This window comes from Aureimonas altamirensis (genome assembly GCF_023702225.1).
Taxonomy (GTDB): Bacteria; Pseudomonadota; Alphaproteobacteria; order Rhizobiales; family Rhizobiaceae; genus Aureimonas; species Aureimonas altamirensis_B.
In genome coordinates this window covers 1-56965 of the sequence record NZ_JAMQCO010000014.1, presented here as the reverse complement: position 1 = coordinate 56965, position 56965 = coordinate 1, and the positions used below count along the sequence as shown (strand labels likewise).

At 65.1% G+C, this 56965-nt stretch carries 51 protein-coding genes and 1 pseudogene (1 of these 52 cut by a window edge); 31 read left to right on the top strand and 21 right to left on the bottom strand.

The genetic code is table 11. From position 1 onward, the window contains the following. The 3 genes from acs to NDN16_RS19025 form a co-directional block, all read right to left on the bottom strand. Nucleotides 1–845, bottom strand: partial view of an acetate--CoA ligase gene (gene acs / locus NDN16_RS19035; protein ID WP_251115039.1) — the 5' end (the start) only. It extends 1114 nt beyond the left edge of the window; the window shows 845 of its 1959 coding nt (coding positions 1–845); the start codon lies at nt 843–845; the stop codon falls past the left edge of the window. 139 nt (nt 846–984) lie between these two features. Next, nucleotides 985–1995 carry an AI-2E family transporter gene (locus tag NDN16_RS19030; protein WP_251115038.1) on the bottom strand — a complete coding sequence of 337 codons (1011 nt, stop codon included), beginning with the start codon at nt 1993–1995 and terminating at the stop codon, nt 985–987. Nucleotides 1996–2131: 136 nt separating this feature from the next. After that, a complete protein-coding gene (locus NDN16_RS19025) occupies nt 2132–2806 on the bottom strand; it encodes a YggS family pyridoxal phosphate-dependent enzyme (protein ID WP_251115037.1) in 675 nt (224 codons plus the stop codon). Between the two features lie 147 nt (nt 2807–2953). On the opposite strand from NDN16_RS19025, the gene leuS reads away from it, so the two are divergent. Genes leuS through holA form a run of 3 tightly spaced genes read left to right on the top strand, consistent with a single transcriptional unit; the run spans nt 2954 to nt 7194 of the window. Next, nucleotides 2954–5596 carry a leucine--tRNA ligase gene (gene leuS, locus NDN16_RS19020; protein WP_251115036.1) on the top strand — a complete coding sequence of 881 codons (2643 nt, stop codon included), beginning with the start codon at nt 2954–2956 and terminating at the stop codon, nt 5594–5596. After that, entirely contained in the window at nt 5583–6146 is a 564-nt protein-coding gene (gene lptE, locus NDN16_RS19015) for an LPS assembly lipoprotein LptE (RefSeq protein ID WP_251115035.1), read from the top strand. Before leuS ends, lptE begins: the two co-directional genes overlap by 14 nt. Before the next feature lie 10 nt (nt 6147–6156). Beyond that, complete coding sequence (holA, locus tag NDN16_RS19010) at nt 6157–7194, top strand: DNA polymerase III subunit delta (RefSeq protein ID WP_251115034.1); 1038 nt, start codon at nt 6157–6159, stop codon at nt 7192–7194. Nucleotides 7195–7201: 7 nt separating this feature from the next. Here the strand turns inward: holA and NDN16_RS19005 are convergent, their stop codons facing one another. The 5 genes from NDN16_RS19005 to mnmE all read right to left on the bottom strand — a co-directional run bounded on the left by NDN16_RS19005 (nt 7202) and on the right by mnmE (nt 12924). Further along, nucleotides 7202–8158 (bottom strand): ParB/RepB/Spo0J family partition protein, encoded by a 957-nt coding sequence (locus NDN16_RS19005; protein ID WP_251115059.1) that lies wholly within the window; start codon nt 8156–8158, stop codon nt 7202–7204. A gap of 11 nt (nt 8159–8169) precedes the next feature. After that, on the bottom strand, nt 8170–8955 hold the full coding sequence (locus tag NDN16_RS19000) for a ParA family protein (RefSeq protein ID WP_251115033.1): 786 nt from the start codon (nt 8953–8955) through the stop codon (nt 8170–8172). 79 nt (nt 8956–9034) lie between these two features. After that, nucleotides 9035–9694, bottom strand: a complete 660-nt coding sequence (gene rsmG, locus NDN16_RS18995; RefSeq protein WP_251115032.1) for a 16S rRNA (guanine(527)-N(7))-methyltransferase RsmG — start codon at nt 9692–9694, stop codon at nt 9035–9037. After that, nucleotides 9669–11546 carry a tRNA uridine-5-carboxymethylaminomethyl(34) synthesis enzyme MnmG gene (mnmG, locus tag NDN16_RS18990; RefSeq protein WP_251115031.1) on the bottom strand — a complete coding sequence of 626 codons (1878 nt, stop codon included), beginning with the start codon at nt 11544–11546 and terminating at the stop codon, nt 9669–9671. The genes rsmG and mnmG overlap by 26 nt, the downstream gene beginning before the upstream one ends. Nucleotides 11547–11613: 67 nt before the next feature. After that, on the bottom strand, nt 11614–12924 hold the full coding sequence (mnmE, locus tag NDN16_RS18985) for a tRNA uridine-5-carboxymethylaminomethyl(34) synthesis GTPase MnmE (protein WP_251115058.1): 1311 nt from the start codon (nt 12922–12924) through the stop codon (nt 11614–11616). A 60-nt stretch (nt 12925–12984) separates the two neighbouring features. On the opposite strand from mnmE, the gene NDN16_RS18980 reads away from it, so the two are divergent. Then, nucleotides 12985–14985 carry a thioredoxin domain-containing protein gene (locus NDN16_RS18980; RefSeq protein ID WP_251115030.1) on the top strand — a complete coding sequence of 667 codons (2001 nt, stop codon included), beginning with the start codon at nt 12985–12987 and terminating at the stop codon, nt 14983–14985. A 60-nt stretch (nt 14986–15045) separates the two neighbouring features. Here NDN16_RS18980 and rho read toward each other — a convergent pair whose 3' ends face one another. The 4 genes from rho to hemE form a co-directional block, all read right to left on the bottom strand. Next, nucleotides 15046–16311 carry a transcription termination factor Rho gene (rho, locus tag NDN16_RS18975; protein WP_060610534.1) on the bottom strand — a complete coding sequence of 422 codons (1266 nt, stop codon included), beginning with the start codon at nt 16309–16311 and terminating at the stop codon, nt 15046–15048. A 196-nt stretch (nt 16312–16507) separates the two neighbouring features. Beyond that, nucleotides 16508–17056: a gluconokinase gene (locus NDN16_RS18970; RefSeq protein WP_251115029.1), complete on the bottom strand. Its 549-nt coding sequence runs from the start codon at nt 17054–17056 to the stop codon at nt 16508–16510. A 44-nt stretch (nt 17057–17100) separates the two neighbouring features. Further along, the gene (gene hemJ, locus NDN16_RS18965) at nt 17101–17604 is read right to left on the bottom strand and encodes a protoporphyrinogen oxidase HemJ (RefSeq protein ID WP_251115028.1); all 504 of its coding nucleotides are present in this window, start codon (nt 17602–17604) and stop codon (nt 17101–17103) included. A gap of 28 nt (nt 17605–17632) precedes the next feature. Next, nucleotides 17633–18655, bottom strand: coding sequence for a uroporphyrinogen decarboxylase (gene hemE, locus NDN16_RS18960; protein WP_251115027.1), 1023 nt, complete (start codon nt 18653–18655; stop codon nt 17633–17635). Nucleotides 18656–19218: 563 nt separating this feature from the next. On the opposite strand from hemE, the gene NDN16_RS18955 reads away from it, so the two are divergent. The 5 genes from NDN16_RS18955 to dnaQ all read left to right on the top strand — a co-directional run bounded on the left by NDN16_RS18955 (nt 19219) and on the right by dnaQ (nt 22433). Next, nucleotides 19219–19818, top strand: a complete 600-nt coding sequence (locus NDN16_RS18955; RefSeq protein ID WP_251115026.1) for a Maf family protein — start codon at nt 19219–19221, stop codon at nt 19816–19818. Further along, a complete protein-coding gene (locus NDN16_RS18950) occupies nt 19811–20659 on the top strand; it encodes a shikimate dehydrogenase (protein WP_251115025.1) in 849 nt (282 codons plus the stop codon). The genes NDN16_RS18955 and NDN16_RS18950 overlap by 8 nt, the downstream gene beginning before the upstream one ends. A 3-nt stretch (nt 20660–20662) precedes the next feature. Continuing rightward, complete coding sequence (locus tag NDN16_RS18945; protein WP_251115024.1) at nt 20663–21067, top strand: hypothetical protein; 405 nt, start codon at nt 20663–20665, stop codon at nt 21065–21067. A gap of 4 nt (nt 21068–21071) precedes the next feature. Continuing rightward, entirely contained in the window at nt 21072–21650 is a 579-nt protein-coding gene (coaE, locus tag NDN16_RS18940; RefSeq protein WP_251115023.1) for a dephospho-CoA kinase, read from the top strand. A gap of 72 nt (nt 21651–21722) precedes the next feature. Further along, entirely contained in the window at nt 21723–22433 is a 711-nt protein-coding gene (dnaQ, locus tag NDN16_RS18935; protein WP_251115022.1) for a DNA polymerase III subunit epsilon, read from the top strand. Nucleotides 22434–22505: 72 nt separating this feature from the next. On the opposite strand, the gene secB is transcribed toward dnaQ, so the two are convergent. Both secB and NDN16_RS18925 read right to left on the bottom strand, forming a co-directional pair. Next, the gene (gene secB, locus NDN16_RS18930; RefSeq protein ID WP_251115021.1) at nt 22506–23000 is read right to left on the bottom strand and encodes a protein-export chaperone SecB; all 495 of its coding nucleotides are present in this window, start codon (nt 22998–23000) and stop codon (nt 22506–22508) included. 73 nt (nt 23001–23073) lie between these two features. Continuing rightward, complete coding sequence (locus NDN16_RS18925) at nt 23074–23604, bottom strand: FxsA family protein (RefSeq protein ID WP_251115020.1); 531 nt, start codon at nt 23602–23604, stop codon at nt 23074–23076. Nucleotides 23605–23751: 147 nt separating this feature from the next. Here NDN16_RS18925 and NDN16_RS18920 point away from each other — a divergent pair, with 147 nt between their 5' ends. Genes NDN16_RS18920 through NDN16_RS18910 form a run of 3 tightly spaced genes read left to right on the top strand, consistent with a single transcriptional unit; the run spans nt 23752 to nt 25384 of the window. Beyond that, complete coding sequence (locus tag NDN16_RS18920; RefSeq protein WP_251115019.1) at nt 23752–24447, top strand: Tim44/TimA family putative adaptor protein; 696 nt, start codon at nt 23752–23754, stop codon at nt 24445–24447. Between the two features lie 14 nt (nt 24448–24461). After that, nucleotides 24462–25001, top strand: a complete 540-nt coding sequence (locus tag NDN16_RS18915; protein ID WP_251115018.1) for a Smr/MutS family protein — start codon at nt 24462–24464, stop codon at nt 24999–25001. Further along, nucleotides 24998–25384: a helix-turn-helix domain-containing protein gene (locus NDN16_RS18910; protein WP_251115017.1), complete on the top strand. Its 387-nt coding sequence runs from the start codon at nt 24998–25000 to the stop codon at nt 25382–25384. The genes NDN16_RS18915 and NDN16_RS18910 overlap by 4 nt, the downstream gene beginning before the upstream one ends. 236 nt (nt 25385–25620) lie before the next feature. Here the strand turns inward: NDN16_RS18910 and NDN16_RS18905 are convergent, their stop codons facing one another. The 3 genes from NDN16_RS18905 to NDN16_RS18895 all read right to left on the bottom strand — a co-directional run bounded on the left by NDN16_RS18905 (nt 25621) and on the right by NDN16_RS18895 (nt 27680). Then, a complete protein-coding gene (locus NDN16_RS18905) occupies nt 25621–26916 on the bottom strand; it encodes a class I SAM-dependent methyltransferase (RefSeq protein WP_251115016.1) in 1296 nt (431 codons plus the stop codon). A gap of 107 nt (nt 26917–27023) precedes the next feature. Further along, a complete protein-coding gene (locus NDN16_RS18900; RefSeq protein WP_251115015.1) occupies nt 27024–27347 on the bottom strand; it encodes a DMT family transporter in 324 nt (107 codons plus the stop codon). 132 nt (nt 27348–27479) lie between these two features. Beyond that, a complete protein-coding gene (locus NDN16_RS18895; protein WP_251115014.1) occupies nt 27480–27680 on the bottom strand; it encodes a DUF1674 domain-containing protein in 201 nt (66 codons plus the stop codon). Between the two features lie 111 nt (nt 27681–27791). Between NDN16_RS18895 and htpX the strand changes: the two genes are divergently transcribed. The 5 genes from htpX to purH all read left to right on the top strand — a co-directional run bounded on the left by htpX (nt 27792) and on the right by purH (nt 33925). After that, entirely contained in the window at nt 27792–28772 is a 981-nt protein-coding gene (htpX, locus tag NDN16_RS18890) for a zinc metalloprotease HtpX (protein ID WP_251115013.1), read from the top strand. A gap of 41 nt (nt 28773–28813) precedes the next feature. Beyond that, a complete protein-coding gene (locus NDN16_RS18885; protein ID WP_251115012.1) occupies nt 28814–30163 on the top strand; it encodes an RsmB/NOP family class I SAM-dependent RNA methyltransferase in 1350 nt (449 codons plus the stop codon). 205 nt (nt 30164–30368) lie between these two features. Further along, nucleotides 30369–31946 (top strand): heparinase II/III family protein, encoded by a 1578-nt coding sequence (locus NDN16_RS18880; protein WP_251115011.1) that lies wholly within the window; start codon nt 30369–30371, stop codon nt 31944–31946. A gap of 21 nt (nt 31947–31967) precedes the next feature. Continuing rightward, a complete protein-coding gene (locus tag NDN16_RS18875) occupies nt 31968–32174 on the top strand; it encodes a hypothetical protein (protein WP_251115010.1) in 207 nt (68 codons plus the stop codon). 137 nt (nt 32175–32311) lie between these two features. Then, nucleotides 32312–33925 carry a bifunctional phosphoribosylaminoimidazolecarboxamide formyltransferase/IMP cyclohydrolase gene (gene purH / locus NDN16_RS18870; RefSeq protein ID WP_251115009.1) on the top strand — a complete coding sequence of 538 codons (1614 nt, stop codon included), beginning with the start codon at nt 32312–32314 and terminating at the stop codon, nt 33923–33925. A gap of 82 nt (nt 33926–34007) precedes the next feature. On the opposite strand, the gene NDN16_RS18865 is transcribed toward purH, so the two are convergent. Then, the gene (locus NDN16_RS18865) at nt 34008–38882 is read right to left on the bottom strand and encodes an NAD-glutamate dehydrogenase (RefSeq protein WP_251115008.1); all 4875 of its coding nucleotides are present in this window, start codon (nt 38880–38882) and stop codon (nt 34008–34010) included. Between the two features lie 47 nt (nt 38883–38929). Between NDN16_RS18865 and NDN16_RS18860 the strand changes: the two genes are divergently transcribed. The 13 genes and pseudogenes from NDN16_RS18860 to lpdA all read left to right on the top strand — a co-directional run bounded on the left by NDN16_RS18860 (nt 38930) and on the right by lpdA (nt 53671). Next, nucleotides 38930–39301 (top strand): hypothetical protein, encoded by a 372-nt coding sequence (locus tag NDN16_RS18860; RefSeq protein WP_251115007.1) that lies wholly within the window; start codon nt 38930–38932, stop codon nt 39299–39301. A gap of 9 nt (nt 39302–39310) precedes the next feature. After that, nucleotides 39311–40216: pseudogene (gene pdxY / locus NDN16_RS18855) on the top strand (pyridoxal kinase PdxY); the annotation flags it as partial. 319 nt (nt 40217–40535) lie between these two features. Next, nucleotides 40536–41213 carry a carbonic anhydrase gene (locus NDN16_RS18850; protein ID WP_251115005.1) on the top strand — a complete coding sequence of 226 codons (678 nt, stop codon included), beginning with the start codon at nt 40536–40538 and terminating at the stop codon, nt 41211–41213. A gap of 168 nt (nt 41214–41381) precedes the next feature. Next, nucleotides 41382–41915, top strand: coding sequence for a protease inhibitor Inh/omp19 family protein (locus NDN16_RS18845; RefSeq protein WP_251115004.1), 534 nt, complete (start codon nt 41382–41384; stop codon nt 41913–41915). 54 nt (nt 41916–41969) lie between these two features. Further along, nucleotides 41970–43154, top strand: a complete 1185-nt coding sequence (zapE, locus tag NDN16_RS18840; RefSeq protein WP_251115003.1) for a cell division protein ZapE — start codon at nt 41970–41972, stop codon at nt 43152–43154. 224 nt (nt 43155–43378) lie between these two features. Continuing rightward, nucleotides 43379–44341, top strand: a complete 963-nt coding sequence (gene mdh / locus NDN16_RS18835) for a malate dehydrogenase (protein WP_251115002.1) — start codon at nt 43379–43381, stop codon at nt 44339–44341. A 78-nt stretch (nt 44342–44419) separates the two neighbouring features. Next, the gene (sucC, locus tag NDN16_RS18830) at nt 44420–45610 is read left to right on the top strand and encodes an ADP-forming succinate--CoA ligase subunit beta (protein ID WP_251115001.1); all 1191 of its coding nucleotides are present in this window, start codon (nt 44420–44422) and stop codon (nt 45608–45610) included. 39 nt (nt 45611–45649) lie between these two features. Continuing rightward, nucleotides 45650–46552, top strand: a complete 903-nt coding sequence (gene sucD / locus NDN16_RS18825; RefSeq protein ID WP_251115000.1) for a succinate--CoA ligase subunit alpha — start codon at nt 45650–45652, stop codon at nt 46550–46552. A gap of 172 nt (nt 46553–46724) precedes the next feature. Continuing rightward, a complete protein-coding gene (locus NDN16_RS18820; RefSeq protein WP_435301131.1) occupies nt 46725–49730 on the top strand; it encodes a 2-oxoglutarate dehydrogenase E1 component in 3006 nt (1001 codons plus the stop codon). Between the two features lie 38 nt (nt 49731–49768). Then, nucleotides 49769–51022 carry a 2-oxoglutarate dehydrogenase complex dihydrolipoyllysine-residue succinyltransferase gene (gene odhB, locus NDN16_RS18815; protein WP_251114998.1) on the top strand — a complete coding sequence of 418 codons (1254 nt, stop codon included), beginning with the start codon at nt 49769–49771 and terminating at the stop codon, nt 51020–51022. A gap of 13 nt (nt 51023–51035) precedes the next feature. Continuing rightward, nucleotides 51036–51794, top strand: a complete 759-nt coding sequence (locus tag NDN16_RS18810) for an SDR family oxidoreductase (protein WP_251114997.1) — start codon at nt 51036–51038, stop codon at nt 51792–51794. Between the two features lie 40 nt (nt 51795–51834). Then, complete coding sequence (locus NDN16_RS18805; protein WP_251114996.1) at nt 51835–52239, top strand: MAPEG family protein; 405 nt, start codon at nt 51835–51837, stop codon at nt 52237–52239. A gap of 22 nt (nt 52240–52261) precedes the next feature. Then, nucleotides 52262–53671, top strand: a complete 1410-nt coding sequence (gene lpdA / locus NDN16_RS18800) for a dihydrolipoyl dehydrogenase (RefSeq protein ID WP_251114995.1) — start codon at nt 52262–52264, stop codon at nt 53669–53671. 65 nt (nt 53672–53736) lie between these two features. Here lpdA and NDN16_RS18795 read toward each other — a convergent pair whose 3' ends face one another. Then, nucleotides 53737–54747 carry a TraB/GumN family protein gene (locus tag NDN16_RS18795; protein WP_251114994.1) on the bottom strand — a complete coding sequence of 337 codons (1011 nt, stop codon included), beginning with the start codon at nt 54745–54747 and terminating at the stop codon, nt 53737–53739. Further along, entirely contained in the window at nt 54737–55699 is a 963-nt protein-coding gene (locus NDN16_RS18790; protein WP_251114993.1) for a tyrosine recombinase XerC, read from the bottom strand. The genes NDN16_RS18795 and NDN16_RS18790 overlap by 11 nt, the downstream gene beginning before the upstream one ends. 142 nt (nt 55700–55841) lie before the next feature. On the opposite strand from NDN16_RS18790, the gene NDN16_RS18785 reads away from it, so the two are divergent. Beyond that, nucleotides 55842–56276: an OsmC family protein gene (locus tag NDN16_RS18785; RefSeq protein WP_251114992.1), complete on the top strand. Its 435-nt coding sequence runs from the start codon at nt 55842–55844 to the stop codon at nt 56274–56276. Here NDN16_RS18785 and NDN16_RS18780 read toward each other — a convergent pair whose 3' ends face one another. Then, the gene (locus tag NDN16_RS18780; protein WP_251114991.1) at nt 56277–56711 is read right to left on the bottom strand and encodes a Fur family transcriptional regulator; all 435 of its coding nucleotides are present in this window, start codon (nt 56709–56711) and stop codon (nt 56277–56279) included. It abuts the gene before it with no gap. Between the last annotated feature and the right edge of the window lie 254 nt (nt 56712–56965).

Below are 56965 nucleotides of genomic sequence, written 5' to 3'. Positions count from 1 at the left end.
TAACCCCCGGACGTATGCAGCACCCCCTTGGGTTTGCCCGTCGAGCCGGAGGTATAGAGGATGAACAGCGGATCCTCGGCGTTCATCTCTTCCGGCGGGCAATCGTCGGAGACGGTCTCGCGGACTTCATGCCACCAGAGATCGCGGCCGTCGACCATGTCGACATCGCCGCCCGTGCGCCGCACCACCAGCACCGTCTCGACGGCCTGCCCCGCCTTCCCGGCAATGGCCACCGCGCGATCGGCATTCTTCTTCAACGGGATCGTACGTCCGCCGCGCAAGCCCTCGTCCGCCGTGATCAGGACCGAGGAGCCCGCCCCCTCGATACGACCGCCGAGGGCGTCGGGCGAGAAGCCGCCGAAGACGACGGAGTGGATCGCGCCGATCCGCGCGCAAGCCAGCATGGCATAGGCCGCTTCCGGAATCATCGGCATGTAGATGGTCACGCGGTCTCCACGCTTGACGCCCCGTCCCTTGAGGACGTTCGCCATGCGGCAGACTTCGTCGTGAAGCTCGCGATAGGTTATCGACTTGCTGTCGGCTGGGTCGTCGCCCTCCCAGAGGATAGCGGTCTGGTTGCCGCGGGTCTCCAGATGGCGGTCGATGCAGTTCGCCGCGACATTCAGCGTACCGTCCTCGAACCAGCGGATGGATACGTTGCCGGGTGCGAATGAGGTGTTCTTGACCGTTTCGAACGGCTTGATCCAGTCGATCCGCCGGCCGTGCTCGGCCCAGAAACCGTCAGGGTCTTCGACGCTGCGCGCGTACCAGTCTGCATAGGTACTTTCGCTCAGGCGGGCGCCCTTCTTCCATTCGTCCTTGATGGCGACGACCGGAGACTCCATTCCATTCCTCCCAGCATTTCAGTTCGACAGGCGGCGCGCGGCTGCCTCCATGCAATCTAGTCAGCACCGGCCGCAAAGGGAATTGCCGTCAGCGCCTTATTGCGGCCCGGCATGCCGCAAATCTGCGACAGGCGCGCCCTCATGCATCCTTCTCCTCCGCCGGTCCGCCCAGAACGTCCTTCACGTAAAGCTCGCTTACCAGTGTCTGCGCGACAGCCAGCATGGGTACGACGAGGATCAGGCCAAGGAGGCCGAACAACACGCCGAAGAGAAGCTGTGCACCCACCATGAGCGCCGGCGCGATCGACGATGTGAAACGCTGGGCGATCGGCTCGGCGACATTGCTTTCGACCCCCTGGATCAGCAGGTACACGCCAAGCGCCCACAAGGCCATCTCCATTCCCTCCGACCACGCGGCCAGCACGATGATGACCCCGGCAACGAAGGGGCCGATGGTCGGGATGAAGGCCAGGAAGCCGGCCTGAAGGGCCAGCAGGAAAGCGTAGGGCATTCCGATCGCCCACAGGCCGATCCACGAGACGACGAAGACGATCAGCATGGAGATGCCGACCCCCGCAAGCCACAGGCGCAGCGAATGCGCGCTCTTGCGCAGCACCTCGCCGAACCGTGCCCGCTTGTCCTTCGGGACAAGGCTGACCAGCCCGCGGCGGTACAGGCCGGGCTGCCACGATATGAAGATCGCCAGGAAGAGCATCACGAAGATATTGCCGAACCCGCCCAGAACGGAGAACAACGCCTGCGACGCCGAAGAGAAGACGCCCGAAGGATCGGGCAGTAGCTGGTTCAGCGCATCGCCTTCCGACCCCGATCCGATCGGAAGTCCGCTATCGCGGAGAGCGTCGATCGCACGTCCGAATTGCTGCTCGACGGCGGCGAACAGCTCGTTCCACTGCTGAACGAGCGCAACGCCGCCCACTGCGACGGGGGTTGCTATGAGGGCGAAGATCGCGAGGTAGGACAACAGCAATGCCAGCGGCCTCGGAATGCCGATCCACCGAAACAATTTGGAGCAGCCGTCGAAGATGGCTGCCAGAATGAAGCTGGCGAAAAGGATGAAGACGGCGGACGAACCGGCGTACAGCGTGAGAAGGCCCACGACCATGGCCAGCACGATCGCGGTTACGGTCACGGTCTGGCGAGCGAGATCCGGAGAAGATGAGTGGCGAAACACGAGACAGGTCTTTCAGGGTTGCGAGCCACCCGACAAGTAGGACCCGCCCCCGACATGCACAGGGTGCCGGGCGTCTGTTTCACGTGAAACCGGATCAGACCCCCGCGTGCCGCGCGCCGAAGATGGCGCTGCCGACGCGGACGCCCGTCGCACCGAAGGCGACCGCGATGTCGTAATCGCCCGACATCCCCATCGAAAGCTTCGCCAGGCCGGCCTCACGCGAAAGCTTGCGCAGCAGTGCGAAATGCGGGCCGGGGTTTTCGCCGGCAGGCGGGATGCACATGAGGCCTTCGATCGCCAGGCCGTGAACCGCGCGGCATCGCGCCACGAAATCGACCGCGTCCCGGGGGGCTATACCGGCCTTCTGCGCTTCCTCGCCCGTATTGACTTGCACGTAGAGCAAGGGGGCACGCTTCTGCCGCTCGATTTCCCGGGCCAGTTCCCGGGCGATCTTCTCCCTGTCGACGGTTTCGATGACATCGAAAAGGGCGACCGCATCGGCCGCCTTGTTGGATTGGAGCGGTCCGATCAGATGCAGGCGGATATCCGCGAATTCGGACCGAAGCGCGGGGAACTTGGCTTGCGCCTCCTGCACCCGGTTTTCGCCGAAGATGCGGTGTCCTGCCTCCAGCGCCGGGCGAATATGGGTCGCATCGTAGGTCTTGGACACGGCGACGAGTTCGACGGATCCGTCCGGCCGTCCGGCCTCATGCTCCGCCTTGCGCAGATGCCCCAGCACTTCGGCGAGTTGCCCGGCCACGTCGATCATCGACGGCGATCTCCTTTTCGTTCCAGCGGCGCTGGCTGTACCCCAGTTTGCCCGGCTTCGTCACCCCTCCGCTGTTGACGGAGCGGACCGGGCATGGTGAAGCACTTCGTAAACATAACAGCACCGCCGAAAGATCGCCGCGTCACCATGGCCACAGAACGTTACAACCCGCGCGCCGCCGAACCCCGCTGGCAGGAGGCCTGGTCGAGCGCGAAGCTTTTCGAAACGCAAGACGACGCCCCCGGCGAGAAATACTACGTGCTCGAGATGTTCCCCTACCCGTCGGGGCGCATCCATATCGGCCACGTGCGCAACTATGCGATGGGCGACGTCGTCGCGCGCTACAAGCGCGCCAAGGGCTTCAACGTGCTGCATCCCATGGGCTGGGACGCATTCGGCATGCCGGCAGAGAACGCCGCCATGCAGAACAAGGTGCACCCGCGCGAGTGGACCTATGCCAACATCGCCGCCATGCGTGGGCAGCTGAAGTCCATGGGCCTGTCGCTGGACTGGTCGCGCGAATTCGCGACCTGCGACGTCGACTATTATCATCGCCAGCAGATCCTGTTCCTCGACATGCTCAAGGAGGGCCTGGCCTATCGCCGCAAGAGCAAGGTCAACTGGGATCCGGTGGACCAGACGGTGCTGGCCAACGAACAGGTCATCGATGGCCGCGGCTGGCGCTCCGGCGCGGAAGTCGAGCAGCGCGAACTGACCCAATGGTTCTTCCGCATCACCCGCTACGCCGACGAGTTGCTGCAGGCGCTGGATACCTTGCCCGGCTGGCCGGAAAAGGTCCGCGTCATGCAGAAGAACTGGATCGGCCGGTCCGAGGGGCTGTTGCTGCGCTGGGCTTTGGCGGGCAACGAGCGCCTGTCCGTGGCCGAACTGTCGGGCGAAGGTGTCGGGCGCGAAGTGGAGGTCTTCACGACGCGTCCCGACACGCTGTTCGGCGCTTCCTTCATCGCCGTGGCAGCCGACCATCCGCTGGCACGCGCGGCAGCGGCGACGGACTCGAAGCTGGCCGCCTTCATCGCCGAGATCCGGCGTGGCGGCACCAGCACGGAATCCATCGAGACGGCCGAGAAGCGTGGCTATGATACCGGCCTGCGCGCCATCCACCCGCTGGATCCGTCCTGGACGGTCCCGGTCTATGTCGCCAATTTCGTGCTGATGGAGTACGGGACCGGCGCCGTCTTCGGCTGCCCCGCCCACGACCAGCGCGACCTCGAATTCGCCCGCGCCTACGGCCTTCCGGTAAAGCCCGTCGTACTGCCCGCCGGCGCCGAGCCTGCCGATTTCGCCATCGCCGACGAAGCCTATGTCGGCGACGGCACCTTGTTTCACTCGGACTTCCTCGACGGGATGAGCCCGGACAACGGTTTCGACGCCGTGGCCGATCGGCTGTCCGGAACGCAGCTCAACGGCCGGCCGCAGGCAGAGCGGCGCGTCAATTTCCGCCTGCGCGACTGGGGTATCTCGCGCCAGCGCTATTGGGGCTGCCCAATTCCCGTCCTGCATTGCGACACATGCGGGATCGTGCCCGAGGCTCCCGAGAACCTGCCCGTCGTGCTGCCCGACGATATCGATTTCGACATGCCCGGGAACCCGCTCGACCGGCATCCCACCTGGCGCCGGGCCACCTGCCCGCATTGCGGGGGTGCGGCCCTGCGCGAGACGGATACGATGGATACCTTCGTCGACTCGTCGTGGTATTTTGCGCGCTTTACGGCGCCCCACGCCGCGCAACCGACCGTCCCGGCGCTGGCCAACGCCTGGCTGCCGGTCGACCAGTATATCGGCGGCGTCGAGCATGCGATCCTGCACCTCCTCTATTCCCGTTTCTTCACCAGAGCCATGAGCGCCTGCGCGCACATGGCGGTGGACGAGCCTTTCAAGGGCCTGTTCACGCAAGGCATGGTGGTCCACGAGACCTATCGCGACGGGCGGGAATGGGTGGCGCCCGCCGACATCGTGCTGGAGGAAGCGGACGGACGCCGCATCGCCCGGAGGCTTTCCACCGGGCAGGAGATCGAGATCGGCCCGATCGAGAAGATGTCCAAGTCCAAGAAGAACGTCGTGGACCCGGATGACATCATCGCCTCCTACGGGGCGGATACGGCACGCTGGTTCATGCTGTCGGACTCCCCGCCCGATCGCGACGTCATCTGGACGGAGGCCGGCGTCGAGGGCGCGTTCCGGTTCGTCCAGCGCTTGTGGCGCGTCGTCAACGAGGCGGCGGACACGCTGCGTGGCCCCGTTGCGGGCACCGTTACCGATCCGGCGCTGGCAGCGGACGTCAGGCGGGCGGCGCATCGCGCCGCGGCCGGCGTGGCCGACGATATCGAGCGGCTGGCCTTCAACAAGGCCGTCGCGCGTCTGTACGAACTGGTCAACACCCTGTCGGCGGCATTTTCCACACCGGCCTTTGCTGCCGACCCGGCGGTCCGCGAGGCCGGTGCGGAGGCCCTGTCCATCCTCATCCGCCTCGTGGCGCCGATGATGCCCCATCTCGCCGAAGAGTGCTGGCAGGCGGCGGGACAGGAAGGGCTCGTTGCCTCTCAGCCCTGGCCGAGCGTCGATCCGACCCTGCTGGTGGATGACGAGATCGTGCTGCCGGTCCAGATCAACGGCAAGAAGCGCGCCGACCTGCGCGTTGCCAAGGATAGCGCCGTCGAAGAGATTGAAGCGGCGGTTCTCGCCCTAGATGTCGTGCTTGACGCGCTCGCGGGCTCCAGCCCCAGGCGCGTCGTCGTCGTACCCGGAAGGATTGTCAATGTCGTTCTCTGATCCCGCGCGGCTGCGCAGCATCCGCATCGCCGGCGCGCTGGCCGGCCTCGCCCTGCTGGCGGCCTGCACCTCGGGCCCGGCCTATGCACCGCCGCCGACGTCTACGGGGCCCGCCTTCGACGGGCCGGCCTTGCTGACCGACATGCGCGGGCGCGTGTCCGTGGCGGCGGCCGCGACGCGCACCGATCAGCTGTTCCGCAACGCGCTCGTCTATCGCCTCAACGGCGCGGACCCGGTGTCCAGCCCGCTTTACGAAGTCCGCTTCGTCGTAACGGCGTTGGACGAGGTCACCTCCGTCGAAAGCGGCACGGGCGTTCCGTCGGCCGCCTCCTACCGCATGCAGGCCGATTATACGGTGATCCGGCTTTCGGACGGCGAGACGATCGGCGCGGGATCGAGGTTCAGCACCGTGCCCTACGACCGCAACTCGCAGCTCTACGCCTCGCAGAGTGCCGTTGAGGACGCCCGCGCCCGCGCCGCACGGGAACTGGCCGACCGCGTGGGTATGGCCGTCCTGCCCGTTCTGAAGCGCGAAGCGCCACAGAGCTGACACGACAGGCATGGCGCAGAAGAAGGCCGGCGAGGTTGATGCATTTCTGTCGCGGCCGGACACGTCGTTTCCGGTGCTTCTGCTCTACGGGCCCGATACGGGGCTCGTGTCGGAACGGTCGGCGCGCGTCGCCGCCCTGTCCGGCGTCGATCTGAACGATCCCTTCGCCAGCATCACTTTGTCCGCCGACGAGCTCGAAAAATCCATCGGACGCCTGTTCGATGAAGCCAATACCGTCTCGATGTTCGGCGGACGACGCCTGATCCGCATCCGCGGCGCAGGCAATGGCAAGGCGCTGGCCGACGCCGTGGCAGACCTTGCCGCCAATCCGCCGGCCGAAACCACCATCGTCATCGAGGCCGGCGAGCTTCGCAAGTCTTCGGCACTGCGGGTCAACGTGGAGCGCGGCCGCGCCGCCCTGGCACTTCCCTGCTACCCGGACGAGCAGCGCGGCCTCGACCGGCTCATCGACGAGGAACTGTCGTCCGCCGGCCTGTCCATCGACCGGGCCGGGCGGGACCTGTTGAAAAGCCGTCTCGGCGCCGACAGGCTGGCCTCGCGCGGGGAGATCCAGAAGCTCTGCCTCTATGCGCGCGGCCAGGCCACGATCACCATTGCGGATATCCAATCCATCGTCGGGGACGTCTCCTCGGAAACGGTGGACGAGGCCATCGACGCCGCGGCCTCAGGCGAAGTCCGGCGACTTCCCCATCTGATCGAGAGACTGATGGGATCGGGCGTCAGCACCTTCCAGCTCCAGAACCCGATGCTGCGCCATTTCCAGCAACTGCAGCTCATGCGGCAGGAGATGGATCGCGATGGCCGCTCGGCGAAAGACATCGTCGCGCGCCGCCGCGTTCATTTCAGCCGGCAAGGCGCGCTGGAGGCAGCCCTGTCGCTCTGGTCGCAGGACGCAATCGCGACCGTGCTGCTACGCATGGAAAGCGACATTCTGAAAAGCCGCAAGGAAGCGGCCTTGCAGCAGATCATCACCTTCCGCCTGCTGATGGATATCGGCGTGGAAGCCGCGCGCGCCCGCCGGCGCTGACGACCGTTCAGGCGTCGACGCTGCCGCCCTGCAGCAGGCGGCACAGATCGTCGAGTTGCTCCAGATTGCCGAATTCGAGGGCCAGTATGCCGCCCTCGCCCTTCAACCGCACGCTGACAGGCATACGCAGCGCCTCTGCCAGGAGTTTCTCCAGCGCAGCCGTGTCGGCGTCATGCGGGGTATCGGCGTCTTCGATCGTGTTAGCAGCGGTGGCCGGCCCGGCCTTTCGCGCCCGTCGAACCGGGACAACTTCATCTCCGCGCGCGAGTTTCTCCGCCTCGCGGACGCTCAGTCCGCGTTCCACCACCTGCCGGGCAAAGGCTTCCGGATCGTCCATGGAAATCGCGCTGCGGGCAGCGCCGGGCGACAACGCGCCCTTTACGACCATGGTGCGGACGGTGTCGGGCAGTTTCAGAAGCCGCAGCGTATTGGCGACATGGCTTCGGCTTTTGCCCAGGATGTCGGCTAGATCCGCCTGTGTGTAACCGTGCTCGTCGATCAGCATCTCGTATCCGAGCGCTTCCTCGATGGCGTTCAGGTCGGCCCGCTGAACGTTCTCGATCAGGGCGATCTCCAGCGACTCCCGGTCGCTGATATCGCGGATGACGACAGGCACGTCCTTCAAGCCGGCTGCGCGTGCAGCCCGCCACCGTCGCTCGCCCGCGACGATCTCCAGTTCGGCCTGGCCGGGAACCTTGCGGACGAGGATCGGCTGAACGACGCCATGATTGCGTACGGATGCCACAAGTTCCGCATGATCGGCATCTTCGAAGGTGCGGCGCGGGTTCTTCGGGTTCGGCGTCAGGGCCGACACCGGCACCTTGCGCTCCCCCCCGGCCTGCGGCTGGGCAAGAAACGGACGCGGGCCCGGCCCGCTCGAAGAATCCCGTCCTGCATCGCCTGCCCCGCCGATCAGCGACGCCAGGCCACGTCCGAGACGCGCGCGCGACTTGTCTTCCTTCATTTCTTCCCTCTTCATGCGGCAAGCATTTCGCGTTCGCGCTGGATCACTTCGGATGCCAGGCGGATATAGGCCTGGCTTCCCGGGCACTTCATGTCGTACAGGATCGCCGGTTTGCCGAAGGACGGTGCCTCCGAAACCCGGACATTGCGCGGTATGACCGTCTGGTAGACATGGTCGCCCATATAGGTCCGTACATCCGCCACCACCTGCTCTGCCAAGTTGTTGCGGCCATCATACATGGTCAGCACGATGCCATGCAGGGCCAGCGTCGGGTTGAGCGTGTCGCGAACCTGCTCGACCGTCTCCAGCAACTGGCTCAACCCCTCCAGGGCAAAGAACTCGCACTGCAGCGGCACCAGGATCGAGTCCGCCGCCGCCATGGCGTTGATGGTCAACAGGTTCAGCGATGGCGGGCAGTCGACCAGCACGAAATCGAACTGGGATCGTGTCAGGCTATGCTCGTGAAGCGCATCGCGAAGCCGATAGGCGCGTTCGGCGGCAGACGCGATCTCCATCTCGACGCCCAGAAGGTCGAGCGTCGACGGGATCAACGAAAGATTGGGCACCACCGTCTGGATGGAAGCCTGCGCAACCGAGGCGTAACCCAGAAGGACATCATAGGAGGAGCGATCGCGAACCGCCTTCTCCACGCCGAGGCCCGTGGAGGCATTGCCCTGCGGATCGAGATCGATCAGCAGCGTCTCCTTGCCGACTGCAGCCAGGGCCGTGGCGAGATTGATCGCCGTCGTCGTCTTGCCGACGCCACCCTTCTGGTTGGCGATCGTGATGACACGCATGCGCCCTGATGACAAACTATCCACAGGATGCTCCTGTCGCCTCGTCCGATCCGGCACCGAATGTTTCACGTGAAGCACGTCATGCGGCCGTAGGGCGGCAGTTCCGGATCTCCAGGATAACGGATTCGGCCTCCGTTCTTGACGAATGCTTTACCATGTCGAAGCGCCAATGGGCAGTGGCGTCGGTAACTTCGGCCTCGTGTGCGCGACCCTTCAGGAAGTAACACACAGTTTTCGATTGGATGGCCGGCGCAACGAGACCAAAAAGGCTGTCCAGAGAAGCGAGCGCGCGAGCGCTGACCGCCTCGGCCCGCTCCATCACCTCGCCTGCTGCTTCGATGCGCTGACAATGCACGGTAGCAGGCAACGATAGCTCCCGGATGACAGTGCGCAAGAAAGCCGACTTCTTCGCGTTGGCCTCGATGAGGTCCACATGGTGCCCCGGACGGTCGGCCGCCAAACATGCCAGGACAAGCCCTGGAAAGCCACCGCCCGACCCGATATCGACCCAGCGTTCTATCGATCCTGCCACGCCATTAAGCCAGAGGCCGTCCTCGATATGGCGGCTCCAAAGCGTCGGCATCGTCGAAGGCGCGACGAGGTTGATATGCTTCTGCCACATGCGGACAAGGTCGGCATAGGCAGACAATCTAGTCTCCGTTTCACGTGAAACAGACCAGCGGTTGAGAACCGCGTTCTTGTCGCCGATATTGTCAGGCTGCTGCTTTGCGGAACTCATGACGCCTCAGGGCTACAAGAAGAATGGCCATGGCTGCGGGGGTCATTCCGTCGATGCGCTCCGCCTCTGCAATCGACCCGGGCCGGCGTTCGCGAAGCTTCTGGGCGATCTCGATGGACAATCCCTTCAAGGCCGTAAAGTCGAACCCCTCCGGAATCACCCTCTGCTCGTCGCGCTTGAGGCTTGCCTGTTCCCGCTTCTGGCGGTCGAGATAGACATCATAGCTCGCTTCGATCTCGAGGCGCTCGCGGATCGGTTCGGGTATGGGCCCGATCGTCTCCGCCCAGACTTGCGAAAGGCGCTCGAGGGTTACGCCGTCCTGCGCCAGAAGTTGCCAGGCGGTCCGGCGACGCCCATCCTGATTGACCTGAAGCCCATGGCGCTGCGCCTCGCCCGGCGTCAGCGACAGGGCTCTCAATCCCTGTTCGGCGCCGATCAACAGGGCTTCGCTGGCCTCGAAGACAGATTGGCGCTCGCTACCGACCAATCCCAGTTCGATTCCCTTCGGAGTCAGGCGGCGGTCGGCATTGTCGGCGCGCAGCGACAGGCGAAACTCGGCGCGCGACGTGAACATGCGATAGGGTTCGGTAACGCCGGTCCGCGTCAGGTCGTCGACCATCACGCCGATGTAGGATTCCTCCCGCCCGAAGATGATCGCCTCCAGACCGGCAGCACGCCGGGCGGCATTGAGCCCGGCTACAAGGCCCTGTGCCGCCGCCTCCTCATAACCGGTCGTACCGTTGATCTGGCCGGCCAGAAAGAGGCCCGGCGTCTTTCGCACCTCGAGACCCCGGCTCAGTTCCGTCGGGTCGACATGATCGTATTCGATGGCATAGCCGGGCTTGATAATGCGAACCGCTTCCAGTCCCGGAATAGATCGGAGAAACGCGTCCTGAACGTCTTCGGGCAGCGATGTCGACAAGCCGTTCGGATAGACGGTGTCGTCATCCAGCCCCTCGGGCTCCAGAAAGATCTGGTGCCCGTCCCGATCGCCGAACCTGACGATCTTGTCTTCGATGGAGGGGCAGTAGCGTGGCCCCGTCCCCTCGATACGACCGCCGTAGAGAGCCGAGCGATGGAGATTGTCGCGGATCAGACGGTGCGTCTCGGGCGTGGTTCGCGTGATGCCGCAGTCGATCTGCCTGTTTTCGATCCGGTCGGTCAGATAGGAAAAGGCATAGGGCGTCTCGTCCGGCTTCTGCATGTCCAGCGAAGCCCAATCGATCGTGCGTCCATCCAGACGCGCGGGCGTGCCCGTCTTCAAACGGCCGAGCCGCAAGCCCATGCGCTCGAAGGTTGCGGACAGGCCGAGGCTTGCCGCCTCTCCGACCCGTCCTGCCGGGATCTGCCGCTCGCCGAGATGAATCAGCCCGCGCAGGAAAGTGCCGGTGGTGATGACGACATTGGCGGTGGCAAGCCGGCGTCCGTCCGCCATGACGACAGCCTCTATCCCGCCGTCACCGATGGCGATATCGAACGCATCGCCCTCGACGATGGTCAGCCCCTGGCGGCTCCGGATCGCGTGCTGCATGGCGTTGGCATACAGCTTGCGGTCGGCCTGCGTACGCGGCCCCCGCACGGCGGGGCCCTTGCGTCGGTTGAGCAGTCGAAACTGGATGCCTGCCCGGTCGGCAACGCGGCCCATCAGGCCGTCGAGCGCGTCCACTTCGCGGACAAGATGGCCCTTGCCGATACCGCCGATGGCGGGATTGCAGCTCATTGCGCCGATCGTCTCGAAACGATGCGTGACCAGGGCCGTTCGCGCGCCCAGGCGCGCGGCCGCATCGGCAGCTTCGCAACCGGCGTGGCCGCCCCCGATTACAACAACATCGAACTTCGAAGCATCCGTCATGCCGGTGGTTAAGCCAAGTCCGGCGGCGCATGTCAATCGCCCGTGGAAAGCGTAGGCCTCCGCCTGCCTATTTGCCGATACAGAACTGCGAGAAGATGACGTCGAGCAGATCTTCCACACCGCGCTTGCCGACGATCCGGCCAAGGGCGTCGGATGCCATCCGCAGCAGTTCCGCGACAACTTCCGGCGGCAGCGTCCGGACGTCGCATTCGTCGAGATAGCCGATGGCCATGCCGATGGCGTCCCGATGGCGGCTTCGGGTCGGGATGCTGCCATCCGGGTTGCCGGCGGCCTCGCTCGCCTGCCTGCGCACCTGCTCGACCAGCCGGTCGATGCCGGCCCCACTGACGGTCGAGATCGCGAGACCGGGCAGATCACCCCGGCTCCTGTCCGCCTTCGTGGTGACGATCCATGTCGGTGGGCCTTCCATGCCGACATCCAACAAGTCGGCTGTTTCGCCCACGGGGCAGAGATGCAGCACAAGGTCGGCATGACGGGCGGCATCCATGGCGCGTTCGATACCTAGACTCTCTATCGGGTCGGCCGTCTCGCGCAGTCCTGCCGTATCGATCAGTCGGATAGCCAGGCCGCCGAGATCGAGCGTCACCTCGATCCGGTCGCGCGTGGTTCCCGGAATGTCGGAAACGATTGCGACATCGCGCTCGGCCAAACAGTTGACGAGGCTCGACTTGCCCGCGTTCGGAGCGCCGACGATCGCGACCTTGAAGCCGTCTCTCAGGATCTCGCCCCGTCGTGCGTTTGCAAGGGCTGCCTCGAGTTCCTCGCGCAGCGTGACGATTTCACGTGAAACATCCGCCGCGACATCGTCCGCGACGTCGTCCTCGTCCGAGAAGTCGAAATCGGCCTCCAGCATCGCACGCATATGGGTCAGCCGCCGCATCCAGCCTTCGCAGGCCCGGCGCATGGTGCCGCCGGTCTGGGCAACGGCCAGCTTGCGCTGGAGCTCGGTTTCCGCGGCCAACAGATCGGCCAGCCCCTCGGCTTCCGTCAGGTCCATGCGACCATTGACGAAGGCCCTGCGCGTAAACTCTCCGGCGTCGGCAAGCCGCACCCCGCGATGCATCGTCAGGGCCTCCAGGCACGCGGCCACGACGGCCTTGCCGCCATGAAGGTGCAACTCCACCAGATCTTCGCCCGTTACGCTGTCTGGGCCCGGAAACAGGATGACCAGCCCCCGGTCCACGATGCCGCCATCGACATTCCGGATCGTCCGCAGTACGGCGCGCCGTGGCTCCGGCAGTTTGGCGACATGGCGGGCAACCACGGCAAGGGCTGCCGGACCGCTGATCCGCAGGACGGCGATGCCGGCAGGCAGGCTGCCGCTGGATAGGGCGACGATCGTATCGGTTGCGTCCAACATATGCGATGCGGTGGCATGACGGCGCTGCATCGTCAACGAGTCATTTCAGGAGTGCATATGACCGGCAATCGACTGAACGCCGCCCTAAGCCCCTATCTCAAGGATCATGCCGACAACCCGGTTCACTGGCGGGAATGGACGCCCGAAACTCTGGCCGATGCACGGGCACAGGATAAGCCGATCCTCCTGTCGGTCGGCTATGCGGCATGCCATTGGTGCCATGTCATGGCGCATGAAAGCTTCGAGGATGCCGCGACAGCCGACTTGATGAACCGGTTTTTCGTCAACGTGAAGGTGGATCGGGAAGAGCGCCCCGATATCGACCAACTGTACATGACGGCCCTGCATGCGATGGGGGAACAAGGCGGCTGGCCGATGACCATGTTCCTGACGCCGGATGGAGAACCGTTTTTCGGTGGCACCTATTACCCGCCCAGGCCGGCTTTCGGCCGGCCAGGTTTCCCTCAATTGCTGGAAGCCGTAGCGGCCGCCTGGCGTGACAGGCGCGACGAGATCCATTCAAGCGCCGAGCGGCTGGCCACAGGGTTGGCGAATATCCTGGGCGCAGATCCGGCAGCGTCCTCCAGCGCCGCCGACGTGCCATCCCTGCCGGATGCCGCCGCTTCCGTAATGCGGATGGTGGATACCTCCAGGGGCGGTCTGACGGGCGCTCCGAAATTTCCGAGTGCACCCTATTTCGAGCTTCTTCTGCACAATGGCTGGCCCAGCGGACCCGAAGACCAAAGGCAAGCCTTCATCACGACGATGCGCAGCCTGTGCCAGGGCGGCATCTACGATCATCTGGGTGGCGGTATCCACCGGTACGCCGTCGACGCGGTCTGGCTCGTCCCGCATTTCGAAAAGATGCTGTACGACAACGCCCAGTTCCTCCGGCATCTGACATACGCATTCCGCGCCACAGGCGACGAGCTGTTTCGGCGTCGGGCCCGCGAGACGGTGGAGTTCCTGTACCGGGACATGGCGCTGGCCGGAGGCGGCCTTGCGGCCTCGCTGGACGCGGACAGCCTGGACCGGAACGGCCATCTGCACGAAGGAGCCTACTACGTCTTCTCCAGGGACGAGGTCATTGCGGCGCTTGGGCGCGAGGCGGCCGAATTCTGTGACGCCTACGGCGTCGGACCGGACGGCAACTTCGAAGGCAAGACGATCCTGAACCGACCGCTGCACGCGCGGGACCAGTCCGACCCGTTCGAAGAGGCTCGCGCGAGGCTTTTGGCATACCGGCTCCAGCGTACGCCCCCGAAGCGCGACGACAAGATGCTGGCGGACTGGAACGGGCTGGCCATCCGCGCGCTTGCGACGGCACACGCCATCCTGCCGGAGGGGCCGGCACTGGAGATGGCAAGGCAGACCCTCGATGCGGTCTTCGCCAGGATGATGCCGGACGGACGCCTCGTCCACGCCTGTCGCGACGGGCAGCATTCCCGCCCTGCCCTCGCCTCGGATTACGGTGCGCTCATCACCGCCTGCGTGACCTTGCATGCGGCATCGGGCGACATATCGGCCCTGGAGCGCGCCGAACATCTGGCGAATGCCTTGCAGGTCCATCACGCAGACGGCGACGGCGGACACTGGTTGACGGCAAGAGATGCCGACGACGTGCTGTTTCCGCTGCGCGGGGATCAGGACGAGGCTATACCGGGTGCAACGGCCCTGGTGATCGAGGGCCTGAGCCTTCTTGCCCGTGTCTCCGAAGATCCACGTCATCACGCCGCAGTGCGCGACGCAGCGCGGCTTGCGGCCGCCCGCGCCGGAACCGGCAGGACGCTGCAACCGGGCATCGTCGCCGCCCTGCACGGATTCAAGGAAGGTTCGGAACTGGCGATCTTCGGGCATGAGGGCGACGACCTGCAGGCATTGCTTGCCGTTGCTGAACGCGTGGTCGATCCATGCCGCCTGGATAGGGGGACAGCCCTGCCCCAACGCTTTGCCGGCGTATCGTCCATGGGCGAGGCTGCTGCCATGCTATGCCGGGGAACGGCATGCTCTCTACCGGTTCACGCCGCCGACCGGCTGGAACGGCTTCTCGACGCATGAAAAGGGCGCCGGTGCGCTCATCGCACCGGCGCCCTCGCCCTTGCTGACGGTCGCGACCCGTCAGGTATTCATCGAATCGAAGAAGTCCGAATTGGTCTTCGTCTGCTTCAGCTTGTCGATCAGGAACTCGATCGCGTCCGTCGTGCCCATCGGGGCAAGGATACGGCGCAGGACGAATATCTTCTGCAGGTCCTGGCGTGGAACCAGCAGGTCTTCCTTGCGGGTGCCGGACTTGAGGATGTCCATCGACGGGAAGATGCGCTTGTCGGCCACCTTCCGGTCGAGGACGAGCTCGGAGTTGCCGGTGCCCTTGAACTCTTCGAAGATGACTTCGTCCATGCGCGAACCGGTATCGATCAGCGCGGTCGCGATGATCGTCAGCGAACCGCCCTCCTCGATGTTGCGCGCCGCGCCGAAGAAGCGCTTCGGCCGCTGCAGCGCGTTGGCGTCGACACCGCCCGTCAACACCTTGCCGGATGACGGCACGACGGTGTTGTAGGCGCGGCCGAGACGGGTGATCGAATCCAGAAGGATGACGACATCGCGGCCATGCTCCACGAGACGCTTGGCCTTCTCGATCACCATTTCGGCAACCTGCACGTGGCGCGTGGCCGGTTCGTCGAAGGTGGAGGAAACGACCTCACCCTTCACCGACCGCTGCATGTCGGTCACTTCTTCCGGCCGCTCGTCGATCAGCAGCACGATGAGATAGCATTCCGGATGATTGGCCGTGATGGAATGGGCGATATTCTGCAGCAGCACGGTCTTGCCGGTGCGCGGCGGCGCGACGATGAGCGCGCGCTGGCCCTTGCCGAGCGGAGCCACCAGATCGATGACGCGCGCCGACAGATCCTTGCGGGTCGGATCGGCGATCTCCATCTTGAACCGCTCGTTCGGGTAGAGCGGCGTCAGATTGTCGAAATGGCTCTTGTGGCGGATCTTCTCGGGGTCGTCGAAATTGATCGTATTGACCTTGAGAAGCGCGAAATACCGCTCGCCATCCTTCGGACCGCGAATGGGCCCCTCGACCGTATCGCCGGTCTTCAACGAAAACCGTCGAAGCTGCGAGGGCGAGATGTAGATGTCGTCGGGGCCCGGCAGGTAGTTCGCTTCGGGCGAGCGCAGGAAGCCGAACCCGTCCTGCAGCACTTCGACGACGCCCTCGCCGATGATCTCGACGTCCTGGGCTGCCAATTGCTTGAGGATCGCGAACAGCAACTCCTGCTTGCGCAGGACGGATGCGTTCTCCACGCCGGTTTCTTCGGCGAAGGCGATCAGTTCGGGGGCGCTTTTGTTCTTGAGGTCCTGGAGTTTGATCTCAGGCATGAATTCTATGGCTCCGACCCATCGCGGTCCCGTGAGAGCCGGTGGGTGCATGCTGTAGGGGAAATGGGACGCAGGCCGTAAACTTGGAAAACCGGGTTCGGCTAAGCTGCAGGGCCGGTGCCTTGCAGGCGCCGGCCGAAAGGCGGGATGGACCGCATATAAACCTCTCTCCGCCTCAGGGCAAGAGGTTCGATCGTCAGGCGCCCGACGAACCGGCGGGCTTCGCGCCCGCATGCTTGAGGGCGGCGACGGCGTCGTCGATCACTTTTTCCGGCGTATCCTGGACGCTGACGACGATGCCGTTTTCCTCCGGCGACAGCGGCTCGAGGGTGTCGAACTGCGACTGGAGGAGGGATGTCGGCATATAGTGGCCCTTTCGATGGGCCATGCGCTCGCCCACAAGGTCGATGGGCGCGTCGAGTTCGATGAACAGGACCTCGGCGCGCGCCTCGCGCAGGATGTCGCGATAGGACTTCTTGAGGGCCGAGCAGGTCAGAACGCAGTTCAAGCCTGCATCCGACCGCCCGGAAATCCAGTCCCGGATGGATCGCAGCCACGGCGCCCGATCCTCGTCGTCGAGGGGAATGCCCGCCGACATCTTGTCGATGTTCGCCTTGGGATGGAATTCGTCACCTTCCGCGAACTCCCATCCCAGCCGGTCTGCAACGCCCTTGGCGGTGGTGGTCTTTCCGACCCCCGACGGCCCCATGACGATCGCGGCGAAAAGCCGGCTCTCTTCGGACATGCGCTATCCCTTTTTTGTCGTCCGCCCGATGGCCCCGATGGGTATCAGAAGGGCTTGACCACCACGAGGATGACGATCAGCACCATCAGAACGGCCGGAATCTCGTTCACGCTGCGCCAGAACTTGGCGCTTTTCCTGTTTTCGTCGCGTTCGAAACGACGCTGCGAGGCGGAGAGATAGCCGTGCATGCCCGACAGGACAAGCACGAGCGCGATCTTGGCGTGCAGCCAGCCGCCCTGGAAGCTGAACATCCATGCCAGCCAGAGGCCGGCAGCCCAGGTCACCACCATGGCAGGGTTGACGATGCCCTTCAGGAGCCGGCGCTCCATGATCTTGAAGGTTTCGGCCTGCTGGGAGCCGACAGCCGATTCCGCGTGGTAGACGAACAGGCGCGGCAGATAGAGCATCCCCGCCATCCAGGAGATCACCGCCACGATATGAAGGGATTTGACCCACGGCATCGCTTCCGGCGGAACGAGCGCGAACAGCGCGATCAGCAGAAGGGCGCCCACTGCGAGGGCGATCCAGAGGGCACGGTTGGATTTCATGCGGATCTCCTGAGGAAGAAAGTTGGTCTCAGCCGCCGCGGACGCGGCGCACCAGCGCCTCGACATGGGCGATGGGCGTATCGGGCGTGATGCCATGTCCGAGGTTGAAGATCAGCGGACCGCCGCCCAGCGCCTCCAGGATGGCATCCACGCCGTCCTCGAGGGCCGCGCCGCCGGCGATCAGGCGCAGCGGGTCCAGATTGCCCTGCACCGCTCCATCCGCCTGCAGGCGGCGGCCCTGCGCCGCCGGCACCGACCAGTCCAGCCCGACGACGTCGACGCCGGTTTCGGCGCGATAGAAGTCGAGATAGGCGCCGCCCCCCTTTGCGAAGCCGATGATGCGCGCGCCGGGCTCCGCCGCCCTGACCTGCGCGACGATCCTTTTGACCGGAGCTATGGCGAAGCGGCGGAAGCCGGCCTCGTCCAGGATGCCGGCCCAACTATCGAAAATCTGCACGCAATCCGCACCGGCACGCAGCTGACGGATGAGATATTGCGCCGACATGTCGGCAAGAAGCGCCAGCAACGCATCCATCTCGTCCGGATGACGATAGGCGAACAGCCGGGCAGGGGCCTGGTCCGGCGTTCCGTGGCCGGCGATCATGTAGGTCGCGACCGTGAAGGGCGCCCCGCAGAAGCCGATCAGCGCAGTTTCGTCGGGCAGGGCGTCCCGGATGCGGGAGACGGCCGCGATGACAGGCGCCAGATGCGTTTCGGCCAGGGACGGGTCGAGTGTCTCGACCTCGCGCGGCAGAAGTGCATCCATCTGCGGCCCTTCGCCTGCCACGAAACGGACATTGCGCCGTAAGGCATCCGGAATGACGAGGATATCCGAGAACAGGATGGCCGCGTCGAAGCCGAAGCGCCGGATGGGCTGCAGCGTGACTTCCGTCGCCAGTTCCGGATTGTAGCAGAGATCCAGGAAAGAGCCGGCCTCGGCGCGCGTCGCACGATATTCGGGAAGGTAGCGTCCCGCCTGGCGCATCAGCCAGATCGGGGGCGTGTCGAGCGCTTCTCCGTCGATGGCCCTGAGCAATCGGCGTCTTGGCATGTTGGCTTCCATTCCTCGTCGATCGATCGTCGGACCCGGCGATCGGGTTTATCCCCTAAATATAGAATCCCTATAGAAAAGGATTCTTATTCTTTATGGCCGTGGATTGCAGGAATTCATGGTCATCGATCGTTAGCCATGGTTGAGGGGCCCTAGCACCGGCGCCATCCCATGACAACGCGCGATCCTTTGGGAGCAGCGCGGATCGTCGGAAATAACCGTTCATTATCAATATCTTGAAGGTCAATCAGAGTGTTGTCCACCTGTGGATGGCATGTGGACCAGGCCTGGTGTCAGGCAAGGTTGTCCCCGATGTTCAGATTGCCCCCCTCAACAAGCGTCGCGCCGGCCAGCCGTGTGGAAAAGCATCGCTGTTTCCCGCGGGGTCCTTTCGAGCGGCGGCCAGACGCCTGCGCCATCCAGTGATTCCCACAACCAGGTCAGAATGTCGGGGGCGCCGCGTTGGTTCCGCTTGCGCATCGGAGAAGAATCGAGTCCGCCGTCTGGAACGCGGCGGCGAGGCTGGCTAGAAGGAATACCGGGACAGCAAAGGGGAGGTTCGCATGGCGAAACCCATCATTCTCGCGTCGGGCAGCATGCATCGACGCCGCCTTCTCGAAGGTGCCGGGATCGCGGTCGAGGCGGTCGCCTCCAGCATCGATGAACGCGCCGTCGAGGAGTCGCTCGGCGATGCGGAGGTGACGGCGGACGATCTCGCCTCCATCCTGGCGGAAGCGAAGGCCACAGATGTATCGCAGGGTTTTCCGGGCCGCGTCGTGGTCGGGGCAGACCAGACCCTGGAACTGGATGGCGTTCTCTTCCACAAGCCGACGTCCATGGAAGAGGCGCGGCGCACGCTCCTGGCCCTGTCCGGGCACACCCACAGACTGCACAGCGCCTATGCGCTCGTCAGGGACGGAACGGTTCTGCGGCAGCGCGTGGAGACTGCCTCGATCACGCTGCGCCCTTTGACGCCCGCCAATATCGGCCATTACCTCGCCAAGGCCGGCGAGGCGGTCCTGGGCAGTGTCGGGGCCTACCACATCGAAGGCCCCGGCATCCGCCTGATGGATCGCATCGACGGCGATTACTTCACCATCGTCGGCCTGCCGCTGCTGGCGTTGATCAAGGACCTGGAGGCGGAAGGCGCCCTCGATGCGTGATGCGACGATACCCCGCGCCTTCGTCACGGGCTGGCCGGTATGGCACTCCCGTTCGCCGTTGATCCACGGCGCCTGGTTGCAACGGCATGGCCTGCCGGGCAGCTACCAGCGCGCCGGCGTTCCACCGGAGGAGATCGAGGGGTTCCTGTCGGACCTTCGATCCGCAGGCTTCGTCGGCGGCAACGTGACCATTCCCCACAAGGAAGCGGCCCTCCGTGCCGCCGATCGGCTGGACGCCGCGGCCACGGCCATCGGCGCCGTCAACACGCTCTGGTTCGAAGACGACGTCCTGGTCGGCGGCAACACGGACGCCCACGGCTTTGCCGCCAATCTGGACGACCGTCTGGCAGGCTGGCGCGATGCGGAGACCGTCGTGGTTCTGGGCGCCGGCGGCGCGGCACGGGCGATCGTCCATGCCGTGCTTTCCGCCGGCGCGCGCAGCGTGCACGTGGTGAACCGCAACCGCGAGCGCGCCGCGACGGTTGCCGAAGGGTTCGGCGGGCGCGTCATGGCCCACGGGCCCGAGGACGAGGCGCGCGTGATGGCCATGGCGGACCTTCTGGTCAACACGCGACCGGCCCACGGGCCGGAAGGCGAGGCGCTGGCGATAGCCGACCTTGCGGGCCTTGCCGATGCGGCCCTTGTTACGGACATCGTCTACGTGCCTGTCGAAACGCCGTTGCTGGCGGCGGCGCGGGCACGCGGCCTCAGGACGGCGGACGGGCTGGGTATGCTTCTTCATCAGGCCGTGCCGGGTTTCGAACGGTGGTTCGGCGTGACGCCGCAAGTGGACGAGGCGCTGCGCGCCCTTGTGCTCGGCGATATCGAAAAGGGAGTGTGAAGGATGGATGCGGCAGAGCAGGGCGCGGCGACGGCCAGGGACGAGGCGATCGCCCTTTTCACCGATTATGCGGAAGGGTTCGACGATTTCGACAGCGACGCCGTTGCCGCGTGCTTCGCTTTTCCCGCGACGCTGTGGCAGGGCGGGCGTGGCAATACCTTCGCAGACGAGGACGAACTCGTCGAAAACATCGAGGCGCTTCTGGACGTCTTCGAGCGCGAGGAGATCGTGCACACGCGCTTCGATATCCTGGAGCTCACGGGTGGCGCCGACAGCGCCAATGCCGTGGTCCTATGGCGTCAGGAGCGCGCCGACGGCGAGGTGGCGCTGGAATTCTCGTGCCGTTACCTTCTGGTTCGCGACGTGCAGGACCATGGCCTGCGCATCGTCAGCACGGTCACGGACTGACGGCATGAAGATCCTCGGCCTGACCGGATCCATCGGCATGGGCAAAAGCACGACGGCAGCCATGTTCGAGGCGCTGGGCGTGCCCGTGCACGGCTCGGACGCGGCCGTGCACCGCATCTATGCCGGACCTCGGGCCCGACTGATCGACGATGCCTTTCCCGGTACCCTGCATCATGGCGTCATCGACCGCACCGCGCTGTCCAGGGCCGTCGTCGGCAATCCGGATGCCCTGGCGCGGCTGGAGGGCATCGTCCATCCCCTGGTCCGGGAAGCGGAGGCCGAATTTTTGGGCGCGTCGCGTCGCGACGGCCATCCGCTCGTCGTCCTCGACATTCCGCTGCTGTTCGAAACCGGAAGGGAAGCGGATGTCGACGCGGTTCTCGTCGTCACCGCACCGGAGTCCATCCAGCGTGACCGGGTGCTGGCCCGGCCCGGCATGACGGCGCAGAAGCTCGATGCGATCCTGGCGCGGCAGATGCCCGATGCGGAAAAGCGGGCGAAGGCGGATTTCGTGATCGATACCGCGTCCGGCCTGGATGCCGCCAGGGCGGCGGTGGAGGCGATCGTCCGGCACCTTGGATAAGTCCTCGACCGGGGTTGAGGACGGCACGCCGATGGGCGAAGAGGGGACAGGCTGGAGTTTCGGGGTTGTTCCATGCGCGAAATCGTCTTCGATACGGAAACGACCGGGCTCGATTTCGAAGCCGACCGGGTCATCGAGATCGGCGGCATCGAGTTGTGGAATCATATTCCGACGGGACGCGAGTTCCATCGCTTCGTTCGGCCGGCGGGCCGGCGGGTCGATCCGGGGGCGTTCGACATCCACGGCATTTCCGACGAATTCCTCAAGGACAAGCCGCTGTTCGAGGAGGTTGTGGACGACTTCGTCGAGTTTTTCGCCGATGCCATTCTGATCGCGCATAACGCGTCGTTCGACATGCGTTTCCTGAATGCCGAGCTGCGGCGTCTCGGTCGAGCGGAAATCTCCCAATCGTCGATCATCGATACTCTGCCCATGGCGCGGCGCAAGTTTCCGATGGCGCCCGCTACGCTGGACGCACTGTGCTCGAGGTTTCAGATCGATACGTCGCGCCGCGACAAGCACGGGGCACTGGTGGACTCCGAGCTGCTGGCGCAGGTCTATATCGAGCTGATCGGTGGCCGCCAGGCCGCGCTGCTGCTGAACCCGGAAGAAGGGCGTTCCAGCGGCAACGACACGATCGGCGATGTCGTGCTGCAGCCGACGCGGCAGCGGCCTGCCGCCTTGCCGCCCCGCCTGGACGATGCACAGCGCGCCCGTCATGCGGCTTTCGTCGCCACATTGGGCGAAGAGGCGATCTGGCGGGCCTATCTGCCGGTCGAGTGAGCCGCGCGATAGGGCAATGAAAAAGGGCGCCATCGATGGCGCCCCTCGGTCGTGATCCGGATCGAACCGGTTTCAGGAAGGCTGTACCTGCTGGCGGGCGCGCTCTTCGGCCATGCGCTGCTGGAACAGCGCAGCGAAGTCGATAGGGTCGACCATCAGGGGCGGGAAGCCGCCGTTCCGCGTGACATCGGCAATGACCTGCCGCGCGAAGGGGAACAGAAGGCGAGGGCACTCGATGAAGAGTACCGGCAGGAGATGCTCCTGCGGGAAATTCTGCACCCGGAAGATGCCGCCATACTGCAGTTCCACCAGGAACATGGCTTCGGCACCTTCGCCGGCGCGGGCGTTGAGCGTCAGCTTGACGTCATACTCGCCGTCCGTACCGGTGACCGGCAAGGCGGAGACGTTGACGCCGATATTGATGGCCGGCGGCTTTCCCTGTCCACGAAGAACGCCGGGCGCATTCGGGCTCTCGAAGGAGAGATCCTTGATGTACTGCGTCAGCACGTTCAGGCTGGGGGCCGCGGCCGGGGCAGTCTGGCCATTGGCCTTTTCGGTTTCGGACATCAAATTTCCTCGTGATATCGGTGCGTCAGGCTCGTGCTGCGCTAGCATGCCGGGTCCGGCGAAACAAGCGAACCTACGACCGGTCGGGCGGCAGCGTACGGCCGGTTCCCGCCCGGTCGTCCGACCACGGCGAGTCCGGATCGCCGTCGCGGCGTTCGAAATCGTCGTCGGCCAAGTCTATCACTTCCGGCCCCGCGCGATGCGCGGTTCCGGCCGTGTAGGTGCGGTGGCCGGGACCATAGGCGCGGACGGTGATGCGGGACCGCATGGCGTTCCAGATCATGTCGCGCACAGGCGGCACGAAGAGAAGCAGGCCGAAGACGTCGGTGACGAAACCCGGGATCATCAGCAGGATGGAGCCCATGACGATCATCGCGCCGTGGACGATCGGGCGCTCCGGAACGACCCCGGCGCGCGCTTCCGCCTGGGCGGCCTTGAGCGTGGAGAAGCCCTGCCTGCGAAACAGGACGATGCCGAGCAGGAACGAGATCACCACGAGGGCCAGCGTCCAGCCGATACCGATCTGGCTGCCGACGGCGATGAAGACGCCGATCTCGACCATTGGAAGGGCAAGAATTGCGATCAGGACGAGAAGTGCGGGCATGGGCTGGCGATGTCTTTCCCGGTCGTACGCCTGAGAGGCGGGTTGAATGTCGCGCACATAGGTATCGCGCGGCGTGATTTGAATGCCGGCCGCACCATGTCTATATGCGGAGTTATCTTTTACACGGTTTCAGGGGATGCGGAGAGCATGGGTTTCGGGACGATCTTCTTTATCGTGGTGACGGTGATCGTCCTCTACCAGTTGTGGACGGTGCTGGGCCGCCGCACGGGGAACGAGCGCCCGCCCTACGATCCCTACACCCGCGCCGACCAGAACGGCGCCGCGAACCCGGGCAATGTCGTAACCCTGCCCAGCCGCCGCCTGCCGGACACCGAGCCGGTCGCCGGCAGCTACGAGGCTATCGACAAGCTGGCGGAGCCCGGTACGACGACCAATACCGAGTTGCGGCGAATCAAGGATGCCGATCCTTCCTTCGACGCGCCCACTTTCGTCGACGGGGCAAAGATCGCCTATGAAATGATCGTGACCGCCTTTGCGGACGGCGACCGGAAGCTGCTGCGCAATCTTTTGTCGCCGGAAGTCTACCAGGGTTTCGACACGGCCATCGCAGACCGCGAGAAGCGCGGCGAGCGGATGCAGTCTTCGTTCGTCGGGATCGACGATGCCCGGATCGTCTCTGCGGAATTGAAGGGAACCGAGGCATACGTGACCTTGCGTATCGTCTCTCAGCTCATCTCCGCCGTCCTCAAGCCAGACGGGACCGTTGCCGAAGGCGATCCGGAAACGGTGGTCGAGGTGCGGGACGTGTGGACCTTCGCCCGCGACACCCGCTCGCGCGATCCGAACTGGAAGCTGGTCGAGACCGAATCCGAAGAAAGCTGAGGCTCTCTTGAGGCATGAAGCGGCGCGGCGTCCTGACCGAAGAAGACAAGCGTCTGTGGTCGGCCGTGGCGCGCACCGCACGCCCGCTGCCCGGGCGGAAACTTTCGCCTGAGCCGTCCGAGGATGCCGTAACCGAAGTCGGCAAAGCCTTCAGGGGCAAGGTCGGATCGGCCATCGACATACAGCCGGCCGGTGCGCCAGGCCTGCCGCCGCGCCCCCATGTCGTCCAGGAGCGGATAGACCGGCCGGTGCGGCGCAAGCTGGGCCGCGGCCGGCTTGAGATCGACGCCCGCATAGACCTTCACGGCAAGACCGAGGCGGTCGCCCATTACGCCTTGCTGGGATTCCTGCGATCGGCCCATGGCATGGGGTTGCGTCATGTGCTGGTCATCACCGGCCGCGGATCCTCGTCCGGATCGACCGGGGCATTGCGCCGGGCCTTTCCGCACTGGATCGCCACGGATGCCTTCCGCCGCCTCGTCTCGGGATACGACATCGCCGAGCGAAGCCACGGCGGAGACGGTGCGTTCTACGTGAGGCTACGCAAGTCATGACGCCGTTTGGGGAAAAAATTCGGGCGTTGCGGCGCGAAAAGGGGGTCAGCCAGGGACAGATGGCGGAAGCGCTGGGCGTTTCAGGAGCTTATCTTTCGGCGCTGGAGCATGGCCGGCGCGGCCGTCCGAGCTGGTATCTCCTGCAACGGATGATCGGCTATCTGGGCGTGATCTGGGACGACGCGGAAGAACTGGAGCGCCTGGCGGAGCTGTCGCATCCGCGTGTGACGGTGGAGACCGGTGGTCTTGCCCCCGAGGCGACGGTGCTCGCCAATCGTCTGGCGGAAACCATCGGGTCGCTCAGCCCCGCGGATATCAGGCAACTTCTCGATATCCTGGAGCAGGCCACGAACCGAATTGAATCTGGCCGCCGCATGAAATGAAGCCCGCCTGCCTTGCAAAGGCCATCGGCGGTCCCCAATATCCTGTCATGTTCAACGAAACGGAAGGAGGTGATCCAATGTCGAGTGGTTTGCAATTGCCGGCGGGATCGGAAATGCGCGTCGACGGGAAGGGGCAGCCTTCTTTCTGACGATGGCTTTCGGCCTTTCAGGCACGGCCTGACGGCAAGAGCTCGCAATCACGGGGCCGCTCCTTCGACGGGGCGGCCCTTTTTCGTTCAGGCATACAGGTCGCGGCGCGTGGGCGGCAGCTTGCTCGGCCCTTTCACCTTGCGCGAGGCCAGCGTCTGCTGGATCAACGCATCGCCGCGTTCGAAGCTGATGGCGCAACCCACAAGATAGGCAAGCCAGAGCCGGGCGCGCGGTTCGCCGATCATCCCGATCGCGGCGTCGAAATTGTCGTGCAACCGGTTGGCCCATAGCCGAAGGGTTCGCGCGTAATGCTCTCGCCAGCCTTCCACATCGTGGACCTCGAAGCGGAAGGCCTCGAGCTTCTGCAACGAGTGCCCGATATAATCCAGCTCCCCGCCCGGAAAGATGTACCGCGTCAACGCCTTGTATTCCGCCGACTTGCGATGGAAATGCCGCACGGTCTTCTTGGCGGGACGCGTTATGGCATGGTGCAGATAGAGCCCGCCCGGTTCGAGCAGCCGATGTACCGCGGCGAAGTACTCGTCGTGATGCGCAAAGCCGACATGCTCGAACATGCCGATGGAGGATATCTTGTCGAAGCGGCCCGACAGATCCTGGAACGGCTTCAACTCGATCGTGATACGGTCGGACAACCCCGCCTCGGCGATCCGCTCGCGTGACAGGTCGAACTGGGCCTGGCTCAGCGTCACGCCGTGGCCGACGACCCCATAATGCGAAACCGCGTGGATCAGCAGGGCTCCCCAACCGCTGCCGATGTCGAGCATCCGCTCGCCCGGCTGCAGGCGCAGCTTGCGGCAGATCATGTCCAGCTTGTCGCCCTGTGCCTTGTCGATGTCGTCGTGCCAGCCATCGAAGTAGGCACAGGAATACAGCATGCGCCGATCGAGGAACAGGCGGTAGAAATCGTTCGACACGTCGTAATGATACTGGATCGCCTGCCGGGTAGAGCCGCTGGCACCGGCGCCTTCTCCTATGGTCTGATGGACCACCTTGCCCTGCCGCCGCAATCGCAGAAGCGCGGGCAGGGCGCGGGCCACCTGCCACTTGCCGATCTGCTTAAGGGCCTGCTTCGTCTTCACCCGGCTCTTCACCCCGGCGATGTCGAACAGGGTGCCGTCCTCGATGTCGAAGGCCTTCTCCATCCAGAGTTCGACAAGGGTCGTGATCGTCGGCCGGAAGGCGAGGCGCGACAGGGCTACCGGATCATGGAGCGCCACGACCGGTCCGGAGACCGGCCCAAGGCGCTCGCCTGTCCATAATCGGATCGCTATGTCGGGTTGAAAGCTTTCGTAGCCCTGCCGTATCAGCCGGGCGAGAATTCGGGCACTTTCGTCGTCTGCGCGAACAATTTCGTGTCTCACGTGAAACACTCCCCGCATGATAAGCACACCTGAGAATAGCACGGCATCGCAGCATAGGAAGGGCTTGCCGGGCACTCGATCACTTTTCGGTGTATCGGCTCGTGACCTCAACCCGCAGGTGTTGCAAGCTTCATCAGGATGAGCCCGGTGACGATCAACGCGGCCGCCAGAAGGCGGGTGGGGTTGGCCGCTTCGCCCAGCGCAACGATCCCGACGATGAAAGCGCCGACCGCACCGATGCCAGTCCAGATGACATAAGCGGTTCCGAGCGGCAGCGTGCGCATCGATATCGACAGAAGCCCGAAGCTCGCGACCATGAACAATATGGTGACGATGCTGGGCCACAGGCGCGTGAAGCCTGCGGACTGTTTCATGGAGAAGGCCCAGACGACCTCCAGGATTCCTGCGGTGATGAGATAGGCCCATGCCATGGTTACGACTCCGGATAGATGCGGGTCGTCCCGGCAGGGATGGCTTCAGGGGAAGGTCGTCCTTCGACACCGCACGGCAGTGTCCCGGAGCACATATGAGCCCTGGAAGCCTTGGGATCAAGGCCGGCGCGCTCAGAAGTCCGAGGCTATGCCGTTCTTTTCCCAGTCCCCGTAGCGCACCGGTTCCGGCCCGTCGCGTCCATTGACCTCGACGGGCCTGTCGCCGGCTTTCGGCTCGGCGGCGCGTCGCTGCTGCGCTTCCTGCAGTGCCCGCTGCGCCGCCGCCGGCAAATCCTCGAAGCGCCGTGCCGGCGCCGCCTTGTCTTCCGTCATGATCCTGCTCCGTGGCTTGTTGCCGGTCGTCCCTGTATTGAAGGACGGACGCGGCCTTACCAGATTGTACAGAGGCCGGATGGCCTTGTATCGTTGGAGATATCGACGCCCATGAATAGGCTCAAGACTGCCATGCTGATCGCGGTGATGACCGCCCTTTTCATGGGGGTCGGTTTGTTGATCGGCGGCCGCGGCGGCATGATGATCGCCCTTCTCATCGCCATCGGCATGAATTTCTTCGCGTACTGGAACGCCGACAAGATGGTCTTGCGCATGCACCATGCGCATGAGGTGGATGAGCGTACCGCACCGGACTATTACCGGCTGGTCAAGGGTCTGGCCGCCAATGCCGGCCTGCCGATGCCGCGCGTCTATATCATCGAAAACGACCAGCCAAACGCCTTCGCCACGGGCCGCAACCCGCAAAACGCCGCCGTGGCCGCGACCACCGGCCTGCTGAAGCGGCTGACGCCGGAGGAGGTCGCGGGGGTCATGGCGCACGAACTGGCCCATGTGGAGAACCGCGATACGCTGATCATGACCATCACGGCCACGCTGGCCGGCGCCATCTCGATGCTCGGAAATTTCGCGTTTTTCTTCGGCGGCAACCGCGAGAACAACAGCAATCCGTTGGGCATCATCGGCGTCATCGCAGCCGTGATCGTCGCTCCGCTGGCTGCGATGATCGTCCAGATGGCGATCTCCCGGACGCGGGAATATTCGGCCGACCGGCGCGGTGCCGAGATCGCGGGCGACCCGATCTGGCTGGCATCGGCCCTCGGCAAGATCGCAGCCGCCGCAGGACGTACCGTCAATGTCGATGCCGAGCGCAACCCGGCGACGGCGCATATGTTCATCATCAACCCGCTCAACGGCCAGCGGATGGATAATCTCTTCTCGACCCACCCCGATACCAACAATCGGATCGCAGCCCTCAAGGCGCAGGCCGCCGAAATGCGGTCCTCCACGGGTGGCCCCAGCCAGGTCGCTTCGGCACCCCGGCAGGGCGGCTTCCTTGACGAGGCCCAACGCCGCGGTCCATGGAGCGGCGGAAGCAACAGCGGTGGCGGACGACGAGGACCATGGGGTTGAAGAAAAGGCCGCGGGCAGGGCAGGGGCCTGCGGATGCGGAGATGAACGACAAGCCGGGCCTTCCGGCGCGGCAAGTGGCTACGCGGCTCCTGTCGGCCGTGGTCGTATCGCGGACATCGCTGGATGGCCTGACCGACCGCCGGAGCGGCCATCCGGCCTTCCGGCGCCTGGACGCCAGGGACCAGTCACTGGTGCGCGCCATCCTGGTTTCTGCACTCCGCCGACGCGGTACGCTGGACGCGATCCTGTCGGAATGCCTCGAACGTCCGCTGCCGGGCAATGCCGACGCGCTGCACAGCCTTCTCCATACGGCCATGGCACAGATCCTGTTTCTGGACGTGCCGGATTCCGCGGCGGTGGACCTTGCGGTTTCGCAGACGCATGGCGATCCCCGCCTGCAACGGTTCGCAGGGCTGGTGAACGCGATCCTGCGCCGCGTTGCACGCGAGAAGGACAGCCTCGTCGCCCGGCATGGCGATCCGCTGATCGATATGCCGCAATGGCTGCAAGAGCGCCTCCTTCCCGCCTATGGTGCGGAAGCGTTGGCCTCCATCGCCGCCGCGCATCGGGCCATCGCGCCGGTCGATATAACGGTTCGCGATGGCGATGCAGGAGCATGGGCCGAACGCCTGGGCGGGCATCTGCTGCCCCTCGGAGCGGTGCGCCTCGAGGCGGACCCGTCACGTCCGGTGCAGGAGATGCCGGGGTTCGAAGACGGCGCATGGTGGGTGCAGGATGCCGCGGCGGGCATACCGGCACGATTGTTCGGTGCGGTTGCCGGCGCCAGGATCGCCGACCTGTGTGCTGCGCCCGGCGGCAAGACCGCACAACTGGCCGCAGCGGGCGCCGACGTCACCGCGATGGATATATCGGCAAGCCGGCTTGCCCGCCTGGAAGAGAATTTCCAGCGGCTTCGCCTTCCGGTGAGGGCACTGCAGGGCGATATCAGGCAGTCCGACATCGTCGTCGACGGGGCCTTCGACGGCGTTCTCCTGGACGCGCCGTGCTCCTCGACCGGCACGATCCGCCGGCATCCCGACGTCGCCTATACCAAAAGTGCCGAGGAGGTCGAGAAGCTGGCGGAGGTTCAGGCCGACCTCCTGTGGCACGCGGCGCGGGCCGTACGCCCCGGCGGGATCCTCGTCTTCTCGAACTGCTCGCTCGATCCCGCCGAGGGAGAAGCGGTGGTCGCGGCCTTCCTTGCGGCCCATCCGGATTTTCGCAGAGATCCCGTCAAGGCAGAGGAATTGCCGGGGCTCGAGACGGCCATCTCGCCCGAGGGCGATGTCCGCACCACTCCGGCCATGATGCCGGATACCAACCCGGCCCTTGCCGGCCTCGACGGATTCTACGCGGCGCGACTGCTGCGACAGCCGGCGACAGGCGGTTAAGAAGAATTTTACCTCGATTCACGAAAATGCCGCATGAGTGAATCATCGCGACGGCCCTCCGACAAGGATGGTCGCGCAGGGGAGCCGGGCGATCATGGCTGCGGAACTGGTTGACGACCCACGGTTGGCAGGTCTTGCGCTGAGAGAGGCGTGGCGCCGGGTACGGCGCGTTGCGCGCGCGCCATGGTTGTCGATTCTTCCTGGCATGGGTCCGGACCGCATCCTGGCGGTGCCGCGCGAGTTCAGGCACGGCGACATGGCGACCGCCGAGACGATCTATGCCGGCGACTTCCATCTGGCGGGACATCGCGTGGAGATCACCGATACCTCGCCGTTCGAGCGGCGCGACGCTCCCCTGGCCTGGCAGGCCGAGCTGTACGGCTTCTCGTGGCTGCGGCACCTGTCGGAAATGCAGGACGCCCTGGCGGCGGAGAACGCACGCGCCCTGGTGGACGATTTCATGGCTTTGCCGCGGCGGCGCCGCTCTCCAGTCAGCACCGCGCCCGAGGTGATGGCGCGCCGGGTCATTTCCTTCCTGACCCATTGCCCGATCGTCATGGCGCAGGGCAAGGACGAGTTCCGCGGTCGGTTCCTGGATCTCATCGCGGCCGAAGCGCGCTATCTGCGTCGGATCGCGCCGGAGGTCACCGACGGCATGCCGCGCCTGTTGGTCAGGATTGCCCTGGCCTATGCCGCCCTCTGCGTGCATGCCCACACCCATCAGATGAAGACGGCGGCGCAGAACGTCTCCGAGGAACTGGATCGCCAGATCTTCCCCGATGGCGGACATGTCTCGCGCAATCCCGAAACCATCGTCGAAATCCTGTCGTTGCTCCTGCCGCTGCGGCAGTTGTTTTCGCAACGCCAGCAGCCAGTGCCGCGCAGCCTGCTCGCGGCGATCGACCGCATGCTGCCGGCGCTCCGCTTCTTCCGGCACGGTGATGGCGCGCTTGCATTGTTCAACGGGGCGACGTCCGGCAGCCAGGCCTTGATGCTCGCGCTTCTCCGCTTCGACGAGACATTGGGCGAGCCGGTGTCCAACATGCGGCAGACCGGATATCACCGGCTGGCGCAGGGCAATTGCACCCTGATCGCCGACACCGGCATCGCGCCCGAGGGCGCATTGTCGGTCGATGCCCATGCCGGTACGCTGGCCTTCGAACTTTCGTCGGGTGCACGACGCCTGATCGTCAATTGCGGCGCTCCGCAAAAGGCGGAGGCCGCCTGGCGGCGGCTGGCGCGCAGTACGGCGGCCCATTCGACGCTGACGGTCGCCGACCATTCGTCGTCCCGTTTCGCGCGGTCCCGGTTGATCGACCGCTTTCTGGGAAGCCCCCTGGTATCGGGCCCAACCAAAGTCGTCGCCGAACGGCAGGAGAAGGCCGACGGTCTGCACCTTTCCATGGCCCATGACGGATACCGTGCGAATTTCGGCCTGGTCCACGAGCGGGAATTGTTCCTTGCGCGTGATGGCCGCCTGGTGGAGGGATGGGACCGCCTGTTCCGCTCCAATCGTCCGGCACGCGGCCGAGCCGGAAATGCGGTCGCCGAAACGCATGTCCGCTTCCATCTCCACCCGGATGTCGAAGCCGAAATCGCCGGTAGCGGCATTCGCCTGTTCGCTGGCGGCGAAGTCTGGTGGTTCTTCGCCGATGGTACACCTGCGCTCGAGGAGTCGATCTTCTTCGCAGATCCGCGCGGTGCGCGGCGGACGCGCCAGATCGTCCTGACCTTCGGCGACAATCAAGCCGAACTGCATTGGCGCCTCGAACGCAGGATGTGATCGGACAGAGGCAGCCAGCGGGTGCAAACGCCCTATATCACGGCAACCTTCTGGAACCGGGATATCGCCATGGCCGCTTCGGCAACTCGCTTTTCGTTGGCCGCATTGGCCGCATGCCTGATCCTCGGCGGCTGCGGCATGAGCCGCGCCGTAACGGTCGCGCCCCAGACGATGGACGATCTGGCGCGCCAGACCGAGCCGTTCCGCCAGGGGCGGGCGGCCGAGTGAGCCGCAATCGATATCAGCGGACGATTTAACTCTTCGGCAAAATGCCCTATCACCCCGGCTCGAAGGCGGGCGCTGCCCGCATGTAAACTATCCTGCGCATCCTGCCGGACAGGAAGCGCGCCGAGCCGGAGATCATGATGGCCATTTCTGCGAACACCTATCCTGCGCCGGACCGACTTCCGATCCGGCGCGCTCTGCTGTCCGTCTTCGACAAGACGGGTATCGAGGAGCTGGCACGGTTTCTTGCCGGACAGGGCGTGGAACTGCTGTCGACGGGGGGGACGGCGCGCGCCCTGAGCGCACAGGGACTGGCAGTCAAGGATGTATCCGAACTCACCGGCTTTCCGGAGATCATGGATGGGCGCGTCAAGACGCTGCATCCGACCGTGCATGGCGGCTTGCTTGGCATTCGCGCCGACCCCGCCCATGCCGAGGCGATGCGGGCCCACGACATCCCCGGGATCGATCTTCTGGTCGTCAACCTCTATCCGTTCGAGGAGACGGTCGCGTCCGGTGCGGATGCCGCCGCCATCGTCGAGAATATCGACATCGGCGGGCCGGCCATGATCCGCGCCGGTGCGAAGAACCATCCCTATGTCGCCGTGGTGACAGACCCCGCCGACTATTCGGCGCTCATGGACTCCGTGGCCGCAAGCGACGGACAGACCGATCTGGAGCTTCGGCGCCGGCTGGCCGGCAAGGCGTTTGCGCTGACGGCAGGTTACGATGCGGCGGTATCGAACTGGTTCGCCATGGTGGGGCAGGATGCAGCGCCGAAGCGCCGCAGCTTTCCCGGAACGCTTGCCAGCACCCTGCGCTACGGCGAAAACCCGCATCAGCATGCCAGCTTCTACCATACGTCCGAGGTGCGGGCCGGCGTCGCCACCGCGCGTCAGGTGCAGGGCAAGGAACTGTCCTACAACAATCTCAACGATACGGACGCGGCCTTCGAGCTGGTGGCCGAATTCGATCCGGCGCGGGCTGCGGCGGTGGCGATCATCAAGCACGCCAATCCGTGCGGTGTCGCCGAGGGGGAGACCCTGCTGGATGCCTATCGGCGGGCCTATGCCTGCGATACGGTGTCCGCCTTCGGCGGGATCGTCGCGCTCAACCGCCGTCTCGATGCCGCGACGGCCGGCGAGATAACCAGGATATTCACCGAAGTCATCATTGCGCCGGGCGCCGACGAAGAGGCCATGCAGATCATCGCGGCAAAGAAGAACCTGCGCCTGCTGCTGACCGAGGGCCTCCCCGATCCGCGCATACCGGGCCTGATGGTCAAGTCGGTGGCCGGCGGCCTGCTGGTCCAGAGCCGCGACAACGGCACGATCGACGATGTGCCGTTGAAGGTGGTGACGCAGCGCCAGCCGACGGCCGGGGAGATGGCCGATCTGAAATTCGCCTTCCGGGTGGCCAAGCACGTAAAGTCGAATGCCATCGTCTATGCGAAGGACCTTGCGACGGTCGGCATCGGCGCCGGGCAGATGAGCCGCGTGGATTCGGCGCGGATCGCCGCCCGCAAGGCCGAGGACGCGGCCGAGGCGGCCGGCGGCCCGGTCTTGACCAAGGGCTCCGTCGTCGCGTCCGACGCGTTCTTCCCGTTCGCGGACGGTCTTCTTTCGGCGGTCGCGGCCGGCGCTACCGCAGTCATCCAGCCCGGCGGCTCGATGCGGGACGACGAGGTCATCAAGGCGGCGGACGATAACGGCCTTGCCATGGTGTTCACCGGGATGCGCCATTTCCGGCATTGATCTGCGCCGGACCGTGACATGACAAAGGGGCGCGCCATGCCGAGGCGCGCCCCTTTTTCTTACTGCCTGCTTCTCCTGCCCCTCAGCCGGCGAGATCCATCAGAAGACCTGCCGCAAGGGTCAGCCGCGCGACGGAGGTCTCGCCGCTACCGACCAGTTCGCTGATGCGATCGGCAATCCGGTCTATCTTGTCGCCTTCCTCTGCCGCCCAGGCGGCAACGGGATCGTCGCTCTGGCCGAAACGCATCAGAACGTCGGTCGTAAGCCTGCGACGCGCATTGGATATCTGGCTGCCGGCCCGCTCCAGGGTGAGCGTCTCGAAATAGTCCTGCGGACGTATGCTCATGATCGCCGTTTCCAGACTCCCAATCCGCAGGCGCTTGGTCATCTGGAAATAGGCCGACAGTACATCTTCGCCCGGCTTGCCCGTTTCACGTGAAACGCGGGCGGCATCCGGGATCAGGCCGATCAGCGGAAGCAGCGCGACTTCGCGGGCCAGGGGCTCGGGGATGTCCTTGTCCAACAGCGCCTGCAGTCGTGCCGCATATTTTTCCCTTGCGCGATCGCTGGCAAGCTCCAGGAGTTTCGGCTTCATCGCGGACTGCATGCGTTGCAGGGCGGCGATGGCAAATGCGGTCTCCGTTTCCGCCGGCATGTTGCGCACCAGCCATGCGGTCACGATCTGCAGGGTCAGCGTCACCGTTCGATACAACTCGTTCTGCACGAGACCCGGCAGCCTGTTGTCCTGTGCATCGATCCGGGAGATCAGCGCGGCCATGTCGAGGCCGTCATAGGCAACGACGAAGGCGCGCGTCACCTGAGCCGACGTGGCGCCCGTCGCGTCGCTCATCGCCGTCGGGAAACAGGGACCGAGGCGATTGGCGAGTGTGTTGGCAAGATCGGTCGCGATGATCTCGCGGCGCAGCCTGTGGCTTCCGATATCGCCGCGATAGCTGTCGCGCATCGCCGGCGGGAAATAGGCGAACAGCCGCGCCTCCAGATAGGGGTCGTCCGGCAAGGGGCTGGCGATCAGCTTGTCGAACAGATCGATCTTCGCATAGGCGAGCAGGACGGCCAGTTCGGGCCGGGTCAACCCACGACCGGCCGCCTTGAAGTCGGCCAGCTCCCGGTCGGTCGGCAGATACTCCACCGCCCTGTCCAGTCGCTTCTCGCCTTCCAGGCGCGCCATCAGGCGGCCTTGCAGCGGCAGCCTGTCGGCGCCGGCCATCTGTTCGAGGGACAGGGCCAGCGTCTGCTCGTAATTGTTGGCCAGAACGAGCTCGGCCACATCCGGCGTCATGCGCGCCAGCAAGGCATCGCGGTCGGGCCGGGCAAGCCGCCCTTCCGCCATGGCGCTCTTCAGCGCGATCTTGATGTTGACCTCTACGTCGGAGGTGTTGACGCCCGCCGAATTGTCGATGGCGTCGGTGTTGATGCGGCCTCCGCGCAACGCGTATTCGATGCGGCCGCGCTGGGTGACGCCGAGGTTGGCCCCTTCGCCCACGACTGCGGCGCGCACCTCGCGCCCCGCAATGCGCACCGCGTCGTTGGCCTTGTCTCCGACATCCGCAGCGGTTTCGCCCTCGGCGCGGATGTAGGTTCCGATGCCGCCGAACCACAACAGGTCGACTGGGGCCCGGAGGATCGCGGAAATGATCTCGGATGGCGTGCCGGTGCGTTTGTCCCATCCGATCGCTTCGGCTGCCTCGTCCGACAGGGTGATGCGCTTTTCACGCCGCGAGAAGACGCCGCCTCCGGCAGAAATCAGGCTGCGATCGTAATCCGCCCAGCTCGACCGCGGCTTCTGGAACAGACGCTGCCGCTCCGCAAAGGATGCGACGGCGTCCGGCGAAGGATCGATGAAGATGTCGCGATGGTCGAATGCGGCAACGAGGCGCGTTGCGGGCGACAGGAGCATGCCGTTGCCGAACACGTCGCCGGACATGTCGCCGCAACCCGCCGCCGTGAAGGGCGTCGTCTGTATGTCGTGATTCATCTCGCGGAAATGGCGCTTCACCGCTTCCCACGCGCCGCGCGCGGTGATGCCCATCGCCTTGTGGTCGTAGCCGGCCGAGCCGCCGGAGGCGAAGGCGTCGTCCAGCCAGAAGCCGTCGGCCATGGCGATGGCGTTCGCCGTATCGGAGAATGTCGCGGTGCCCTTGTCTGCGGCGACGACGAAATACGGGTCCTGGGCATCGTGGCGAACCAGATTCGCCGGAGTGACCGTGCCTTCCGGGGTGACCGTATCGGTAACGGACAGCAGCGAGGCGATGAACACCACATAGGCCGACCGGCCGGCCTCGAACCACGCTTCGCGCTGCGCGGGATCCGGCAGCCTCTTGGGGTAGAAACCTCCCTTCGCGCCGACCGGCACGATCACGGCATTCTTGACCTGTTGCGCCTTCACCAGCCCCAGGACTTCGGTGCGGTAATCCTGGCTGCGATCCGACCAGCGCAGGCCGCCGCGCGCAACCCTGCCGAAGCGCAGGTGAACGCCCTCGACCCGGGCGTCGAACACGAAGATCTCGGCAAAGGGCACGGGCTGGGGCAGGCCTTCGATCCGATGCGGGTCGAATTTGAAGGCCAGTGCCGGTTCGACATGACCGGGTGACGAGTCGGCGGCGGCCGATACGTCCGGAACGCTGAAGTAATTGGTGCGGAGCGTCGCCAGCACGATGGCGACGAAACGCTGCAGAACGCGGTCGTCCTCGAGCGCATCGACCTTGTCGAGCGCGGTGCGCAGCTCGGCAAGGATCGCGCCGCATCCGCGCTGGCTCGCAGCTTTCGCGATGAGGTCCGCTTCCGGCTCGGCGCTGTCGGGCACGCGCGGCAGCGACGGATCGAAGCTGCGGGCGAAGAGATCGAACAGCAGTGCCGCGATGCGAGGATAGCGCACCAGCGTGTCGGCAATGAACTCCTGAGAGAAGGGCAGGCCGGTCTGGCGCATATAGCGGGCATAGGCGCGCAGGACATTGGCCTGCCGCCATTCCAGCCCGGCTTCGAGAACCAGCCGGTTGAAGCCGTCGTTCTCGATGCGCCCGTCCGAAACCGCCTGGAACAGAGCCTCCAGGGCGAGGCCGCCATCGGAGAGTTCGATCGTGCCGCCATTGCGCCGGGTCAGGTCCATGTCGTGGATATGGACGAGGAGGCCGTCCGGCCGGTGCACGGTGAAGCTGCGCTCGGACAGGGCCGAAAGGCCCATGTTTTCCAGTACCGGAACGCGCGTCGACAAGGGCAGCGTGTCGCCGAGCGTGTAGAGTTTCAGCCGGACGATATGGTCGTCATCGCTGTCGAGGCGGTAGAAATCGATCGTGAAGGGCGACGCCTCCGACAATGCCGCCATGCGCGTGAGGTCGCGTGCCGCATCATCGGCCGATGTCACCTCGCGGTATCCGTCCGGCAGTGCAGCCAGCAGCATGCGGTAGTCGCCGGCCCGGCCGGTGCTGGCCAAAGCGGTCTCGACATCGGCGGCCCAGTCCCGGGACAGCTGGGCGATTTCGGCTTCGAGGCTCTCCACATCGGGGCGCGGAATGACGCCCTCCCGGCCCGAACGGCCGATGATGAAGTGTACGGATGTCAGCGGACCATCCGAGATAGAGGGATAGAAGGCGGAGACATGGCCCTCATAGGCCTGCGCCAGCAATTGGCCGACCGCTTCGCGCAGGCGGGTATCGTAGCGCTGGCGGGGCAGGAAGACGATGGCCGAGACGAAGCGGTCGAACGGGTCGATGCGCGGCAGGAGACGGACGCGAGGGCGTTCGCCCAGCTCCATCATGATGCCGACGAAGGTCTCCAGCGTGTCCACGTCGATCTGGAACAGTTCGTCGCGCGGGTAGGTCTCCAGGATGTTCAGGAGCGCCTTGGCCGAATGCGAATGCGGGCGGAAGTCGAAGCGCCGGATGACGCGTTCGGCCTTCTGCCGGATATAGGGAATGGTCCGGATCGACTGTGTGTAGGCGCTGGAGGTGAACAGACCCACGATCCGCATTTCGCCGACGATGCGGCCGTCCTCGTCGAACTCCTTGACCCCGACATAGTCCATGTACACGCGCCGGTGGACCAGCGACCGCGTATTGGCCTTGGCGACGAGCAGCGGGTTCGATTCATCCAGAAACGCGTGCATTTCCGGGCTCGTCACCTGGGCCGTACGTTCCTTCCGCAAGACCCGTATGTCCCGATCCCGCAGAATGCCCAGCTCGGACCCCTCGACCCGCGACATGGTCTCACCGTCCGCATCGCGGTGATAGTCGAATTCGCGGATGCCGAAGAAACTGAAATTATTGTCGAGCAGCCATTCGAGCAGCCTGACGGCCTCCTCGGCGGTCGCCTTGTCCTCGAGGTTGTCGATATGGGCCGCACGCGCCTGCAGTTCCGCCGCCGCATGGCGTACGCGGGCCAGCATCGCGTCGAAATCGCTGTTGACGACGAGCACCTGATTCAGGATCGCCTCGAGCCGGTCCTTGAGGCGGCTGACGGATTCTGCCTCGTACGGGACTTCGAGCGCGAACTGGATCAGGCTCACGCGGGAATCCTGGTCGCTCGCGGCTTCCGGCCGCGATGCCGCGAACGAGACGATCCGGCCATCGCCGTCGCGATGGATGTCCAGTATCGGATGCGAGATGTAGTGAATTGCCGGAACGGAATCGGCCACCTCCGCAACGGCGCTGTCGAAGAGAAACGGCCGGTCGTCGTTGACCAGCGTTATCAGGAGCAGCTTGCGTCCGTCGAGGACGAACCCTTCCGGCTGTTCGGTGATCACGAGCGGCATGCCGGAGCGATGGGCGTCGAGCGCCGCGGCGCCGCGCTCCGCGGATATGGCGAGGGCCTTGGGCGAAAAGGCGCAGAGATCCTCTGCGGGTGGGCGCGCCAGCAGCATCGGAACCAGCCGCCTTGCGGGACCATCCGGAGCCTCTCTCAGGACATCCTCGATTATCTGGGCCTTCTGGGATGTGATCATGGGTCGTTTCCGGTCATTCGTATTATTGTTTCGCGGGAGAAATTCCCATGAACGTTATGGGAATCAACTCTTTGGGGCGGCACATACGGCGCGCGCTCGGCAATGTCCACCGAATGGCAAGGCCATTGCTCTCGGCGGTGTTTTCGGTCAGGCTCGCGCGCATGGAGAAACAGCATCCGGAAGATGAGCGCCGGCGCCAATCCGACGCTATCCTGACCCGTGTCCGGCAGGAGACGGAGCCGCAGGTGGGGGCAGGCATCGAACGCATCGTGCTCGACGCGCGACAGCATTTCGGCGCGGCCGACGCGGACCCGTCCGACAGGATGGAGGTGTTGGGAACGCGCATCGGCCGGCTTGCCGGCCTGGCATTCTTCCTGTTTCTCGCAGGGTCCCTCATCGTCACCTATCTCATCCCGTGACACGTCCATATGGCGCTCCGTTCGCATCCCGAAAGCTCCGGAACCGATAAAGCTGCGGTCATCGCCGCCTCCAGCCATGTCGTTCGCGGCACCGTCGGCAACCGCGCCATCGTGTTCGCGCTCGAATCGCTCGGGCATCCCGTATGGTCCGTCCCGACCGTGACATTGCCGTGGCACCCGGGACACGGCCCGGCGACCCGGCTGGTGCCGGGGCCCGCGGAGTTCTCGGCCTTCGTCGACGATCTTTGTCGCTCTCCCAAGCTCGGCGAAGTCGGCGCGATCGTCACCGGCTATTTCGGCGCGCCGGGTCAGGTCGAGGACATTGGGCGGCTGGTGCGGGCGCTGAAGGCGCAAAGGCCGGACGCGCTCTTCGTCTGCGATCCGGTACTGGGTGACGGCGGGCAGGGAGGCGGCCGCCTCTATCAGCCGGCGGAAACACTGGCGGCGATCCGCGAAGTGCTCATTCCCCTCGCCGACATCGCGACACCCAACCGCTTCGAACTCCAGTTCCTGACGGGGCTGGAACTGAATACGAACCAGCATTTGATCGAGGCGGCAGCCACATTGGGGCCGCGCCTGGTGCTCGTCACCTCCGCCTTCGCGCTTCTGCGCGGCGGGATCGCCAACCTTCTGGTGGACGGTTTCTGCGCGACGCTGGCCGAGCACCGGCATATCGAGGATGCGCCAAGCGGTACTGGCGACCTGACGGCGGCCGTGTTCCTGGCCCGGCTGCTTGGCGGAGCGTCTCCCGAAAAGGCGCTGCAGTCCACCACCGCGGCGGTTTACGAGATCCTGGCCCGCACGACGAAGCGGGGCGCCGACGAACTGACGCTCGAAACCGACGCCGACGCCCTGCGCTCGCCGCTTGCGATGGTCCAGATGCGGCGTCTGGCAGGGGCCGGAGGCCGTCGCGCCTNGGCGGTTTACGAGATCCTGGCCCGCACGACGAAGCGGGGCGCCGACGAACTGACGCTCGAAACCGACGCCGACGCCCTGCGCTCGCCGCTTGCGATGGTCCAGATGCGGCGTCTGGCAGGGGCCGGAGGCCGTCGCGCCTAGAGCATCGGACCGAAAAGTGGAATCCGGTTTTCGGACAATCCGATGCTCCAACAAATACTTGGAGCGACCTTTGTGCGTCCGAATGGACGCACGGCGCTCTAACTGCAAACGGTTGTGCTTGGGCCCTAAAAGCAGGTAGACGAAGCCCGACGCCTCGCATGGAGCAGCAACTCTCATGTCACTTCTGCCGGACCATCTTCTCGACGGCTATCGCCAGTTCATCGAGGGCCGCTACCTCCAGGAAACGCAGCGCTATCGTTCGCTCGCCAGGGATGGCCAGGCTCCCGAAACCATGGTCATCGCCTGCTGCGATTCGCGCGCGGCTCCCGAAACCATCTTCGGCTCCGCCCCCGGCGAACTGTTCGTGGTGCGCAACGTCGCCAACCTGGTGCCGCCCTATACGCCGGATGGAGAGTTCCACGGCACGTCGGCGGCGCTGGAATTTGCCGTACAGGCCCTCAAGGTAAAACATATCGTCGTCATGGGGCATGGCCGCTGCGGCGGCATCAAGGCCGCGCTCAGCCCCGCGACGGAACCGTTGTCGCCCGGCGACTTCATCGGCAAATGGATGAGCCTCATCGAACCGTCGGCCCACGGCGTCGCCGGCAACGAGATGCTGACCGACAGCGAGAAGCAGACCGCGCTGGAGCGCATCTCCATCCGGATGTCGCTGGCCAACCTGCGCAGCTTCCCGTGCGTTTCCATCCTGGAAGGCAAGGGGCGCCTGTCGCTGCACGGCGCATGGTTCGATATTTCCACCGGGGAATTGTGGGCGATGGACGCCCAGACCGGCGATTTCCATCGGCCGCTGGTGGATGTAGACCCCGAACCGGTCGCGGCCGAACAGCCGTGAGTGTATCTTTTGTGGCCGCCGGGCAACAAAATGCGGCCTGTCGATTCGGGTTTGGGGTGTCCGCCCCTTGCGAAGCCCGCTAAAAAATTATCTTGAAGGTCGACGCAAGGCTTATGTCCCGGTCCGGCCAAGTCAGGTCGGGCGGACGCGATAGAGAGGGATCGGCGCATGACGCAATGGATCAAGACGGGTGCGGCTACTCTGGCCCTGGCGATGCTGGCCGGCTGCACGCAGACGGCCGGGCCGTCGCTGGGCGGCGGTGGCTACGGCCAGCCGGCCCCGTTGACGCCCGCGCCGACCGGACAGGTCTATTCCAACCAGCTTCCGCCGCCGCCCGCGCCTCCGGCGCCGGCTGCCGGCACGACGCCGACGGACGCTTCGGCCGCCCCGGGCGCCGCCCCCGCCCAGTCCGCCTCCACCGCGCCGGTGACGCGGGAAGGGCTGGTCGGCGCCTGGCGTGTCTCGGCCGGCGGCGGCAACTGCCAGATCTTCATGGCGTTGACGCAGTGGACGGGCGGTTATCGCGCAGCGTCGCGGGGCTGCCCCGGCCAGGTGGCCGACATTTCCGCGTGGGACGTCTCGGGCAGCCAGGTCGTGCTGAAGGACAACCAGGGCGGCACCGTTGCGACGCTCAACAATACGGGCGGCACGCGCTTCGAAGGCACCACCTCCAGCGGAACGCAGATCAGCCTCTACCGCTGACGCCGAAGAGCAGGGCGTCGCCTCGGGCGACGCCCGCATGAGCCGCGAGGGCAGATGCCGCAGAACGTCGGATACGGGGTACCGGGCAGCGAGCGCGGTCCGGTCAGGACCGAGCTCGAACGCCGTATCCGCGACGCGACCATAACGCCGGACGAAATCCAGCGCCGCCTTGCCGACAGGCTGGACGTGCTGGCCCGTGCGATCAAGAGCCGTTCGCTGTCGTCCAAGAAGAGCGCGCTCGGCTGGCTTTTCGGGCGCAGCCGCCCGGAGCCGGTCAAGGGTCTCTACATCTACGGGCAGGTCGGTCGGGGCAAGTCCATGATGATGGACATGTTTTACGACACAGTGTCCGGCATGCCAAAGCGCCGCGTGCATTTTCATGCCTTTATGTCCGACGTGCACGATCGCATCAAGGCGCACCGGCAATCCGTCAAGGACGGCCGGGCGCGGGGTGACGATCCGATCCCGCCGGTCGCGGAGGCGATCGCCCGGGAAGCGCAGCTGCTTTGCTTCGACGAGTTCACCGTAACCGACATCGCCGACGCCATGATCCTGGCGCGGCTGTTCACGGCGCTCTTCGAGGCCGGCGTCATCCTGGTGGCGACATCCAACGTCGCTCCGGACGATCTGTATCGCGACGGGCTCAATCGCAGTCTCTTCCTGCCCTTCATCGACATCCTGAAACGCAATGCCGAACTGTTCGAGCTGGATGCGCCGCAGGATTACCGCATGACCAAGCTGGGCGGGGACGAGCTTTACGTAACGCCGCTGGGCCCCGAGGCCGACAAGGCCGTCGATGCCATCTGGTCGCGCATGCTGGCCGGTGCGCCGGAGCGCGCAACCTCCCTGTCGGTGACCGGCCGAACGATCGATGTTCCGCGGTCGGGCAACCGCGCCGCGCGGTTTTCCTTTGCCGACCTCATGGGACGCCCGCTCGGTGCACGCGATTATCTGGAGATGGCAAAGCGCTTCGATGCGATCGTCATCGAGGGCGTGCCGCGCCTGACGCGGGCGGAGCGCAACGAGGCCAAACGGTTCATCATCCTGGTGGACGCCTTCTACGATGCGGGCAAGGATGTCGTCCTGTCGGCCGCCGCCCCCGCGGAAGACCTTTATGAGGCGAAAGGCGGAACGGAAGCCTTCGAGTTCGCCCGGACGGTGTCCCGCCTGACGGAGATGCGTTCGGAGGATTATCGTGCGCATGCCGGAGAGGCAGCCCAGCGCAGAACGACCCCCTGAGCGATGCCGCAGCGCAAAAATCTTTTCGACGGGGGTGTTATCCGCCAGCGCGTTCGCCACGCACGGAAATCTGAATTACGTTTACGTAACTCCCACTTCTTCTAAACGGTTGAATGCATTGATGCGGAGGCCTCGGAGATTGTCTTTGACCTCGCATGCGTCTATTGCGTCCGGCACACGGGTGGTATTGCGCCCGCTGCATCACCGGCAGGGACAAGGGAAACATGGCACGTTCTAAGATCGCTCTCATCGGCTCCGGCATGATCGGTGGCACGCTGGCCCACCTGGCCGGCCTCAAGGAACTGGGCGATATCGTCCTCTTCGACATCGCCGAGGGGACCCCGCAGGGCAAGGCGCTCGATATCGCGGAATCCTCTCCGGTCGAAGGCTTCGACGCCCGCCTGTCCGGCGCCAACGACTATGCCGCCATCGAGGGCGCGGACGTCTGCATCGTGACGGCCGGCGTTGCCCGCAAGCCCGGCATGAGCCGCGACGATCTCCTCGGCATCAACCTCAAGGTGATGGAGCAGGTGGGCGCGGGCATCGCCAAATACGCGCCCGACGCCTTCGTCATCTGCATCACCAACCCGCTCGACGCCATGGTGTGGGCGCTGCAGAAGTTTTCGGGCCTGCCCAAGGCGAAGGTCGTCGGAATGGCCGGCGTGCTCGATTCGGCCCGCTTCCGCCACTTCCTGGCCGAAGAGTTCAAGGTTTCGGTGGAAGACGTCACCGCATTCGTGCTGGGCGGCCATGGCGACACGATGGTGCCGCTGACGCGCTACTCCACCGTTGCCGGTATTCCGTTGACCGACCTCGTCAAGATGGGCTGGCTGACGGCCGAGCGTCTCGAGGAAATCGTCCAGCGCACGCGTGACGGCGGCGCGGAGATCGTCGGCCTGCTCAAGACGGGGTCGGCCTATTACGCGCCGGCCGCGTCGGCCATCGTGATGGCCGAGAGCTACCTGAAGGACAAGAAGCGCGTGCTGCCGGCCGCTGCGGCCCTGAAGGGCGAATATGGCCAGAACGACCTTTATGTGGGCGTGCCCGTCGTTATCGGCGCGGAAGGCGTGGAGCGCATCATCGAGATCGAATTGAACGGCGACGAAAAGACCGCGTTCGAGAAATCGGTCGGCTCCGTGAAGGGCCTGATGGAAGCCTGCCAGGGCATCGCGCCGAACCTCAAGTAAAAGCCTTGCCGCCGCCCGCACCGGGCGGCGGTTTTTCCATCCGTTGCGCCGCCAGGCGAAACACGAGGACCATCTTCCATGAACATCCACGAATATCAGGCCAAGCAGGTTCTCAAGGGCTTCGGTGCGCCCGTCGCCGAGGGCGTCGTGGTCACCGAGGTATCCCAGGCGGAGGCCGCGGCCCGCCAGTTGCCTGGCCCTCTTTACGTCGTGAAAAGCCAGATCCATGCAGGCGGCCGCGGCAAGGGCAAGTTCAAGGAACTCGGCGCCGATGCCAAGGGCGGCGTGCGGCTGGCCAAGTCCGTCGAAGACGTCGTCGCCAATGTCGGCGAGATGCTCGGCAACACGCTGGTGACGGCCCAGACGGGCGACGCCGGCAAGCAGGTCAACCGCCTGTACATCGAGGACGGCGCCGACATCGACCGCGAGCTCTATCTGTCGCTGCTCGTCGACCGCTCGGTCGGTCGCGTCGCCTTCGTCGTCTCGACGGAAGGCGGCATGGATATCGAGGCGGTGGCGCACGACACGCCCGAAAAGATCATCACCGTCGCCATCGACCCGGCAACCGGCGTGACGGCCGAGGACGCCGCCCGCATCAGCGATGCCTACGGCCTCGACGGCGCCGCGCGCACCGATGGCGAAAAGCTGTTCCCGGCGCTGTACAATGCCTTCGTCGAGAAGGACATGTCCCTTCTGGAAGTGAACCCGCTGATCGTCATGACCGACGGGCACCTGCGCGTCCTCGACGCCAAGGTTTCCTTCGACGGCAATGCACTCTTCCGCCACGAGGATATCCGCGAGCTGCGCGACACGACCGAGGAAGACGCCAAGGAGATCGAGGCGTCCAAGTACGACCTCGCCTATGTGGCGCTCGATGGCGACATCGGCTGCATGGTCAACGGCGCCGGCCTTGCCATGGCGACGATGGACATCATCAAGCTCTACGGCAAGGAGCCGGCCAACTTCCTCGATGTCGGCGGCGGCGCCAGCAAGGAAAAGGTCACAGCGGCCTTCAAGATCATCACCGCCGATCCCAACGTGAAGGGCATCCTCGTCAACATCTTCGGCGGCATCATGCGGTGCGACATCATCGCCGAGGGCGTGGTCGCGGCCGTCAAGGAAGTGGGGCTGAAGGTTCCGCTCGTCGTGCGGCTCGAAGGCACCAATGTCGAGCTGGGCAAGAAGATCCTGAATGAATCGGGCCTCGCCATCACCGCAGCGGACGACCTGGACGACGCCGCCCAGAAGATCGTCGCGGCTGTCGCCTGAACCAGCCCATCGACCCCTCCGGAGTTCGAAAGAAACACGATGTCCATTCTCGTCAACAAGAACACCAAGGTTCTGGTCCAGGGCCTTACCGGCAAGACCGGCACGTTCCACACGGAACAGGCGCTTGCCTACTACGGCACCCAGATGGTGGCCGGCATCCATCCCAAGAAGGGCGGGGAAACCTGGCACGGCTCGAAGGGCGAGGAACTGCCCATCTTCGCCAGCGTCGCCGAGGCGCGCGAGCGCACCGGCGCCGATGCCTCCGTCATCTACGTGCCGCCGGCCGGGGCGGCCGACGCCATCATCGAGGCGATCGAGGCAGAGGTTCCCTTCATCGTCTGCATCACGGAGGGCATCCCCGTGCTCGACATGGTGCGTGTCAAGGCGCGCCTCGAAACGTCGAAGTCGCGGCTGCTCGGTCCCAACTGCCCGGGCGTGCTGACGCCCGAGGAATGCAAGATCGGCATCATGCCGGGCTCCATCTTCCGCAAGGGCAATGTCGGCATCGTGTCGCGCTCCGGCACGTTGACCTACGAAGCCGTCTTCCAGACCTCCAACGAGGGCCTGGGCCAGACGACGGCGGTGGGCATCGGCGGCGACCCGGTCAAGGGCACCGAATTCATCGACGTGCTGGAGATGTTCCTGGCCGACGAGGCGACCCATTCGATCATCATGATCGGTGAAATCGGCGGCTCGGCCGAGGAAGACGCCGCCCAGTTCCTGGCCGACGAGGCGAAGAAGGGCCGCAAGAAGCCGATGGTCGGGTTCATTGCCGGCCGCACGGCGCCCAAGGGCCGCACCATGGGCCATGCCGGTGCGGTGGTTTCCGGCGGCAAGGGCGATGCCGAATCCAAGATCGCGGCCATGGAGGCGGCGGGCATCCGCGTATCGCCTTCGCCGGCCCGCCTCGGCAAGACGCTTGCCGAAGTGTTGAAGGGCTGAAACGGCAAGCCCCTCAAAATCGCCGGCCGAAGACCTATCTTCGGCCGGAATGTTCAGCATAACCGGCGTGGCGGCGGCTACGCCGGCGTCAGCGTGAAAAGAGGGCCATGACGGTCCTTCGGCGCAATACAATCTGGGAGACGGCGCACCAGGCATGCGCCGCGAAGACGAGATGGCACGCAATCCGGCGAACGAAACCTTCGCGCTCACCTCCTTCCTGTATGGCGGCAATGCCGACTATATCGAGGAGCTTTACGCCGCTTACGAAGAAAACCCCGCCTCCGTCGACGAGGAATGGCGTTCCTTCTTCGGCGAGTTGAAGGACGACAAGGCGACGGTTCGCAAGAATGCGGAAGGCGCCTCGTGGGCGCGGCGCAACTGGCCGATCGCGGCGAACGGCGATCTCGTCTCGGCGCTGGACGGCGATTGGGGCCAGGCCGAAATCCGCGTCGAGAAGAAAGTGCGCGAGAAGGCCAAGGCCGACGGCGTCGAGCTTTCGGACGGGCAGGTCAGCCAGGCGACGCGCGATTCGGTGCGCGCCCTCATGCTGATCCGCGCCTTCCGCGTTCGCGGCCATCTGCACGCCAAGCTCGACCCGCTGGGGCTGGCGCAGCCGGAAGACGATTATAACGAGCTGTCGCCGGAGGCCTACGGGTTCACCGCCGCCGACATGGACCGCAAGATCTACATCGACAACGTGCTCGGCCTCGAATTCGCGACGATCCGCGAGATCGTCGATATCCTGTCGCGCACCTATTGCTCCACCATCGGCATCGAGTTCATGCACATCTCCAACCCGGCCGAGAAGGCCTGGCTGCAGGAGCGCATCGAGGGGCCGGACAAGGGCGTGGAATTCACCCGCGAGGGCAAGCGCGCCATCCTGAACAAGCTGATCGAATCCGAAGGGTTCGAGAAGTTCCTGGACGTCAAGTTCAAGGGAACCAAGCGCTTCGGCCTCGACGGCGGCGAATCGCTGATCCCCGCGCTGGAGCAGATCATCAAGCGCGGCGGCCAGCTCGGCCTCAAGGAGATCGTCCTGGGCATGGCCCACCGCGGCCGCCTCAACGTGCTGTCGCAGGTGATGGCCAAGCCGCACCGCGCCATCTTCCACGAGTTCAAGGGGGGCTCCTACGCCCCGGACGACGTGGAAGGCTCGGGCGACGTGAAGTATCACCTCGGCGCGTCTTCGGACCGCGAGTTCGACAGCAACAAGGTTCACCTGTCGCTGACGGCCAACCCGTCGCATCTCGAGATCGTCAACCCCGTCGTGCTGGGCAAGGCGCGCGCCAAGCAGGATCAGCTGGGCGGCGGGCGCACCCGCACCGAAGTGGTGCCGGCCGAGGTGCGCAACCAGGTCCTGCCGCTGCTGATCCACGGCGACGCGGCCTTTGCGGGGCAGGGAGTCGTCGCCGAGTGCTTCGGCCTGTCCGGCCTCAAGGGGCATCGGGTCGGCGGCTCGATCCATGTGATCATCAACAACCAGATCGGCTTCACGACCAATCCGCGCTTCTCGCGGTCGTCGCCCTATCCGTCGGATGTCGCCAAGATCGTCGAGGCCCCGATCTTCCACGTCAATGGCGACGATCCGGAAGCGGTCGTCTATGCCGCGAAGGTGGCCACGGAATTCCGGATGACCTTCCACAAGCCGGTGGTCATCGACATGTTCTGCTATCGCCGCTTCGGCCACAACGAAGGCGACGAGCCGGGCTTCACGCAGCCCATCATGTATCGGCAGATCCGCAATCATCCGACGACGTTGGAGATCTATTCCCGCAAGCTGATCGACGAGGGCGTCATCTCGCAGGAGGACGTCGACGCGCGCAAGGCCGAGTGGCGCAGCCTGCTCGACTCAGAGTTCGAGGCCGGGCAGAGCTACAAGCCCAACAAGGCCGACTGGCTCGACGGGGCCTGGGCGGGCCTGCGCCGCGCCGAAAGCAACGACGAGCCGCGCAGCGGCACGACGGCTCTGCCCATCAAGACGCTCAAGGAAATCGGCAAGCGGCTGACCGACGTGCCGGCGGACTTCCAGGTTCATCGCACCATCCAGCGCTTCCTCGACAACCGCGCCAAATCCATCGAGACGGGCGAGGGGATCGACTGGGCCACGGGCGAGGCGCTGGCCTTCGGCAGCCTCGTCGCCGAGGGGCATCCGGTGCGCCTGTCCGGACAGGACTCCGAGCGCGGCACGTTCAGCCAGCGTCATTCGGTGCTGTACGACCAGGACAGTGAAAACCGCTATATCCCGCTGCAGAACATCGCAAAGGGCCAGGCGGTGTACGAGGTCATCAACTCGATGCTTTCGGAAGAGGCGGTCCTCGGCTTCGAGTACGGCTACTCGCTGGCGGAGCCGAATGCCCTGACGCTCTGGGAGGCCCAGTTCGGCGACTTCGTCAACGGTGCGCAGGTGGTGATCGACCAGTTCATCTCGTCCGGCGAGGCCAAGTGGCTGCGCATGTCGGGCCTGGTGATGCTGCTTCCGCACGGCTATGAGGGCCAGGGGCCGGAGCACTCGTCGGCCAGGCTGGAGCGCTTCCTGCAGCAATGCGCCCAGGACAACATGCAGGTGGCCAACGTCACCACGCCGGCCAACTACTTCCATATCCTGCGGCGGCAGATGAAGCGCGATTTCCGCAAGCCGCTCATCCTGATGACGCCGAAGTCACTGCTGCGTCACAAGCGGGCAGTGTCGTCGCTGGCCGATTTCTCGGGCGAATCGAGCTTCCACCGCCTGCTGCACGACGATGCGCAGCGGGGCGTCGGCGACATTTCGCTGGTCAAGGATTCCAAGATCCGCCGGGTCGTCCTGTGCTCCGGCAAGGTCTATTACGACCTTCTCGAGGAGCGCGAGAAACGCGGCATCGACGATATTTACCTGCTGCGCGTCGAGCAGCTCTATCCGTTCCCGGCCAAGGCGCTGATCAACGAATTGTCGCGCTTCAAGCAGGCCGAGATCGTCTGGTGCCAGGAAGAGCCCAAGAACATGGGTGCCTGGAGCTTCATCGACCCCTATCTGGAGTGGGTTCTCGACAGGATCGGCACCGACAAGCGCCGCGCGCGCTATACCGGCCGGCAGGCTGCGGCATCGCCGGCGGCGGGCACGATGTCAAAGCATATGGAGCAACTCGGGGCCTTCCTCGAGGATGCACTCGGCAACGGCGATCCGGCCGGCCGCAACTGAACCGTTCAAGTCAATCCGGAAGAGAAGACGAAGCGTCCATGAGCACCGAAATCAAAGTTCCGACCCTCGGCGAAAGCGTGACGGAAGCCACGATCGGCCAGTGGTTCAAGAAGGCGGGCGACCGGGTTGAGCAGGACGAGACGATCGCCGAGCTCGAAACCGACAAGGTCACCGTCGAGGTGCCGGCTCCATCCGCCGGTATCCTGCAGGAGATCGTCATCAACGAAGGCGAGACCGTCGCGGTGGGTGCGCTGATCGGCATCATCGGCGAAGGCGAGGGCGCCGGCGCTGCCGCACCGGCCAAGGCCTCGACCAAGCCGGCCGAGACGATCGAGAAGGCGCCCAGGGAAGGCGCCGAGGACGGCTCCGACACGACCCTGCCGAACCCCAGCCATGGCGATTCCATGCCCGCGGCGCCGTCGGCGCAGAAGATGATGGCCGACAAGGGCATCGCGGCTGCCGACGTGCAGGGCTCCGGCAAGCGCGGCCAGGTGCTGAAGGGCGATGTGCTGGATGCCATCGCCAAGGGTTCTTCGGCTCCCGCCGCCTCTGCCCCGGCAGCGGCACGCGCGCCCTCCGGCGAGGCCGATGCCGCCCGCGAGGAACGGGTGAAGATGACCCGTCTCCGGCAGACGATCGCGCGCCGGCTGAAGGACGCGCAGAACACGGCGGCCATGCTGACGACCTTCAACGAGGTCGACATGACCGCGGTGATGGAGCTGCGCAAGAAGTACAAGGATCTGTTCGAGAAGAAGCATGGCGTGAAGCTGGGCTTCATGGGCTTCTTCACCAAGGCCGTATGCCATGCGCTGAAGGAGATTCCGGCGGTGAACGCCGAGATCGACGGCACCGACCTCATCTACAAGAACTTCGCCCATATCGGCGTTGCGGTCGGCACCGAAAAGGGCCTTGTCGTGCCGGTCGTACGCAATGCCGACCAGATGGGCATCGCCGAGATCGAAAAGGAGATCGGCCGTCTGGGCATCGCGGCGCGTGACGGCAAGCTGTCGGTTTCCGACATGCAGGGCGGCACCTTCACCATCTCCAACGGCGGCGTCTACGGCTCCCTGATGTCGACGCCGATCCTGAACGCGCCGCAGTCCGGCATTCTTGGCATGCACAAGATCCAGGAGCGGCCGATGGCAATCGGCGGCAAGGTTGAAATCCGGCCGATGATGTATCTGGCGTTGTCCTACGATCACCGGATCGTGGATGGCAAGGAAGCCGTTACCTTCCTCGTGCGGGTCAAGGATTCGCTGGAGGATCCGGAACGCCTCGTCCTGGATCTCTGATCGGGCCGGCGTCATGGTCGAGCGTGTCATGGTGGTTACGGGCGGATCGCGGGGCATCGGCGCCGCGGTCGCGCTCAAGGCGGCCAGCACCGGCTACGCGGTGCTCGTCAACTATGCCAGCAACGCGGCGGCGGCCGGGTCGGTCGTCGGGCAGATTCGCGACGCAGGGGGCAGGGCGGAAAGCGTGAAGGGCGATGTGGGCGTCGAAGCCGACGTCGAAGTCATTTTCGCCGCGGCCGACGCCATGGGGAGGCTGTCCGCCCTCGTCAACAATGCCGGCGTCTTCGACCAGCCCAGCCTTCTGGCGGACATGACCGCGGACCGGCTGGAGCGCACTTTCCGCATCAACGTCCTCGGCAGTTTCCTGTGCGCGCGGGAAGCGGCACGCCGCATGGCTTATTCGCGCGGCGGACACGGCGGGTCGATCGTCAATCTGACATCGGCCGCGGCGAAGCTGGGCGCGGGCGGAGAGAATATCGACTATGCAGCCAGCAAGGGTGCGATCGATACCTTCACGATTGGGCTGGCGCGCGAGCTTGCGGCGGATGGCGTCCGCGTCACCGCGGTTCGCCCCGGCATCATCGATACCGACATCCACGCTTCCGGCGGGCGTCCCGACCGGGTGGCGCAGATGACGCCCAACCTGCCGATGCGGCGGCCCGGTACGGCCGACGAGGTGGCGGAGGCGATCCTGTGGCTGGTCTCCGATTCGGCGTCCTATTCCACCGGCACCATTCTGGACGTCAGCGGCGGACGGGCCATACTTCCCTGAAGATCGACCGCTCCGGACGAAGCGGCAAGGAGTTGCGGACATGACCGAGCTTCCCCTGACGACAGAGCTTCTCGTGCTCGGCTTCTCGGTCGTGCTCCTGTTCGTGCACATCCTTCTGCAAGGGCGGCTGGCCACCCGCGAACGCGGACTGGAGTGGAACGCCGGCCCGCGGGACGAGGAGATGCAACCCCTGGGCCCCAAGGCCGGGCGCGCCGAACGCGCCCTTCGCAACTACCTCGAAACCTGGCCGGCCTTCATCGCCCTTGCGCTGGGCTTGGCCGTGACGGCCCGCAGCGGCGGCGTCGCGGCTTTCGGCGCGTGGCTCTGGTTCGTCGCGCGCCTCGTCTATCTGCCGCTCTACATCTACGGAATTCCCTATCTCCGCAGTGTCGCCTTCGTCGCGTCCTGCGTCGGGCTGTTCCTCATGCTCATCCGTTTCCTTTGAACATCGGACTGGACTTTCCAATATGGCTGAAACTTTCGATCTCGTGGTGATCGGTTCCGGGCCCGGCGGCTATGTCTGCGCCATCAAGGCCGCACAGCTGGGCCTCAAGGTCGCCGTCGTCGAAAAGCGAGCAACCTACGGGGGCACGTGCCTCAATGTCGGCTGCATTCCTTCCAAGGCGCTCCTGCATGCCTCGGAAATGTTCGCCGAGGCGCAGCATTCCTTCGGTGCGCTGGGCGTCGTCGTGGATCCGAAGCTGGATCTCGACGCCATGCTGACGCACAAGGACAAGACCGTTAAGGCCAATGTCGACGGCATCGCCTTCCTCTTCAAGAAGAACAAGATCACCGGTTACATCGGCATCGGCCGGATCGTTTCCCCGACCGAGGTTTCGGTGACGAAGGAGGACGGCGCAGCCGAGACGCTCCAGACGAAGTCGATCGTCATCGCCACCGGTTCGGAAGTGGCGGGTATTCCAGGGGTCGAGCTGTCCTTCGACGGCAAGGTCGTCGTGTCTTCGGACGATGCCATCGCCCTGCCCGCGGTGCCCGGGACGATGATCGTCGTCGGCGGCGGCGTCATCGGGCTGGAGCTCGGGTCCGTCTGGTCGCGTCTCGGCGCCAAAGTCACCGTCGTCGAGTATCTCGACAAGATCCTGGGTTCCATGGACGCGGAAGCCTCGTCGACCCTGCAGAAACTGCTGGCCAAGCAGGGGCTGGAGTTCAACCTGAGCTCGAAGGTCACCGGCGTTTCCGCAGAAGGCGGCAAGGGCCGCGTGACATTCGAGCCGGTCAACGGCGGCGATGCCGTGACGCTGGAAGCCGATGTCGTGCTGGTCTCCACGGGCCGCCGTCCCTATACGGCCGGCCTCGGGCTGGAGGAGGTCGGTGTGGCGCTCGACCAGGCAGGGCGCGTCGAGATCGACGGGCATTATGCCACCAGCGTCAAAGGCATCTATGCGATCGGCGACGTGGTGAAGGGCCCGATGCTGGCCCACAAGGCCGAGGACGAAGGCGTCGCCCTGGCCGAGATCCTTGCGGGCCAGGCCGGCCACGTGAACTACGGCGTCATTCCCTCGGTGGTCTACACCGCGCCGGAAGTCGCCTCCGTCGGCCGGACGGAAGAAGAGCTGAAAGCTGCCGGCATCGCGTATCGCGTCGGCAAGTTTCCCTTTACCGCCAATGGGCGGGCGCGTGCCATGCTGCACACGGACGGCCTGGTGAAGGTTCTGGCCGACAAGGCCACCGACAAGGTGCTGGGAGTCCATATCGTCGGTTTCGGTGCCGGCGAACTGATCGCCGAGGCGGCCGTACTGATGGAGTTCGGCGGATCGTCCGAGGATCTGGCGCGCACCTGCCATGCCCACCCGACCATGTCGGAAGCCGTGCGCGAGGCGGCCTTCGCCGCCTTCGCCAAGCCCATCCACATGTAAGGTCCGATCCGAAATCCTGTGCGGACGAGGCCCGGCCAGTTCGGCCGGGCCCTTTCGTATCCGGATCAGTCCAGGCGTTCGACGGTCCAGCCGTCCTGTCGAAACAGTTCGACGAGCCCTTCGGTGCCGATCAGATGTTGCGCCCCGACGGCGATGAAGGCCCCGCCCTCGGCCAGTATCGGTTCCGCGCGCTGGCGCATGAGGTGGTTTCGCTGGCGCACGATCCGCTCGTCGAATGCCTGCCAGATTTCGGCCGAGCGTTCCGAATCGTCGCTGGTGGGCGCGATCTCTTCCATTGCCGGTACGATGGCGGCGATGTCGCCTCGCAGGTAGAGAGCCGTCATCGTCTCGAACAGATCGTCCATGCGATCACGGTTCCGCAGAACCGATAGCAGCATGTCGGCCTGGTCCGGCATCGGCATGGACGCCAGTGCCTCCAGCTGCTCCGCTCCGGTTTCAAGGCCCAGTACCGTCTTGCCCGCGGCCATTGCGCGGTCGGCAAGATCGAGATCCAGAAGTTTCGACCCCTCTGCGATCCGTCGCTGCTCGCAGGCCGGCATCAACAGGCCGGTTGCAAGGAACCACGGTTGCATCGTGCGCACCGTCGCGGCCGGCATGCCCGACGCCTCCAGGCCGGCCTGTACAAGGGTGGCGTCGCTGCCGGAAAAAAGATCGGACAATGTCTGACCGTCAGGCAGGTTCATCAGGTCCGGTCGTGACAGGATCAGCGCCGCCATCTTCCGCTCGTCGAGAAGATCGGCGGTTTCGATCACCATCGTCGTCGCTGCTTGGAACGCGTGCTCCGCAGCGCCCGGCAGCGCCAGAACGCGCGGGTCCGTCACATGCAAGGTGCCGAACAGAATGTTGGCCGGAGTATCGTCGCGGGTGAGCCTGTATAGCTTGCCCTCGCCATTGGCCTCTCCCGCCGCCGCCGCCGCGACCGCCTTGCGCTGCGCAGGAGAGAAGTCGGCGGTCAGGTCTCGTCCGGTACGACAGTCTTCGGCGGCAAGGGCGATTCCCGATGTGGCCAGCAGTCCTGCGACAAGCGCGACGGCGGCGATGCGGCTAGGTGACATTGCGGGGCCTCCGGGCGCGGGGATGGGCGGCTGCATGCGCAGCCATCAGGCGGGCGGAGTCCACGCCCGTATAAGTCTGGGTGGTCGAAAGCGAGGCATGCCCCAGCAAGTCCTGAATGGTGCGCAGGTCCCCGCCACCGGCCAGAAGGTGGGTTGCGAAGGAGTGGCGCAGGGCATGCGGCGTTGCCGAATCGGGCAGGCCGATCAATCCGCGCAGCCGCTGCATTTCGGCCTGGACGATCTGCGGTCGCAGCGGGCCGCCGCGCGCACCGCGAAACAGTGGGCCGGACGCGTCGAGATGCCAGGGACACGACGCCCGATAGGCCTCTACTGCCTTGTGCACGGCCGGCAGCAGCGGAACCAGTCGTTCCCGGCCGCCCTTGCCGACGATTCGCATGGACCTGGCGCTGCTGTCGGTCAGGCTGTCGCCCGGCAGGCCGAGTGCTTCCGAAATGCGCAGGCCGCAACCGTAAAGCAGCGTCAGCACGGCCACGTTGCGGGCGGCGATCCACGGCTCGGTGGCCATGGCGCCGGCCTCGTCCGTCACCGTCACGGCGTCGGCCGGGCTCAGCGGTCGCGGAAGGCGGCGCGGCAGCCGCGGCGTCCGCGCCGTGCGCACCGACGCGCTGGAGGCCTGTCCGTCACGCTCCAGAAAACGGACGAAGGAGCGCACGCCGGCCAAGCCGCGCGCCAGGCTCCGGGCCCCGACGCCGTCGGTTTGCCGCGATGCCAGAAAGCTGCGGATGTCCGTCTGCGGCAGATCGTCAAGGTCCGCCAGGCGGGCAGGGCGCCCATGATGACGCGTCAGGAAGACAAGGAGCTGGCGGACATCGCGCTCGTAAGCCTCCAGCGTATTCGGGCTCACGCCGCGCTGCCCTTCCAGCCGTTTCAGCCAGTCGGTCTTGCGGTCCAGCAGGTCCGGCTCGGCATGGGTCAGGATCTCGCCGGTCATCATTGCCATCCTCCAGCGTTCGCGCGGCAGCATCGGACCAAAAGGTTTCGCATTTTTGAAGGCCGGGCTGGAAGGGCGACGCCGAGGCCCCATCTTTGCGAGCGAATGCCGCGACCCGCGGCGACTAGAATGGAGACGACGCATGAAACGCCATGCAACCGCGATCTGGAACGGAGCCCTTGCCGACGGAAAGGGCGCGCTGACGACCCAGTCCGGCGCTCTCGACAATCACGGCTACTCGTTCAAGGCTCGATTCGAGGACGAGAGCGGCAAGTCCGGCACCAACCCGGAAGAGCTTCTTGCCGCAGCCCATGCCGGCTGCTTTGCCATGCAGCTCTCGCATTTCCTGGCCGAGAACGGCACCCCGGCCGACGAGTTGAAGGCACGCTCCGTCGTCAGCGTCGAACAGGGGGCCGGCGGCTTCGAAATCAGGTCTTCGGCGATCACGCTGGAGGGCAAGGTTCCGGGGATCGATGATTCGAAGTTTCAGGAGCTCGCCGCCAAGGCCAAGGAAAACTGCCCCATCTCCAAGGCGCTCGGCGCCATAGAGGTGACGCTGGACGCGAAACTGGTCTGATCAACGGGCCCGCCGCTTGCGCCCATAGAGCTCCAGGCGGTGGAAGACGATTTCATATCCGAGGCGCTGCGCGATCTCCTCCTGCAGCGCCTCGATCCGTTCGGAGTGGAACTCGACCACCTCTCCGGTGTCCATGTCGATCAGATGGTCATGGTGCTCGGCTGCGGCATGCTCGAAGCGCGACGGCCCGCCTTCGAAGGCATGACGGTGGATCGCACCCTTTTCTTCCAGCAGCTTCATCGTCCGGTAGACGGTGGACAGGGAGATCGCCGGGTCGATCGCAACTGCGCGCCGATAGATTTCCAGCGCGTCCGGATGGTCGGCATGGCCCCCTACGATGGACAGGATCACCTTGCGTGGACGCGTGATGCGCACGCCCGCTTCCCGCAGGATCGCCTCGTAGGTCCGGCTCTTGTCTGTTTCCGACGCACTCATGCCGAATCTCTTACTGGTTTCGAATCGTGATGTGAATTCTGAAGCCGCCGTCCCCCTGGCGATTCCGGCCGGTATTCGGCGCTTCCCGCAGGATTCGGGCCGGCGGAACGCCTTCGTCGTCGCAGGGTTGTCTTGATGACAGGGCGGTGACGACGGGAAGTTCCGTCCATTACCCTGAAATCATTGGTGATTTTTAGAATTTTTCCGAACGGTCGATTTTCCTGGTTGACGGTATGAAGGTGATAGTCCTATAA

Excerpts from the sequence above, each read along its gene's own strand:
- NDN16_RS18790 (WP_251114993.1), bottom strand. The coding sequence starts at position 55,699 with ATGACCGGCGAGATCCTGACCCATGCCGAGCCGGACCTGCTGGACCGC.
- NDN16_RS19025 (WP_251115037.1), bottom strand. The coding sequence starts at position 2,806 with ATGATCGACGTGGCCGGGCAACTCGCCGAAGTGCTGGGGCATCTGCGC.
- sucC (WP_251115001.1), top strand. The coding sequence starts at position 44,420 with ATGAACATCCACGAATATCAGGCCAAGCAGGTTCTCAAGGGCTTCGGT.
- NDN16_RS18860 (WP_251115007.1), top strand. The coding sequence starts at position 38,930 with ATGAACGTTATGGGAATCAACTCTTTGGGGCGGCACATACGGCGCGCG.
- NDN16_RS19000 (WP_251115033.1), bottom strand. The coding sequence starts at position 8,955 with ATGCGTGTCATCACGATCGCCAACCAGAAGGGTGGCGTCGGCAAGACG.
- NDN16_RS18785 (WP_251114992.1), top strand. The coding sequence starts at position 55,842 with ATGAAACGCCATGCAACCGCGATCTGGAACGGAGCCCTTGCCGACGGA.
- rho (WP_060610534.1), bottom strand. The coding sequence starts at position 16,311 with ATGCCTGAGATCAAACTCCAGGACCTCAAGAACAAAAGCGCCCCCGAA.
- coaE (WP_251115023.1), top strand. The coding sequence starts at position 21,072 with ATGAAGATCCTCGGCCTGACCGGATCCATCGGCATGGGCAAAAGCACG.
- NDN16_RS18920 (WP_251115019.1), top strand. The coding sequence starts at position 23,752 with ATGGGTTTCGGGACGATCTTCTTTATCGTGGTGACGGTGATCGTCCTC.
- NDN16_RS18970 (WP_251115029.1), bottom strand. The coding sequence starts at position 17,056 with ATGTCCGAAGAGAGCCGGCTTTTCGCCGCGATCGTCATGGGGCCGTCG.
- NDN16_RS19005 (WP_251115059.1), bottom strand. The coding sequence starts at position 8,158 with ATGAAGGAAGACAAGTCGCGCGCGCGTCTCGGACGTGGCCTGGCGTCG.
- NDN16_RS18955 (WP_251115026.1), top strand. The coding sequence starts at position 19,219 with ATGGCGAAACCCATCATTCTCGCGTCGGGCAGCATGCATCGACGCCGC.
- NDN16_RS18910 (WP_251115017.1), top strand. The coding sequence starts at position 24,998 with ATGACGCCGTTTGGGGAAAAAATTCGGGCGTTGCGGCGCGAAAAGGGG.
- NDN16_RS18880 (WP_251115011.1), top strand. The coding sequence starts at position 30,369 with ATGGGTCCGGACCGCATCCTGGCGGTGCCGCGCGAGTTCAGGCACGGC.
- NDN16_RS18865 (WP_251115008.1), bottom strand. The coding sequence starts at position 38,882 with ATGATCACATCCCAGAAGGCCCAGATAATCGAGGATGTCCTGAGAGAG.
- NDN16_RS18915 (WP_251115018.1), top strand. The coding sequence starts at position 24,462 with ATGAAGCGGCGCGGCGTCCTGACCGAAGAAGACAAGCGTCTGTGGTCG.
- NDN16_RS18795 (WP_251114994.1), bottom strand. The coding sequence starts at position 54,747 with ATGTCACCTAGCCGCATCGCCGCCGTCGCGCTTGTCGCAGGACTGCTG.
- NDN16_RS18845 (WP_251115004.1), top strand. The coding sequence starts at position 41,382 with ATGACGCAATGGATCAAGACGGGTGCGGCTACTCTGGCCCTGGCGATG.
- NDN16_RS18820 (WP_435301131.1), top strand. The coding sequence starts at position 46,725 with ATGGCACGCAATCCGGCGAACGAAACCTTCGCGCTCACCTCCTTCCTG.
- NDN16_RS18900 (WP_251115015.1), bottom strand. The coding sequence starts at position 27,347 with ATGGCATGGGCCTATCTCATCACCGCAGGAATCCTGGAGGTCGTCTGG.
- mdh (WP_251115002.1), top strand. The coding sequence starts at position 43,379 with ATGGCACGTTCTAAGATCGCTCTCATCGGCTCCGGCATGATCGGTGGC.
- NDN16_RS18895 (WP_251115014.1), bottom strand. The coding sequence starts at position 27,680 with ATGACGGAAGACAAGGCGGCGCCGGCACGGCGCTTCGAGGATTTGCCG.
- sucD (WP_251115000.1), top strand. The coding sequence starts at position 45,650 with ATGTCCATTCTCGTCAACAAGAACACCAAGGTTCTGGTCCAGGGCCTT.
- mnmG (WP_251115031.1), bottom strand. The coding sequence starts at position 11,546 with ATGACGGATGCTTCGAAGTTCGATGTTGTTGTAATCGGGGGCGGCCAC.
- holA (WP_251115034.1), top strand. The coding sequence starts at position 6,157 with ATGGCGCAGAAGAAGGCCGGCGAGGTTGATGCATTTCTGTCGCGGCCG.
- secB (WP_251115021.1), bottom strand. The coding sequence starts at position 23,000 with ATGTCCGAAACCGAAAAGGCCAATGGCCAGACTGCCCCGGCCGCGGCC.
- hemE (WP_251115027.1), bottom strand. The coding sequence starts at position 18,655 with ATGCCAAGACGCCGATTGCTCAGGGCCATCGACGGAGAAGCGCTCGAC.
- NDN16_RS18805 (WP_251114996.1), top strand. The coding sequence starts at position 51,835 with ATGACCGAGCTTCCCCTGACGACAGAGCTTCTCGTGCTCGGCTTCTCG.
- lptE (WP_251115035.1), top strand. The coding sequence starts at position 5,583 with ATGTCGTTCTCTGATCCCGCGCGGCTGCGCAGCATCCGCATCGCCGGC.
- rsmG (WP_251115032.1), bottom strand. The coding sequence starts at position 9,694 with ATGAGTTCCGCAAAGCAGCAGCCTGACAATATCGGCGACAAGAACGCG.
- purH (WP_251115009.1), top strand. The coding sequence starts at position 32,312 with ATGGCCATTTCTGCGAACACCTATCCTGCGCCGGACCGACTTCCGATC.
- NDN16_RS18850 (WP_251115005.1), top strand. The coding sequence starts at position 40,536 with ATGTCACTTCTGCCGGACCATCTTCTCGACGGCTATCGCCAGTTCATC.
- NDN16_RS18950 (WP_251115025.1), top strand. The coding sequence starts at position 19,811 with ATGCGTGATGCGACGATACCCCGCGCCTTCGTCACGGGCTGGCCGGTA.
- odhB (WP_251114998.1), top strand. The coding sequence starts at position 49,769 with ATGAGCACCGAAATCAAAGTTCCGACCCTCGGCGAAAGCGTGACGGAA.
- NDN16_RS18885 (WP_251115012.1), top strand. The coding sequence starts at position 28,814 with ATGAACGACAAGCCGGGCCTTCCGGCGCGGCAAGTGGCTACGCGGCTC.
- NDN16_RS18945 (WP_251115024.1), top strand. The coding sequence starts at position 20,663 with ATGGATGCGGCAGAGCAGGGCGCGGCGACGGCCAGGGACGAGGCGATC.
- htpX (WP_251115013.1), top strand. The coding sequence starts at position 27,792 with ATGAATAGGCTCAAGACTGCCATGCTGATCGCGGTGATGACCGCCCTT.
- hemJ (WP_251115028.1), bottom strand. The coding sequence starts at position 17,604 with ATGAAATCCAACCGTGCCCTCTGGATCGCCCTCGCAGTGGGCGCCCTT.
- lpdA (WP_251114995.1), top strand. The coding sequence starts at position 52,262 with ATGGCTGAAACTTTCGATCTCGTGGTGATCGGTTCCGGGCCCGGCGGC.
- NDN16_RS18810 (WP_251114997.1), top strand. The coding sequence starts at position 51,036 with ATGGTCGAGCGTGTCATGGTGGTTACGGGCGGATCGCGGGGCATCGGC.
- NDN16_RS18980 (WP_251115030.1), top strand. The coding sequence starts at position 12,985 with ATGACCGGCAATCGACTGAACGCCGCCCTAAGCCCCTATCTCAAGGAT.
- NDN16_RS18780 (WP_251114991.1), bottom strand. The coding sequence starts at position 56,711 with ATGAGTGCGTCGGAAACAGACAAGAGCCGGACCTACGAGGCGATCCTG.
- NDN16_RS18925 (WP_251115020.1), bottom strand. The coding sequence starts at position 23,604 with ATGCCCGCACTTCTCGTCCTGATCGCAATTCTTGCCCTTCCAATGGTC.
- dnaQ (WP_251115022.1), top strand. The coding sequence starts at position 21,723 with ATGCGCGAAATCGTCTTCGATACGGAAACGACCGGGCTCGATTTCGAA.
- leuS (WP_251115036.1), top strand. The coding sequence starts at position 2,954 with ATGGCCACAGAACGTTACAACCCGCGCGCCGCCGAACCCCGCTGGCAG.
- zapE (WP_251115003.1), top strand. The coding sequence starts at position 41,970 with ATGCCGCAGAACGTCGGATACGGGGTACCGGGCAGCGAGCGCGGTCCG.